The organism is Streptomyces sp. NRRL F-4489, assembly GCF_001509485.1.
Lineage (GTDB): Bacteria > Actinomycetota > Actinomycetes > Streptomycetales > Streptomycetaceae > Streptomyces.
This window is the reverse complement of sequence record NZ_LLZI01000265.1, coordinates 1-57023: the sequence shown is the minus strand read 5'-3', so window position 1 is coordinate 57023 and position 57023 is coordinate 1. Positions and strand designations below refer to the sequence as shown.

Genomic DNA, 57023 nt, shown 5'->3' with positions numbered 1-57023 from the left:
TCCAGCACGCCCCAGCTGATGAGCTGCTCGGTGAGCACCGAGGGCGACTGGTCGTAGATCACCGCGAGGGTGCGGAGATCGTCCTGGCGGATCGAGAGGACCTTGCCGTTGTAATCACCGCGCTGGCTCTGGATCGTGGCGGCATAGCGCTGGAGCGGGCCGGCCTTCTCCTGCGGGACGTGGGCCAGGCGCTCCAGGTCCAGCACCAGCTTCGGCGGCGGCTCGGCGGCACCCCCCGGCGTCGTACCGGGCAGCAGCTCCTGCACTGGCACGCCGTAGAAGTCCGCGAGCTCGGCGAGGCGCTGGACGGTCACGGCACGGTCACCGCGCTCGTAGGACCCCACCACCACGGCCTTCCAGCGGCCCTGGGACTTCTCCTCGACGCCATGGAGAGAGAGGCCCTGCTGGGTACGGATGGCGCGGAGCTTGGCCCCGAGCTGTTTGGCGTATTCGCTGGACATAAAGCTCCCCAGACGGCTGTATCGACATGCGGCGCTGCCGCGTGGCTGGTAACTCACTGTGAGGTTACGCAGCGTAATCTGACTTCGTCAAGCCGAATGGGCCCAAGCCTCACCCGTCAGGGGGGCGTTCGGGTCGCCGGGGGCCTCCTGGTAGCCTGAAGCTCGTAATTTCGACGTCCTTTAAGGTCCGTCCCGTGAGGCGGAGAAGGAGGTCCGTTTCGTATGGACGCGACGCATTCCGACACGCGCACGCAAAGCCCCGCGCGCCCGGTGCTCGAAGGCCCGGACATCGCGCGGATGCTGACCCGCATCGCCCACGAGATCGTCGAGCGCGCCAAGGGCGCCGACGACGTGGTGCTGCTGGGGATCCCCACCCGCGGTGTCTTCCTCGCCCGGCGGCTGGCCGCCAAGCTGGAGGAGATCACCGGCCGCGCGATCCCGGTGGGCTCGCTCGACATCACCATGTACCGCGACGACCTGCGGCTGGGCCCGGCCCGCACGCTGGCCCGCACCGAGATCCCGGCCGACGGCATCGAGGGCCGGCTGGTCCTCCTCGTCGACGACGTCCTGTTCTCCGGCCGCACCATCCGCGCCGCGCTGGACGCCCTGGGCGACATCGGGCGCCCGCGCGCCGTCCAGCTCGCCGTACTGGTCGACCGCGGCCACCGCGAGCTGCCCATCCGCGCCGACTACGTCGGCAAGAACCTCCCCACGTCGCTGCGGGAGGCGGTCAAGGTCCAGCTGACCGAGGAGGACGGCCGCGACGCCGTGCTGCTCGGCCTGCGGGAGACCGCCCCGGCCGGCGAGCGCTAGCGCACGCACCCGCGTACGGACACCCGGTGAGCCCGGGCCCGCACCCATGCCTGCTCAACGGACATTCCCGTATACCTCCCTCACCACCGGAGAAAACCGGATGAAGCGTCACCTCATCTCGGCCGCCGACCTCACGCGGGACGACGCCGTGCTGATCCTCGACACCGCCGAGGAAATGGCCCGGGTCGCCGACCGGCCGATCAAGAAGCTCCCCGCGCTGCGCGGGCGCACCGTCTGCAACCTCTTCTTCGAGGACTCCACCCGCACCCGGATCTCCTTCGAGGCCGCCGAGAAGCGGCTCTCCGCGGACGTCATCAACTTCGCCGCCAAGGGCTCCAGCGTCTCCAAGGGCGAGTCCCTGAAGGACACCGCGCAGACCCTGGAGGCGATGGGCGTGGACGCCGTCGTCATCCGGCACAGCGCCTCCGGCGCGCCCTACCGGCTCGCCACCTCCGGCTGGATCGACGCCCCCGTCATCAACGCCGGCGACGGCACTCACCAGCACCCCACCCAGGCGCTGCTGGACGCCTTCACCATGCGGCGCCGGCTGATCGGCCCGGACGCCGGCCTCGGCCAGGACCTCGCCGGCAAGCGCATCACGATCGTCGGCGACGTGCTGCACAGCCGGGTCGCCCGCTCCAACGTCGACCTGCTGCACACCCTGGGCGCCGAGGTCACCCTCGTCGCGCCGCCCACCCTGGTGCCGGTCGGCGTCGAGAACTGGCCGTGCGCGGTCTCGTACGACCTCGACGCGGTGCTGCCGAAGTCCGACGCGGTGATGATGCTGCGGGTCCAGCGCGAGCGGATGAACGCCGCCTTCTTCCCCACCGAGCGGGAGTACTCCCGCCGCTACGGCCTGGACGCCGACCGGATGGCCCGGATGCCCGGGCACGCCGTGGTGATGCACCCCGGCCCGATGGTCCGCGGTATGGAGATCACCGCCGAGGTCGCCGACTCCCCGCGCTGCACGGTCGTCGAGCAGGTCGCCAACGGCGTCTCCATCCGCATGGCCGTCCTCTACCTGCTGCTCGGCGGCAACGAACCGGCCGTCACGAACCCCCGTACCGAGGAGAAGTAGAAAGCATGAGCAAGATCCTGATCCGCGGTGCGCAGGTGCTCGGCGGCGCGCCGCAGGACGTACTGATCGACGGTGAGGTCATCGAGGCGGTGGGCAGCGGGCTGTCCGCCGAGGGCGCCGAGGTCGTCGAGGCGGCCGGCAAGGTCCTGCTGCCGGGCCTGGTCGACCTGCACACCCACCTGCGCGAGCCCGGCCGGGAGGACTCCGAGACCGTCCTGACCGGCACCCGCGCGGCCGCGTCCGGCGGCTACACCGCCGTGTTCGCCATGGCCAACACCTTCCCCGTCGCCGACACCGCCGGCGTGGTCGAGCAGGTCTACCGGCTCGGCAAGGAGTCCGGCTACTGCGACGTCCAGCCGATCGGCGCCGTCACCGTCGGCCTGGAGGGCCGCAAGCTCGCCGAGCTGGGCGCGATGCACGAGTCGGCCGCCGGCGTGACCGTCTTCTCCGACGACGGCAAGTGCGTGGACGACGCGGTCATCATGCGGCGGGCGCTGGAGTACGTGAAGGCGTTCGGCGGCGTGATCGCCCAGCACGCCCAGGAGCCGCGGCTGACCGAGGGCGCCCAGATGAACGAGGGCGTGGTCTCGGCCGAGCTGGGGCTCGGCGGCTGGCCCGCCGTCGCCGAGGAGTCGATCATCGCCCGGGACGTGCTGCTCGCCGAGCACGTCGGCTCCCGGGTGCACATCTGCCACCTCTCCACCGCCGGCAGCGTCGAGATCGTCCGCTGGGCCAAGTCCCGCGGGATCGACGTCACCGCCGAGGTCACCCCGCACCACCTGCTGCTCACCGACGAGCTGGTACGCAGCTACAACCCGGTCTACAAGGTCAATCCGCCGCTGCGCACCGAGCGCGACGTCCTGGCGCTGCGCGAGGCGCTGGCCGACGGCACGATCGACATCGTCGCCACCGACCACGCCCCGCACCCGCACGAGGACAAGGACTGCGAGTGGGCCGCGGCCGCGATGGGCATGGTGGGCCTGGAGACCGCGCTGTCGGTCGTCCAGCACACCATGGTCGAGACCGGGCTGCTGGACTGGGCCGGGGTCGCCGACCGGATGTCCTTCACCCCGGCGCGGATCGGCGGGCTGGCCGGGCACGGCCGCCCCGTCTCAGCCGGTGAGCCCGCCAATCTCACGCTGGTCGATTCCGCATACCGTGGAGAGGTGGACCCCGCGGGCTTCGCCTCCCGCAGCCGCAACACCCCCTACGAGGGCCGTGAGCTGCCGGGACGCGTCACCCACACCTTCCTGCGGGGCCGCGCAACGGTCGTCGACGGGAAGCTGGCGTGACTCCTTACCTGTTCCACTTGGCCGCGGCGCAGCACTCGGCGCCGGTCACCGACTGGGCCGCCCGCCTCGCCTGGGTCGCCGGCCTCCTGGTCTTCATCGCCTTCGTCTACTGGCTGATGCGCCAGGGCTGGAAATGGCGCGGCACGCTCCAGGGCGACCTGCCCGAGCTGCCCGCCGTCCCGGCCGACGCCGGCGAGGCCCGGCTCACCCTCAGCGGCCGCTACCACGGCTCGACCACGGCCGGGCAGTGGCTCGACCGGATCGTCGCCCGGGGCCTGGGCACCCGCAGCCGCGCCGAACTCACCCTGACCGACCAGGGCCTGGCCGTCGTCCGGCCGGGCGCGGCGGACTTCTTCGTCCCGGCCGCCGCCCTCCGCGGCGCCCGCCTGGACAAGGGCATCGCCGGCAAGGTCCTCCCCGAGGGCGGCCTGCTGGTCGTCACCTGGGAGCACGGCGGGAAGCTGATCGACTCCGGCTTCCGCTCCGACCGCGCCGGCGAGCACCCCGCTTGGGTCGCGGCCCTCGGCCGCAGTGAGCCCGCCCCCGACCACACCACCGAGCACACCGAAACGGAAGGCGCACGATGACGACCTCCACCAAGGGGACCGCCGCAATCCCCGCCGTACTCGTCCTGGAGGACGGCCGCACGTTCCGCGGCCGCGCCTACGGGGCCGTGGGGGAGACCTTCGGCGAAGCGGTGTTCTCCACCGGCATGACCGGCTACCAGGAGACGCTGACCGACCCCTCGTACCACCGCCAGGTCGTCGTCATGACCGCCCCGCACGTCGGGAACACCGGGGTCAACGACGAGGACCCCGAGTCCGCGCGGATCTGGGTCGCCGGCTACGTCGTCCGCGACCCCGCCCGCGTCCCGTCCAACTGGCGCTCCCGCCGCTCCCTCGACGAGGAGCTGCGCCGCCAGGGCGTCGTCGGCATCCGCGGGATCGACACCCGCGCGCTCACCCGCCACCTGCGCGAACGCGGCGCGATGCGGGTCGGCATCTTCTCCGGCAACGCGCTGCCCGACGAGGGCACCATGCTCGCCGAGGTGCGCCAGCAGCCCGAGATGCAGGGCGCCGACCTCTCCGCGGAGGTCGCCACCAAGGAGGCGTACGTCGTCCCGGCCATCGGCGAGAAGAAGTTCACCGTCGCCGCGGTCGACCTCGGCATCAAGGGCATGACCCCGCACCGCATGGCCGAGCGCGGCATCGAGGTGCACGTGCTGCCGGCCACCGCCACCGCCGAGGACGTCTACGCGGTCGCCCCCGACGGCGTGTTCTTCTCCAACGGGCCCGGCGACCCCGCCACCGCCGACCACGCGGTCGGCGTGATGCGCGAGGTGCTCTCCCGCAAGACCCCGCTGTTCGGCATCTGCTTCGGCAACCAGATCCTGGGCCGCGCGCTGGGCTTCGGCACGTACAAGCTCAAGTACGGCCACCGCGGCATCAACCAGCCGGTGCAGGACCGCACCACCGGCAAGGTCGAGGTCACCGCGCACAACCACGGCTTCGCCGTGGACGCGCCCCTCGACAAGGTCTCCGACACACCGTTCGGCCGCGCCGAGGTCAGCCACGTATGCCTCAATGACAACGTGGTGGAGGGGCTCCAGCTCCTCGACCAGCCGGCCTTCAGCGTCCAGTACCACCCCGAGGCGGCTGCCGGCCCGCACGACGCCGCGTACCTCTTCGACCGCTTCGTATCCCTGATGGAGGGCGAGCGTGCCTAAGCGCACCGATATCCAGTCCGTCCTGGTCATCGGCTCCGGCCCGATCGTCATCGGTCAGGCCGCCGAGTTCGACTACTCCGGCACCCAGGCGTGCCGGGTCCTCAAGTCCGAGGGCCTGCGCGTGATCCTGGTCAACTCCAACCCGGCCACGATCATGACCGACCCGGAGATCGCCGACGCCACCTACGTCGAGCCGATCACCCCGGAGTTCGTCGAGAAGATCATCGCCAAGGAGCGCCCCGACGCGCTGCTGCCCACCCTCGGCGGCCAGACGGCGCTCAACGCCGCCATCTCGCTGCACGAGGCGGGCACCCTCGACAAGTACGGCGTCGAGCTGATCGGCGCCAACGTCGAGGCGATCCACAAGGGCGAGGACCGCGACCGCTTCAAGGAGGTCGTGGAGGCCGTCCGCCGCAAGATCGGCCACGGCGAGTCCGCCCGCTCGTACATCTGCCACTCCATGGAGGACGTCCTCAAGGGCGTCGAGGAGCTCGGCGGCTACCCGGTCGTGGTCCGCCCGTCCTTCACCATGGGCGGCGCCGGCTCCGGCTTCGCGCACGACGAGGAGGAGCTGCGCCGGATCGCCGGCCAGGGCCTCACCCTCTCGCCGACCACCGAGGTGCTCCTGGAGGAGTCCATCCTCGGCTGGAAGGAGTACGAGCTGGAGCTGATGCGCGACAAGAACGACAACGTCGTGGTCGTCTGCTCCATCGAGAACTTCGACCCGATGGGCGTGCACACCGGCGACTCGATCACCGTCGCCCCGTCGATGACGCTGACCGACCGCGAGTACCAGATCCTGCGCGACATCGGCATCGCGGTGATCCGCGAGGTCGGCGTGGACACCGGCGGCTGCAACATCCAGTTCGCGGTCAACCCCGAGGACGGCCGGGTCATCGTCATCGAGATGAACCCCCGGGTATCCCGCTCCTCGGCGCTGGCCTCCAAGGCCACCGGCTTCCCGATCGCGAAGATCGCCGCGAAGCTGGCGGTCGGCTACACCCTCGACGAGATCCCCAACGACATCACCCGGGAGACCCCGGCGTCCTTCGAGCCCACGCTCGACTACGTCGTGGTCAAGGTCCCGCGGTTCGCCTTCGAGAAGTTCCCGGCCGCCGACGCCACCCTGACGACCACCATGAAGTCGGTCGGCGAGGCGATGGCCATCGGCCGCAACTTCACCGAGGCGCTCAACAAGGCGCTGCGCTCGATCGAGAAGAAGGGCGGCCAGTTCGCCTTCACCGGCGACCCCGGCGACAAGGTCGAGCTGCTGGAGCGGGCCAAGGTCCCCACCGACGGCCGGATCAACACCGTCATGCAGGCCATCCGGGCCGGCGCCACCCCGCAGGAGGTCTTCGACGCCACCCGGATCGACCCGTGGTTCGTCGACCAGCTCTTCCTGATCAAGGAGGTCGCCGACGAGGTGGCGGCCGCCGACCAGCTCGGCCCGGAGATCCTTGCGGAAGCAAAGCGCCACGGCTTCTCCGACGCCCAGATCGCCGAGCTGCGCGGGCTGCGCGAGGACGTGGTCCGCGAGGTCCGGCACGCGCTCGGCCTCCGCCCGGTCTACAAGACCGTCGACACCTGCGCGGCCGAGTTCGCGGCCCGGACCCCGTACTTCTACTCGTCCTACGACGAGGAGACCGAGGTCGCGCCCCGCGAGAAGCCCGCGGTGATCATCCTCGGCTCCGGCCCCAACCGCATCGGCCAGGGCATCGAGTTCGACTACTCCTGCGTCCACGCCTCGTTCGCGCTCAGCGACGCCGGCTACGAGACCGTGATGGTCAACTGCAACCCGGAGACCGTCTCGACGGACTACGACACCTCCGACCGCCTGTACTTCGAGCCGCTGACGCTGGAAGACGTGCTGGAGATCGTGCACGCCGAGACCCAGGCCGGCCCGGTCGCCGGCGTCATCGTCCAGCTCGGCGGCCAGACCCCGCTGGGCCTGGCGCAGGCGCTGAAGGACAACGGCGTGCCGATCGTCGGCACCTCGCCCGAGGCCATCGACCTCGCCGAGGAGCGCGGCGCGTTCGGCCGGGTGCTCACCGAGGCCGGGCTGCCCGCGCCCAAGTACGGCACCGCCTTCTCCTTCGAGGAGGCCAAGACCATCGCCGCCGGCATCGGCTACCCGGTCATGGTCCGCCCCTCGTACGTCCTCGGCGGCCGCGGGATGGAGATCGTCTACGACGAGCCCTCGCTCGCCGCGTACCTGGAGCGCCACGCCGGTCTGATCGACCAGCACCCGGTCCTCATCGACCGGTTCCTCGACGACGCCATCGAGATCGACGTGGACGCGCTCTACGACGGCCACGAGCTCTACCTCGGCGGCGTCATGGAGCACATCGAGGAGGCCGGTATCCACTCCGGCGACTCCGCCTGCGCGCTGCCCCCGATCACCCTCGGCGGCTACGACATCAAGCGGCTCCGGGCCTCCACCGAGGCGATCGCCAAGGGCGTCGGCGTGCGCGGCCTGATCAACATCCAGTTCGCGATGGCCGGCGACATCCTCTACGTCCTGGAGGCCAACCCGCGCGCCTCGCGGACCGTGCCCTTCACCTCGAAGGCCACCGCGGTCCCGCTGGCCAAGGCCGCCGCCCGGATCTCGCTGGGCGCCACCATCGCCGAGCTGCGCGCCGAGGGCATGCTCCCGAAGACCGGCGACGGCGGCACCCTGCCGCTGGACGCGCCGATCTCCGTCAAGGAAGCCGTCATGCCGTGGTCCCGCTTCCGGGACGCCTCCGGCCGCGGGGTGGACACCATCCTCGGCCCGGAGATGCGCTCCACCGGCGAGGTCATGGGCATCGACTCGGTCTTCGGCACCGCCTACGCCAAGTCCCAGGCCGGCGCGTACGGCGCGCTGCCCACCAAGGGCCGGGCGTTCGTCTCCGTCGCCAACCGCGACAAGCGCTCGATGATCTTCCCGGCCCGCGAGCTGGTCGCCCACGGCTTCGAGCTGCTGGCCACCTCCGGCACCGCCGAGGTGCTGCGCCGCAACGGCATCAACGCCACCGTGGTGCGCAAGCAGAGCGAGGGCGAGGGCCCGAACGGCGAGAAGACCATCGTCCAGCTGATCCACGACGGCCAGGTCGACCTGATCGTCAACACCCCCTACGGGACCGGCGGCCGGCTCGACGGCTACGACATCCGTACCGCGTCGGTGGCCCGCGGCATCCCCTGCCTGACCACCGTCCAGGCGCTGGCCGCGGCCGTCCAGGGCATCGAGGCGGTGTCCCGCGGCGACGTCGGGGTGCGCTCCCTCCAGGAGCACGCCAGGCACCTGACGGCGGCCCGCGAGGAGTAAGGGACCAAGGAGGGGGGCACCGCGGCGGTGCCCCCCTCTTCACGAGCCCCACACCCCCCTGGAACCCTCCCGCGAAGGCCCGCCACCACCATGTACCGCCTGTTCTTCCAGCTGTTCTTCCAGCGCATGGACCCCGAGAAGGCCCACCACCTGGCCTTCCGCTGGATCCGCCTGGCCGCCCGCGTCCCGGTGCTCCGCACCTTCGCCGCGGCCGTCCTCGCCCCCCGCTACAGGGAGCTGCGCACCGAGGCCCTGGGCCGCCGGATGCACGGCCCGTTCGGCCTGGCCGCCGGCTTCGACAAGAACGCCGTGGCCATCGACGGCATGGCCCTGCTCGGCTTCGACCACGTCGAGATCGGCACGGTCACCGCCCAGCCGCAGCCCGGCAATCCCAAGAAGCGGCTGTTCCGCCTGGTCCCGGACCGCGCGCTGATCAACCGCATGGGCTTCAACAACGACGGTTCGGCGGCGGTCGCCGCCCGCCTGGCCGCCCGCAACCCGGTCTTCAGGACCACCGTCGGCGTCAACATCGGCAAGACCAAGACCGTCCCGGAGTCCGAGGCGATCGCCGACTACGTCACCTCCACCGAGCGCCTGGCCCGCCACGCCGACTACCTCGTCGTCAACGTCTCCTCGCCGAACACGCCGGGGCTGCGCGACCTCCAGGCCGTCGACCACCTGCGCCCGCTGCTCACCGCGGTCCGCAAGGCCGCCGACCGCAGCGTCCCCGACCGCCGGGTCCCGCTGCTGGTCAAGATCGCCCCCGACCTCGCCGACGAGGACGTGGACGCGGTCGCCGACCTCGCCCTGGAGCTGCGCCTGGACGGCATCATCGCCACCAACACCACGATCGCCCGCGACGGCCTCGGCCTGGTCTCCGACCCCGAGCTGACCGCCGAGACCGGCGGTCTGTCCGGCGCGCCCCTCAAGGAGCGCTCCCTGGAGGTCCTGCGCCGCCTGTACGCCCGGGTCGGCGACCGCCTCACCCTCATCGGTGTCGGCGGCGTCGAGACCGCCGACGACGTCTGGGAGCGCATCCTGGCCGGCGCCACCCTCGTCCAGGGCTACAGCGCCTTCATCTACCAGGGCCCGTTCTGGTGCCGCGCGCTCCACAAGGGCCTCGCCGCCCGCCTGCGCACCAGCCCGTACGCCACCCTCGCCGACGCGGTCGGCGCCGAGCACAAGAAGGTGACCACGTGAGCCCGGAGCCCTTCGGCGCCCGCCTGCGCCGCGCCATGGACGCGCGCGGCCCGCTCTGCGTCGGCATCGACCCGCACGCCTCCCTGCTGGCCGACTGGGGCCTGAACGACGACGTCGCGGGCCTGGCGCGGTTCACCCGCACCGTCGTCGAGGCGCTCGGCGAGCAGGTCGCCGTGCTCAAGCCGCAGGTGGCGTTCTTCGAGCGGTTCGGCTCGCGCGGTATCGCCGTCCTGGAGACCGCCGTGGAGGAGGCCCGGGAGCGCGGCGCGCTGATCCTCATGGACGCCAAGCGCGGCGACATCGGCTCCACGATGAGCGCCTACGCCGAGGCGTTCCTGCACCCGGACTCGCCGCTGTTCGCGGACGCGCTGACGGTCTCCCCGTACCTCGGCTACGGCTCGCTGGCGCCGGCCGTGGAGCTGGCGCGGCGCAGCGGCGCCGGGCTGTTCGTGCTCGGCCTGACCTCCAACCCGGAGGGCGCCGAGGTGCAGCGGGCGGTCCGCGAGGACGGCCGGACGGTCGCCGCGACGGTGCTGGGCCACCTCGCCGCCGAGAACGCCGGCGCCGTGCCGCTGGGCTCCTTCGGCGCGGTGATCGGCGCGACCCTCGGCGACCTCTCGGCGTTCGACCTGGCGATCAACGGTCCGCTGCTGGCCCCCGGCATCGGGGCGCAGGGCGCCACCCCCGCCGACCTGCCCACGGTCTTCGGGGCGTCGGCCGGCAACGTCGTGCCGAGTGTGAGCCGGGGGGTGCTCAAGCACGGTCCGGACGCCGACGCGCTGCGCGCGGCGGCCGCCCGCTGCGCCGGCGAAGTCCGCGCGGCCCTCGCGTAACGCGGTCATTTGGTCCCGAAATGTCCTGGTCAGCTGAGTCTGACCAGGACTTTTCGTCTGTTCTCGCTGACTCCGGCGCCATCGGCCGCTAGTCTCCGACGAGAGCACCGCACGCAAGCGCGTTGCTCGTTGCTCCGCTGTGGCGGGGCGACTAGGTTCCACACCGGTCCGTATCCGACAGTTCGACATCCGAGGTGACGTAGGCGTGGCTCTTCCGCCCCTTACCCCTGAACAGCGCGCTGCCGCGCTCGAAAAGGCCGCCGCGGCTCGCCGGGAGCGCGCCGAGGTCAAGAATCGGCTCAAGCACTCCGGTGCCTCCCTCCACGAGGTCATCCAGCAGGGCCAGAAGAACGACGTCATCGGCAAGATGAAGGTCTCCGCCCTGCTGGAGTCCCTGCCCGGCGTCGGCAAGGTCCGCGCGAAGCAGATCATGGAGCGGCTCGGGATCTCCGAGAGCCGCCGGGTCCGCGGTCTGGGCACGAACCAGATCGCGTCCCTGGAGCGGGAGTTCGGCAGCACCGGTTCCTGAGTTTCCCGGCACCGCCGGGTAGCTGGAATAATCGCTGCATGAGTTCTGCAGTCTCCCGGGGGACGACCCCCGTACCCCCGGCCAGACAACCGCGCCTGACCGTGCTCTCCGGCCCCTCGGGGGTCGGCAAGAGCACGGTCGTCGCGCATCTGCGCAAGGTCCACCCGGAAATCTGGCTCTCGGTTTCGGCCACCACCCGCAAACCGCGCCCCGGGGAGCGCCACGGCGTCCAGTATTTCTTCACCGAGGACGAGGAATTCGACAAGCTGATCGCCAACGGCGAGCTGCTGGAATGGGCCGAATTCGCGGGCAACCGCTACGGCACCCCCCGCCAGGCGGTGCTGGACCGGCTGGCGGCCGGCGAGCCGGTCCTGCTGGAGATCGACCTCCAGGGCGCCCGCCAGGTCCGCGAGTCCATGCCGGACGCCAATCTCGTCTTCCTGGCCCCGCCGAGCTGGGAGGAGCTGGTCCGCCGGCTCACCGGCCGCGGCACGGAGGCCCCCGAGGTCATCGAGCGGCGCCTGGACGCCGCCCGGGTCGAGCTCGCGGCGGAGAAGGAGTTCGACGTGACGCTGGTCAACACCTCCGTCGAGGACGTCAGCCGTGAGCTGCTAGCCTTGATGCTGCGCCGCCCTGAGGACCGGACCACCGGCGACTGACCGGTCCCGCCCCCGGCGCCACGGATTTCCAGCGCCCCGCGCTGTTACCTGCTGCATCCCCTTTCGGAAGGTAGAGAGTGTCCTCTTCCATCACCGCACCCGAGGGCATCATCAACCCGCCCATTGATGAGCTGCTCGAGGCCACCGACTCCAAGTACAGCCTCGTGATCTACGCCGCCAAGCGCGCGCGCCAGATCAACGCGTACTACTCCCAGCTCGGCGAGGGCCTGCTGGAGTACGTCGGCCCCCTGGTCGACACCCACGTCCACGAGAAGCCGCTGTCGATCGCGCTCCGCGAGATCAACGCCGGCCTGCTGACCTCCGAGGCCGTCGAGGGCCCCGCCGTCGGCCAGTAAGCGGCACGGTTTCCCGCACCAAGGGCCCGGCAGGGCCACCTCCCAGCTCCGGCTGGGGGCACCTGCCGGGCCCTTGGCGTGCCGGGAGGGCATAGGTTGAGGGACATGCGTTCGGAACTGGCCGCGGGGAGCGGGGAGACGATGGAGAAGCGGGAGCGGCCCAGGGTCGTCCTGGGGGTCAGCGGCGGGATCGCCGCGTACAAGGCGTGCGAGCTGCTGCGCCGGTTCACCGAGTCCGGCCACGACGTCCGGGTGGTGCCGACCGACTCGGCGCTGCACTTCGTCGGCGAGGCCACCTGGTCGGCGCTGTCCGGCAACCCGGTCGCCACCGAGGTCTGGGAGACCGTCCACGAGGTCCCGCACGTCCGCATCGGCCAGAGCGCCGACCTCGTCGTGGTCGCCCCGGCCACCGCCGACATCATGGCCAAGGCCGCCCACGGCCTGGCCGGCGACCTGCTGACCAACACCCTGCTCACCGCCCGCTGCCCGGTGGTCTTCGCGCCCGCGATGCACACCGAGATGTGGGAGCACCCCGCCACCCAGGAGAACGTCGCCACCCTCCGGCGCCGCGGCGCGCTGGTGATCGAGCCCTCGGTCGGCCGGCTCACCGGCACCGACACCGGCAAGGGCCGCTTCCCCGACCCCGCCGAGATCTTCGACCTGTGCCGCCAGGTGCTGGCCCGCGGCGGCCGGGGCCTGCCGCGGGACCTGGCCGGCCGGCACGTCGTGGTCAGCGCCGGCGGCACCCGGGAGCCGCTGGACCCGGTCCGCTATCTGGGCAACCGCTCCTCCGGCCGGCAGGGATACGCGCTGGCCCGTACGGCCGCGGCCCGCGGCGCCCGGGTCACCCTGGTCGCCGGCAACACCGAGCTGCCCGATCCGGCCGGTGTGGACGTGGTCCGGGTCGGCACCGCCCAGCAGATGCGGGAGGCGGTGCTGAAGGCCGCGGCGGACGCCGACGCGGTGGTGATGGCCGCCGCGGTCGCCGACTTCCGGCCCGCCGCCTACGCCCCCGGCAAGATCAAGAAGAAGGACGGGCAGGAGCCGGAACCCATCGCCCTGGTACGGAATCCGGACATCCTCGCGGAGCTTTCGGCCGACCGCGCCCGCCCCGGCCAGCTGGTCGTCGGCTTCGCCGCGGAGACCGACGACGTCCTGGCCAACGGCCGCGCCAAGCTCGCCCGCAAGGGCTGCGACCTCCTCGTCGTCAACGAGGTCGGCGAGCACAAGACCTTTGGCTCGGACGGGAACGAGGCCGTGATCCTGGCCACGGACGGTACCGAGACCCCCGTCCCGTACGGTCCGAAAGAAGCCCTCGCCGACACCGTCTGGGACCTGGTCGCGCCCCGTCTGGCCGATCCGCGCCCCTGACCGCCGGCCCGTGCGGGCCCGGTGGAATGCGTCCGTCCGCCTTTCCCCGGGCCCCGGAATTTCGGCGTGCCCTCTTGACCAGGGCGATTCCCGCGGTGATCGTCGCTACCGTACGGCAGTGGTGTCCCAGGTCACGGGGGTTCCGTAAATCGAGACTGCGTGCCCGGACGCCACATACGACCGATAAACTGGCAGTGGTCCGGCCGAGCGCAGCTCTCGGCCGTTCCGCTAAATGATCAGCCAGCAGCCGCTGCAACCCCAGGGAGCGATGTGTCCCGCCGCCTGTTCACCTCGGAGTCCGTCACCGAGGGCCACCCCGACAAGATCGCTGACCAGATCAGCGACACCATTCTCGACGCGCTCCTGAAGGAGGACCCGGCCTCCCGGGTCGCCGTGGAGACGTTGATCACCACCGGCCTGGTGCACGTCGCCGGCGAGGTGACGACGAAGGCGTACGCCGACATCCCCAACCTCGTGCGCAACAAGATCCTGGAGATCGGCTACGACTCGTCCAAGAAGGGCTTCGACGGCGCCTCCTGCGGCGTCTCGGTGTCCATCGGCGCGCAGTCCCCGGACATCGCCCAGGGTGTCGACACCGCCCACGAGTTCCGCGTCGAGGGCGACGACGACGAGCTGGACCGGCAGGGCGCGGGCGACCAGGGCCTGATGTTCGGGTACGCCTGCGACGAGACCCCCGAGCTGATGCCGCTCCCGATCTACCTCGCGCACCGCCTCTCGCGCCGGCTGTCCGAGGTCCGCAAGAACGGGACCATCCCCTACCTCCGCCCCGACGGCAAGACCCAGGTCACCATCGAGTACGACGGCAACAAGGCCGTCCGCCTCGACACCGTCGTGGTCTCCTCCCAGCACGCCAGCGACATCGACCTGGACTCGCTGCTCGCCCCCGACATCCGCGAGTTCGTCGTGGAGCACGTCCTGGGCCAGCTCGTCGAGGACGGCATCAAGCTGGACACCGAGGGCTACCGCCTGCTGGTCAACCCCACCGGCCGCTTCGAGATCGGCGGCCCGATGGGCGACGCCGGCCTGACCGGCCGCAAGATCATCATCGACACCTACGGCGGTATGGCCCGCCACGGCGGCGGCGCCTTCTCCGGCAAGGACCCGTCCAAGGTCGACCGCTCCGCCGCGTACGCCATGCGCTGGGTCGCCAAGAACGTCGTCGCCGCCGGCCTCGCCGCGCGCTGCGAGGTCCAGGTCGCCTACGCGATCGGCAAGGCCGAGCCGGTGGGTCTCTTCGTGGAGACCTTCGGCACCGCCACCGTCGACACCGACAAGATCGAGCAGGCCATCACCGAGGTCTTCGACCTCCGCCCGGCCGCGATCATCCGCGACCTCGACCTGCTCCGCCCGATCTACGCCCAGACCGCCGCGTACGGCCACTTCGGCCGCGAGCTGGACGACTTCACCTGGGAGCGCACCGACCGCGTCGAGGCCCTCCGCAAGGCCGCGGGCCTGTAAGCCACGGCCCACCGGCGCACGTCGCTCCCGGAGGCCCCGGACCGCTTCGGCGGCCGGGGCCTCCGGGCGTTCCGGGGCCGGGCCGTTGTCAGTGGCGTCTGCTAAGACTGGTTGCTGTGAGCAGCGAGAACGGTCGAGCGGGGGCGGGTGGGGGAGAGCAGCTGGCCCTCATCCGGGAAGCCGTGCGCGAGACGCGGAAGAAGGAGGAGCGGGCCCGGCCGCGGACGTGGCGCGGGGCCGAGCTGGCGGCGACGCGGCCGGTGGCCCGGGTGCTGGTGGACAAGGGCCCGGTGCATCTGGACAAGCTGTGGGACTACGCCGTCCCGGCCGCGATGGACGCCGAGGCGCAGCCCGGGGTGCGGGTGCGGGTGCGGTTCGGGGCGGGCACGGGCAAGGTCCGGGACGGCCGCCGCGAGGGCGGGGGGCTGCTCGACGGGTTCCTCGTCGAGCGGGTCGACTCCTCCGACTACCGCGGCCCGCTGGCCGCGCTCGCGCAGGTGGTCTCCCCGGAGCCGGTGCTCGGCGAGGAGCTGCTCCAGCTGTGCCGGGCGGTCGCCGACCGCTACGCCGGCTCGCTCGCCGACGTCCTCCAGCTGGCCGTCCCGCCGCGGAACGCCAAGGCCGAGGCGGCCCGCTTCCCGGCGCCCCCGCCGCCGCCCGCGCCGCCCGCGCCGGGGAGCTGGAGCCGCTATCCCGACGGCCCCGCCTTCCTGGAGGCGCTGGCGCGCGGGGACGCGCCGCGCGCGGTGTGGACGGCGCTGCCGGGCCCGCACTGGCCGGCCGAGCTGGCCGCCGCGGTGGCGGCCACCCTGGCGTCCGGGCGCGGCGCCCTGGTGGTGATGCCGGACGGGCGCGCGGCGGCCCGGGTGGACGCGGCGCTGACCGAGCTGGTGGGCCCGGGCCGGCACACCCTGCTGGTGGCCGACTCCGGGCCCGAGGAGCGCTACCGCCGCTGGCTGGCGATACGCCGCGGCGCGGTCCGGGCCGTGGTGGGCACCCGCGCCGCCATGTACGCCCCGGTCGCCGGCCTCGGCCTCGTCGCCATCTGGGACGACGGCAACTCCAGCCACAGCGACATCCACGCCCCCCATCCGCACGCCCGCGACGTGCTGCTGCTGCGCGCCGTCCACGAGAAGGCCGCGTGCCTGGTCGGCGACGTGGGCCGCACCGTGGAGGCCACCCAGCTGGTGGAGAACGGCTGGGCCCGCCCGCTGGAGGCCGGCCGCGAGACGGTCCGGGCGGCCGCCCCGCTGGTGCGTACGGTCGACGAGGCGGAGGAGGCGCGGGACGAGGCGGCCCGCGCGGCCCGGCTGCCGTCGCTGGCCTGGCAGACGGCGCGGGCCGCGCTGGCCCGGGGGCCGGTCCTGGTCCAGGTGCCGCGCCGGGGCTACGTCCCGCGCCTGGCGTGCGTGCGCTGCCGCACCCCGGCCCGGTGCCGGCACTGCGCCGGTCCGCTGGAGGCGCGCAGCCAGGACAGCGCGCTGTGCTGCGCCTGGTGCGGGCGGGAGGCGCCGGGCTGGGCCTGCGCGGAGTGCGGGGGCACCCGGCTGCGGGCCCAGATCGTCGGCGCGCGGCGGACGGCCGAGGAGCTGGGCCGGGCGTTCCCCGAGGTGCCCGTCCGGACGTCCGGCCGGGACCACATCCTGGAGACCGTCCCCGACGCCCCGGCCCTGGTGGTGAGCACCCCCGGCGCCGAGCCGGTCCCCGAGGGTCCGGGTTACGCCGCGGCGCTGCTGCTGGACGGCTGGGCGCTGCTGGGCCGGGCGGATCTGCGGTCCGGTGAGGAGGCGCTGCGCCGCTGGCTGGGCGCGGCCTCGCTGGTGCGCGGCCAGGCGGCGGGCGGCACGGTCGTGGTGATCGCGGAGCCGGCGCTGCGCCCGGTGCAGGCGCTGGTGCGCTGGGATCCGGCCGGGCACGCGCTGCGCGAGCTGGCCGAGCGGGCCGAGCTGGGTTTCCCGCCGGTGTCCCGGATGGCCGCGGTGACGGGCCGCCCCGAGGACGTGGCCGGTCTGCTGGGCGCGGCCGAACTCCCCGCCGGCGCCGAGGTGTTGGGCCCCGTCCCGGTGCCGGCCCCCGATCCCGGCCGCCCCCGCCGGCCCGGCGACCCGCCCCCGGGGGAACACTGGGAGCGCGCGCTCGTCCGGGTCCGCCCCGGCCAGGGCGCGGCGCTGGCCGCCGCCCTGAAATCCGCCCGCGCCGCCCGCCTGGTCAAGCGGGAAGGGCAGCAGGTCCGGGTGCGGATCGATCCGCTGGATCTGGGGTGAGGGGGCCGCTTGCTCGGGGCTGAGGTCCGAGGGGGCGGGCCGGAGCCCCGGCCTGAGCGGTCTGCCCCAGGCCCGGTGTCGGTGCGGCGACCGCGGCGTCAGTGGCCGCGGCGTCGGCGGGCGCCGGCCCCGGGCATTGGCGCGCCCGCCCCGGCGTCGGCGGGCGGCCCGGCGTCAGATCGCGGGGAAGCTCACCGGGAACGCCGGACCCCTCAACCGTTCCGAGGCCCCGGAAAAGCCGTCGGCCGGGCCTCGTCGCGGGTGGTCGCGGAGGGCTGGGTGGGCATGGCGCGGGCGGCGGGGACGGACGGGGCGCCGGTCAGGCCGCCGGCCATGCTGACCGCGCGGGCCGCGGAGGGGTCGGCGGAGCGCACCGCGGTCTCGGCGTCGCCGGACGGCTGGGCGGTGGCCCGCCGGGCGCCGTAGCGGCGGTGCACCGCCTGCTTGGTGACGCCGAGCGCGGAGCCCACCGCGTCCCAGGAGAAGCCCAGCGAGCGGTCGAAGTCGACGGCGGCGGTGACGAGGGTCTCGACGCTGTCGCGCAGCTCCTGGGCGAGGCGCACGGTGGGGGCGGGCGCCCGTCCGTAGACGACGAAGCCCGCGGAGGGGCCCGTGCGCCGCGGCCGGTAGACGTTCCCGAGCTGCGCGGTGAGTGTGCGCAGGGCGTCCACCTGCCGGCGGACCCGCTCGATGTCCCGCACCAGGAGATGCAGGCTGGCGCGCGCCTGGGCGTCGTGGGTTGCGTGGTCGGCCATGAGCAAGCCTCTCGAACCGGCGTGGAAAGGATGGGGGAATGCGATCGGGCCGCCGGAGCGGCCCGGAAACGGTCAATGCTGCTTGACCAACGCGCCAGCAGCGGCTCTGGTCACGGTATGGGGGCGTACGACCTTGTGCGCGGGGCGCGGAGAACTTCGCACGCCCCCCGGCGTTCCGGCCCATGACCTGCGCCGGGGCTCATAGACTGGTGCGCCGTTCCGCTGCGTGTGAGAGGTAGTCCACCACCCATGAGGCTTGTCTTCGCCGGCACCCCCGAGGTCGCCGTACCCGCCCTCGATGCCCTGATCGCCTCCGACCGCCACGAGGTGGTGGCCGTGGTGACGCGGCCGGACGCGCCGGCCGGGCGGGGCCGCAGGCTGGTCGCCAGCCCGGTCGCGGAGCGCGCGGAGGAGGCGGGCATCGAGGTGCTCAAGCCCGTCAAACCGCGCGACGAGGACTTCCTCGCCCGGCTGCGGGAGATCGGTCCGGACTGCTGCCCGGTCGTCGCCTACGGGGCGCTGCTGCCCAAGTCCGCGCTGGAGATCCCGGCCCACGGCTGGGTGAATCTGCACTTCTCGCTGCTGCCCGCCTGGCGCGGGGCGGCGCCGGTGCAGCACGCGGTGCTCGCCGGGGACGAGATCACCGGCGCGACGACGTTCCAGATCGAGCAGGGGCTGGACTCCGGGCCGGTGTACGGGGTGATCACCGAGGAGATCCGGCCCACGGACACCAGCGGGGACCTGCTGACCCGGCTGGCGTTCGCCGGTTCGGGGCTGCTGGTCGCCACGATGGACGGTATCGAGGACGGCAGCCTCAAGGCGGTGCCGCAGCCGGAGGAGGGCGTCACCCTCGCCCCGAAGATCGAGGTGGAGGACGCCCGGATCGACTGGGCCGCGCCGGCGCTGCGGGTCGACCGGGTGGTGCGCGGGTGTGCCCCGGCGCCCGGCGCCTGGACGGTCTTCCGCGGCGAGCGGCTGAAGGTGATGGCGGCCGCGCCCGACGCCGGCCACGCCGGGCCCGCGCTCGCGCCGGGCGAACTGGCCGTGACGAAGAAGGCGGTGCACGTGGGCACCGGCAGCCACCCGGTCGAACTGCTCTGGGTGCAGCCGCAGGGCAAGAAGCCGATGAAGGGCGCGGACTGGGCGCGCGGGGTGCGGATCGCGGCCGGGGAGCGGCTGGGCGGCTGACCGCCGGGGCGGGTGCCCCCGGGGGCTGTTGCGCGGGGTGCCGCCCCCGGGGTCGCGCGGCGGGGTGGCGCCCCGGGGACGTGCGGCGAGGCGGCGCCCCAGCGGCGTGCGCCCCGGGCCCGTCCCCCCGCGCCACCCCCCGCGCCCCCGCGTAGGCTGGGGCGGACCCCCGTCCCGTAATTCCGGAGCACCTTTTCGTGAGTCAGCAGCCGCCGCGCCGCCACGGCACCCGCAAGCCCTACCGCCGCCCGAAGAAGGACCCGGTCCGGATCCTCGCGTTCGAGGCGCTGCGGGCGGTGGACGAGCGGGACGCGTACGCGAACCTCGTCCTGCCGCCGCTGCTGCGCAAGGCGCGCGACGCCGGGGACTTCGACTCCCGGGACGCGGCGCTGGCCACCGAGCTGGTCTACGGTTCGCTGCGCCGCCAGGGCACCTACGACGCGATCGTGGCCCGCTGCGTGGACCGGCCGCTGCGCGAGGTGGACCCGCCGGTGCTGGACGTCCTGACCCTGGGCGCGCACCAGTTGCTCGGCACCCGCATCCCGACGCACGCCGCGGTCAGCGCGACCGTGGAGCTGGCCCGGGTGGTACTGGGCGACGGCCGGGCGAAGTTCGTCAACGCGGTGCTGCGCAAGGTGGCCGCGGACGACCTGGACGGCTGGCTGGCGCGGGTGGCGCCGGAGTACGACGAGGACCCCGAGGAGCACCTGGGGATCGTCCACGCGCATCCGCGGTGGGTGGTCTCGGCGCTGTGGGACGCGCTCGGCGGCGGGCGCGCGGGCATCGAGGAGCTGCTGGCGGCGGACAACGAGCGCCCCGAGGTGACGCTGGTGGCGCGCCCGGGCCGGGCCACCGCCGAGGAGCTGCTGGCCGCCGCCGGCGACGACGGCGCGGTGCCGGGCCGGTGGTCCCCGTACGCGGTCCGGCTCGCCGAGGGCGGTGAGCCCGGCGCGCTGGACGCGGTGCGCGAGGGGCGCGCCGGAGTGCAGGACGAGGGCAGCCAGCTGGTCGCGCTGGCGCTGGCCAACGCGCCGCTGGACGGCCCGGACCGGCGCTGGCTGGACGGCTGCGCGGGCCCCGGCGGCAAGGCCGCGCTGCTGGCCGCGCTGGCCGCGCAGCGGGGCGCGGCGCTGCTGGCGTCGGAGAAGCAGCCGCACCGGGCCCGGCTGGTGGCCCGCGCGCTGGACGGCAACCCCGGCCCGTACGCGGTGATCGCCGCCGACGGCACCCGCCCGGCCTGGCGGCCCGGCGCCTTCGACCGGGTGCTGGTGGACGTGCCGTGCACGGGTCTGGGCGCGCTGCGCCGCCGCCCCGAGGCGCGCTGGCGGCGCCGTCCGGAGGACCTGGACGGTTTCGCGCCGCTCCAGCGGGAGCTGCTGCGGCAGGCGCTGGCGGCGGTGCGGGTCGGCGGGGTGGTGGGCTACGCGACCTGCTCGCCGCATCCGGCGGAGACCCGGGCGGTGGTCGAGGACGTCCTGAAGGGGCGGGGCGGTCCGGCCGTATCGGCGGAGTGGGTCGACGCCCGGCCGCTGATGCCCGGTGTCCCTGAGCTCGGCGACGGTCCGGACGTCCAGCTGTGGCCGCATCTGCACGGGACCGACGCGATGTATCTGGCGCTGCTGCGGCGGACCGGCTGACGGCCGGGCGCGGCGGCGGCCGGTCCGCGCGCACGGGGCCCGGCGGCCCGGGTCCGGCGGACCGGCACAGGAGATATCTTGATGTCGAGCAATGTTGATATCTTGATGTCGAGCAATATTGAAGACGTGGATGGAGCGGAGCACCCGGTGACTGACTCGACCATCATTTACACCCACACTGACGAGGCCCCGGCCCTGGCGACGTACTCGTTCCTGCCGGTGGTGGAGGCGTACGCCTCGACGGCCGGGGTGACGCTGGAGACCCGCGACATCTCTCTGGCGGGGCGGATCATCGCCAGCTTCCCGGAGTACCTCAAGGAGGACCAGCGGATCGCCGACGCCCTCGCGGAGCTCGGCGAGCTGGCCAAGACCCCCGGCGCGAACATCATCAAGCTGCCGAACATCTCGGCCTCCATCCCGCAGCTGAAGGCGGCCGTCGCCGAGCTCCAGGAGCAGGGCTACGCGCTCCCGGACTACCCGGACGACCCCAAGACTGACGAGGAGCGCGAGATCCGCGCGCGCTACGACAAGGTCAAGGGCAGCGCCGTCAACCCCGTGCTGCGCGAGGGCAATTCGGACCGCCGGGCGCCCGCGTCGGTGAAGAACTACGCCAAGGCGCACCCGCACCGCATGGGCGCCTGGTCGGCCGACTCCAAGACCAACGTCGCCACCATGGGCGTCAACGACTTCCGCTCGACCGAGAAGTCCACCGTGATCCCCGCGGACGACACCCTGCGCATCGAGCTGGTCGCCGACAACGGCACCACCACCGTGCTGCGCGAGTCCGTACCGGTCCTGGCCGGTGAGGTCGTGGACGCCGCGGTGATGCGGGTCGCCGCCCTGCGGGAGTTCCTGACCGCGCAGGTCGCCCGCGCCAAGGACGAGGGCGTGCTGTTCTCCGCGCACCTGAAGGCCACCATGATGAAGGTCTCCGACCCGATCATCTTCGGCCACGTCGTGCGCGCCTTCTTCCCGGAGACCTTCGCCCGCCACGGCCAGGACCTCGCCGCCGCCGGCCTGACCCCGAACGACGGCCTGGGCGGTATCTACAAGGGCCTCGAGGCGCTGCCGAACGGCGCCGAGATCAAGGCGTCCTTCGAAGCCGAGCTGGCCGCCGGCCCGGACCTGGCCATGGTCGACTCCGACCGCGGCATCACCAACCTCCACGTGCCGTCCGACGTCATCATCGACGCCTCCATGCCGGCCATGATCCGTACGTCCGGCCACATGTGGGACAAGGACGGCAACGAGGCCGACACCCTCGCCGTCATCCCGGACTCCTCCTACGCCGGCGTCTACCAGGCCGTCATCGACGACTGCCGGGCGAACGGCGCCTTCGACCCGGCCACCATGGGCTCCGTCCCGAACGTCGGCCTGATGGCGCAGAAGGCCGAGGAGTACGGCTCCCACGACAAGACCTTCGAGATCCCGGCCACCGGCACCGTCCGCCTGGTCAACTCGGCCGGCGAGGCCGTCCTGGAGCAGACCGTCTCCGAGGGCGACATCTTCCGCGCCTGCCAGACCAAGGACGCGCCGATCAAGGACTGGGTCAAGCTCGCCGTCACGCGCGCCCGCGCCACCGGCGACCCGGCCGTGTTCTGGCTGGACGCCGAGCGCGCCCACGACGCCCAGCTGATCAAGAAGGTCGAGCAGTACCTCCCGGAGTTCGGTCCCGAGGGCCTGGACATCCGGATCCTCTCGCCGATCGAGGCCACCAAGCTCTCCGTCGAGCGCATCCGCCAGGGCCTGAACACCATCTCGGTCACCGGCAACGTCCTGCGCGACTACCTCACCGACCTGTTCCCGATCCTGGAGCTGGGCACCAGCGCCAAGATGCTCTCGGTCGTCCCGCTGATGAACGGCGGCGGCCTGTTCGAGACCGGCGCCGGCGGTTCCGCGCCCAAGCACGTCCAGCAGCTGGTCAAGGAGAACTACCTCCGCTGGGACTCGCTCGGTGAGTTCCTGGCGCTGGCGGTCTCCTTCGAGCACCTGGCGAACACCACCGGCAACGCCCGCGCCAAGGTCCTCGGCGAGACCCTGGACCGCGCCACCGGCACGTTCCTGAACGAGGACAAGTCGCCGACCCGCCGCCTCGGCGGGATCGACAACCGCGGCAGCCACTTCTACGTCGCCCTCTACTGGGCGCAGGAGCTGGCCCGGCAGACCGAGGACGCGCAGCTCGCCGAGGCGTTCGCGCCGCTGGCCAAGACGCTCGCCGAGCAGGAGCGGACGATCGTCGACGAGCTGATCGCGGTGCAGGGCTCGCCGGCCGACATCGGCGGCTACTACCACCCGGACCCGGCCAAGGCGTCCGCGGTGATGCGCCCGTCGAAGACGCTGAACCAGGCGCTGGCCGGCCTCAAGGGCTGACCGCCGCCGTACGGCACCTCATCCGCCCCGGCCGGGCCGCGCGTCCGGCCGGGGCGGACCGGTGCCTGCCCGCGCCCGGGGGTGACGGGACTCTCGCCGCCCGCCGGGGCCCGGCCGCGGGCGGACCGCCATACTGGGGGCATGGCCTTGATCAACCCCAGCATCCTGTCCGCCGACTTCTCCCGCCTCGCCGAGGAGGCGCAGGCCGTCGAGGGCGCCGACTGGCTCCACGTCGACGTGATGGACAACCACTTCGTCCCCAACCTCACCCTCGGCGTCCCGGTCGTCGAATCGCTGAGCCGGGCCACGGACACCCCCCTCGACCTGCACCTGATGATCGAGGACCCGGACCGCTGGGCGCCGCAGTACGTGGAGGCCGGGGCCGGTTCGGTCACCTTCCACGCGGAGGCGGCCGGGGCGCCGGTGCGGCTGGCGCGGGAGATCCGGGCCAAGGGCGCGCGGGCGTCGATGGCGCTGAAGCCGGCCACCCCGATCGAGCCGTACGAGGACCTGCTGCCCGAGCTGGACATGGTCCTGATCATGACCGTCGAGCCCGGTTTCGGCGGCCAGGCGTTCCTGGACATCATGCTGCCCAAGATCCGCCGCACCCGTGAGCTGATCTCCCGGCACGGCCTGCAGATGTGGCTCCAGGTGGACGGCGGCGTCTCGGCGGAGACCATCGAGCGGTGCGCGGAGGCCGGCGCCGACGTGTTCGTGGCGGGCTCCGCGGTGTACGGTGCGGACGACCCGGCCAAGGCCGTCCGCGACCTGCGCGAGAAGGCCGAGGCGGCGACCGCCGCGAGCTGGGGCTGCGCCCACTGATCGAGCCGGCCCGGCCCGCGGAGGGCCCGCCGTCCGCCCGGCCGGCACCGCGGGTTGGTCCGGCCGCAACGGAGCGTTCATGCCCGCCGCACCGCTCCGGTCCCCGTACATCCCGGGTTTCTGAAAGGATGAGCAAAGACTCGATCAGATGCGCAAAAGGGGAGAAATTCGTGGTAGCCAGCCGCCCGCAGTCCGGAATGGGCCCCGCCGAGCTGGTGCAGGCCGCGGCCATGGCCCGCCGCTTCTATCTCGAGGGCAAGTCCAAGATCCAGATCGCGGAGGAGTTCGGCGTCAGCCGCTTCAAGGTCGCCCGCGTACTGGAGACCGCCCTGGAGCGTGATCTCGTACGGATCGAGATCCGGGTGCCCTCGGAGCTGGACGCCGAGCGCTCCGACGCGCTGCGCGCCCGCTACGGCCTGCGGCACGCGGTCGTCGTCGAATCGCCCGCCGACGCCTCGGAGGACGCCGCCGACCCGGAGAACCTCGGCGAGGTCGCCGCCGACCTGCTCGGCGAGCTGGTCACCGAGGGCGATGTGCTCGGCCTGGCCTGGGGCCGTTCGACGATCCACATGGCGGCGGCGCTGCACCACCTGCCGCCCTGCACGGTCGTCCAGCTCACCGGGGTCTACGACGCCGGCACCGCCGACCGCGGCTCGGTCGAGGCGGTCCGCCGCGCGGCCGACGTCTCCGGCGGCGAGGCGCACCCGATCTACGCGCCGATGCTGCTGCCCGACCCCGCGACCGCCGCCGCGCTGCGCGGCCAGACCGGTATCGCCCGCGCCTTCGAGTACTTCGACAAGGTCACCGTCGCCTGCGTCTCCATCGGCTCCTGGGAGCCGGGCGTCTCGACCGTCTACGACATGCTGTCCGAGGAGGAGCGGGAGCACTACGCCTCGCTGGGCGCGACCGCCGAGATGTCCGCGCACCTCTTCGACGCCGAGGGCCGGCGGATCGGCCGCGATCTGGGCGAGCGGTGCATCACCGTCGAGGCGGACCGGCTGCGCCGGATCCCCGAGGTGGTGGCGATCGCCGGCGGCCGGCGCAAGGCCGGCGCCATCGGCGCGGTGCTCCGCTCGGGCCTGGTGACGAGCCTGGTGACGGACACCGCCGCCGCCGACCACCTGCTGCTGGAGACCGGCCCCGGGCCCCGGCCGGCCCTGGACCGGGCCGACCCCGACGGGAAGTGAGCCCCCGGCGCGGCCACCGGCGCGCGGCCCGCGCGCGGCTGTGACAGCATCGGCGCATGCTGATCCACACCGCCCCGCGCCGGGCCGCCGCCGTGCTCGGCGCGCTGCTCGCCGCCCTCCTCCTCGTCCTCACCGGCTGTACCAACGGCGGTGCCGGCAAAGGGAGTTCGTCCGGTGCGCCGGGTCCGGCGGCGAGCGCCACGGCCGACGGCCGGGGCACCGCACCGCCCTGGGCGAAGGGCTATCCGCAGATCCCCGCGGCCCGGCTGCCCGCCGAGGCCCGGCACACCCTGGCGCTGATCGACGCCGGCGGCCCGTTCCCGTACCCGAAGGACGGCACCGTCTTCGGCAACTACGAGAAGCGGCTGCCGAAGGAGCCGCGCGGCTACTACCGCGAGTACACCGTCGACACCCCCGGCGCCCGCAACCGCGGCGCCCGCCGCCTGATCGCCGGCAAGCAGCACGAGATCTTCTACACCGGCGACCACTACACGACCTTCCAGGCGGTGCTGCGATGAGCGCCGAGGTACCCGCCGCGCTGGCCGCGGTGCTGGACGGGCGGACGCCGGGCGGGGTGCTGCCCTGGCCCGCCGGCCGCCCGGTGGCGGACGCGCTGGCCGCCGCCCGGGACGCGGGCTGGCACGCGGCCGCCCTCGACCTCACCGGCGCCGCCGACAAGGCCGCCTTCATGGACCGCTGCGCCGCCGCGCTGGAGCTGCCCGGCTACTTCGGTGGCAACTGGGACGCGCTGGCGGACTGCCTGACCGATCTGTCCTGGTGGCCGCCGGGGCGCGGCCGGCTGCTGGTCGTCACCGGCTGGCAGGAGTACGCGGCCGCCGCGCCGGAGGACTGGGGCGTGGTCGAGGAGGTGCTGGCGGACGCGGTGGCGTACTGGCGGGAGACCGCGACCCCGCTCGCGCTGATCATGGCCGGCGGACGCGGCCGGCAGGCGGTGTAGCCGACCCCCGGGGCGCGCCGTTCCGCGACGCTGCGGACGCACCGGGTGAGACGGCGTTCCGCTGGCCGGACACCGCTTTGGCGGATCGCACATGCGGCTCGCGGGCTCGTAGGACTATCGCATGAGTCCTGGTCAGGGCCCGTATCCTGGCGGTATGCGATTCCTCAATCCGAAGAACGGCGCCCTCGAAGAGAGTTCTTCGGTGCCCTACGACCTGACCTACGACGATGTGTTCATGGTGCCCGGCCGCTCGGCGGTGGGCTCCCGCCAGGGTGTGGACCTCGCCTCCCGCGACGGCTCCGGCACGACCATCCCGCTGGTGGTCGCCAACATGACGGCGATCGCCGGCCGCCGGATGGCCGAGACGGTCGCCCGCCGCGGTGGTCTGGTCGTCATCCCGCAGGACATCCCGATCGACGTCGTCACCGACGTCATCACCTGGGTCAAGCAGCGCCACCTGGTCCTGGACACGCCGATCGTGCTGTCCCCGGTCTCCACGGTGGCGGACGCGCTGTCGCTGCTGCCCAAGCGGGCGCACGGCGCGGGCATCGTCGTCGAGGGCGGGCGGCCGGTGGGCGTCGTCACCGAGCACGACCTGGCCGGGGTGGACCGCTTCACCCAGGTCGCCGAGGTCATGTCCAAGGACCTGCTGGTCCTGGACGCGGACATCGACCCCCGCGAGGCGTTCAACCGCCTCGACGCCGCCAACCGCAAGCTGGCCCCCGCGGTCGACGCGGACGGCATGCTGGTCGGCATCCTGACCCGCAAGGGCGCGCTGCGCGCCACCCTCTACACCCCCGCCACCGACGCCGACGGCAAGCTGCGGATCGCCGCCGCCGTGGGCATCAACGGCGATGTGGCCGGCAAGGCCAAGGCGCTGCTGGACGCCGGCGTGGACACCCTCGTGGTGGACACCGCGCACGGCCACCAGGAGTCGATGATCAGCGCGATCAAGGCGGTCCGGGCGCTGGACCCGCAGGTCCCGATCGCGGCCGGCAACATCGTCGCCGCCGCCGGTGTCCGCGACCTCATCGAGGCCGGCGCGGACATCATCAAGGTCGGTGTCGGCCCGGGCGCGATGTGCACCACCCGTATGATGACCGGCGTCGGCCGGCCGCAGTTCTCCGCGGTGCTGGAGTGCGCCGCCGAGGCGAAGAAGTACGGCAAGCACGTCTGGGCCGACGGCGGCGTCCGGCACCCGCGCGATGTGGCCATGGCGCTGGCCGCGGGCGCGTCCAACGTCATGATCGGCTCGTGGTTCGCCGGCACCCTGGAGTCGCCGGGCGACCTCCAGCACACCGCCGACGGCCGGCCGTACAAGGAGTCCTTCGGCATGGCCTCGGCCCGCGCGGTGCGCAACCGCACCAGCGAGGAGTCGGCCTACGACCGCGCCCGCAAGGCGCTGTTCGAGGAGGGCATCTCCACCTCCCGGATGTTCATCGACCAGTCCCGGCCCGGCGTCGAGGACCTGATCGACTCGATCATCGCGGGCGTCCGCAGCTCCTGCACCTACGCCGGCGCCGCCTCCCTGGAGGAGTTCGCCGAGAAGGCCGTGGTCGGCGTCCAGAGCGCCGCCGGCTACGCCGAGGGCAAGCCGCTGCACGCCAGCTGGAGCTGATCTCCCGCGCGCCCGCCGACGGCCCCGCCCGTCCCGGACCGGCCCCGCACCGACCTGGTGCGGGGCCGGTCTCGTTCTGTGGGACGGCGCATGATTGACTGCGTGGAGCGCAACGTTCCGCCGCCCTTCGCCGCCGTGCGCAACGATCCTTCGCGGTTGCGCAAGGATCCTGCATTACGGCAGGTCAGCGAGGGGCCGTAAGGTCTGCGCTGTACGTGGAGTGGCGGAGACCGCCTGCTCGGCGGTCCGCTGCTGTGGGTGTTTCGTCCTGCCTGCCCGGCCGCCGCGGTCCCAGTCACCGGAATGTGCCGGAATGTGTCAGTCTGACCCGGCAGCGACAAAGGAGCCCCCAGTGTTGGAGAACGGCGCCGTCCCGCCCCCAGGGGACAGCTATCCGCGGCCGCCGGCCGGCGGACTCGGCACCCGGCTGATGCGCCGCAAGCCGGTCGAGCGGCTGGTCGCCGAGGGCGGCCAGGGCGAGGGGGGAACGCTCCGCCGCTCGATGGGCGTCTGGCAGCTGACCATGATCAGCATCGGTGCCACGCTCGGCACCGGCATCTTCGTCGTCCTCGGCCAGGCCGTCCCGGACGCCGGCCCGGCGGTGGTGCTCTCCTTCGTCATCGCCGGTATCACCGCGCTGTTCTCCGCGCTCTCCTACGCCGAGCTGGCCGGCACCATCCCGGTCTCCGGCTCGTCCTACTCCTACGCCTACGCCACCCTCGGCGAGCTGATCGCCTGGATCTGCGGCTGGTGCCTGATCCTGGAGTACGGCGTCTCTGTCGCGGCGGTCGCGGTCGGCTGGGGCCAGTACCTCAACGAGTTCCTCGGCGGCACGCTGGGCTTCACCATCCCCGACGCGCTCTCCGCGCCGCCCGGCCAGGGCGGCTACTTCAACCTCCCCGCGCTGCTGGTCGTCCTGCTGGCGATGGTCTTCCTGCTGGGCGGCGCCAAGGAGAGCGCCCGGGCCAACACCATCATGGTGGCCGTCAAGATCGTCGCGCTGCTGCTCTTCTGCGGCGTCGCGATCCAGGGCGTGAAGTCCGGCAACTACGCCAACTTCGCGCCGATGGGCGTGGCGGGCGTCAGCGCCGCCGGCGCCACCCTGTTCTTCTCGTACATCGGCTTCGACGCCGCCTCCACGGCGGGCGAGGAGGCCCGCAACCCGCAGCGGGACCTGCCCCGCGCGATCATGCTCTCGCTGGTGATCGTCACCGCGCTGTACTGCCTGGTCGCGGCGATCGCGGTGGGTGCCATGCCGTGGCAGAAGTTCAAGGGCTCGGAGGCCGCGCTGGCCGGCATCCTCAAGGACGTCACCGGCCACGAGTACTGGTCGGTGCTGCTGGCCTTCGGCGCGGTCGTGGCCATCGCGAGCGTGGTGCTGACCGTGCTCTACGGCCAGACCCGGATCCTGTTCGCGATGTCCCGGGACGGGCTGATGCCCAAGGCGTTCGCCAAGGTTCACCCCAAGAGCGGCGTGCCGCGGGTGAACACCGTGATCGTCTCCCTCTTCTGCGGTGTGCTGGCCGCGGCGGTCCCGCTCGGTGAGCTGGCGGACGCCACCAGCATCGGCACGCTCTTCGCGTTCGCGCTGGTCAACGTGGCCGTGATCGTGCTGCGCAAGACCCGCCCGGACATGCCGCGGGCCTTCCGGACGCCGCTCGCGCCGCTCTTCCCGGCGATCGGCTTCCTGCTCTGCGTCTACATGATGGGCAGCCTCGGCCCGGTGACCTGGGTGGTCTTCGGGTGCTGGATGGCGGTCGGCCTTGTGATCTACTTCGGATACGGCATGCGCCGCTCCCGATTGGCCACCGCAGAGAAGTGACCCACCCGCAGTGCGACTGAACGATCTCGACGAACGCATCGTCCACGCCCTCGCCGAGGACGCCCGCCGCAGCTACGCGGACATCGGCCAGGAGGTCGGCCTGTCCGCGCCGGCGGTCAAGCGCCGGGTGGACCGGCTGCGGGCGGACGGCGCGATCACCGGATTCACCGTCCGGGTCGATCCGGCCGCCCTGGGCTGGGAGACCGAGGGGTTCATCGAGATCTTCTGCCGCCGCAACACCTCGCCCGAGGCGATCCACCGCGGCCTGTCGCGCTATCCGGAAGTCGCGTCCGCCTCCACCGTCACCGGGGAGGCGGACGCGCTGGTGCAGGTCTTCGCCTCCGACATGCGCCACTTCGAACGCGTCCTGGAGCGCATCGCCGGCGAGCCGTTCGTCGAACGGACCAGGTCCGTCCTGGTCCTCTCCCCGCTCCTGCGGCGCTACGGGTCGGGCGCGCCGGGCTAGAAGGCGCCGGCGCCGGCCGGGACACGCGGCGGGGTGCCCCGGGTCCAGACGATCCGCAGCGCGGTGGCGGCGATCCGCCAGCCCTCCGCGGTCCGCACCAGCTCGGTCTCGGCCAGGCCGCCGGAGACGAACACCTCCTCCGGCCCGTCCGCCAGGACATGGGTGCTCAGCTGGGCGGCGCGGGCGGTGGCCCGGTCCCCGTCCAGCGCGATGACGGGGCCGCCGCCCAGGTGCACGGTCCGGTCGAACAGGGCCATCCCGTCCCGGATCCGCGCCACCACCGCGTCCCGGCCGCGGACCGTGCCCAGCGGCAGCACGGCGGTGGCGTCCTCGGTGAAGAAGGCCCGGCCCCACGCCTCGTCGAAGACCCCCTCGTCCAGGGACCCCAGATAGCGGGCGAGCAGATCGCCGATCTCGGCGCGGTCGGTCAGCTCCCGGACCCGGCGCTCGATGTCGGTCGGGGCGGTGGCGGTGGTCGTGGCGGCCGGGGCCGCGGTCTCGTACGCGTTCATGGGGCCCAGCCTGCTTTCTCAAGTGGACTTGAGGTCAAGCGCGGCGGTCGCACCGCCGGCGCTCCGCCGGGTCCGCAGGCCGGCCACCACCAGCGCGCCGACCACCAGCACCACGCCCGCCGCGATCCGGTAGCCCAGCGACGCGGCGTCGGTGAACGCGGCCGCCCGCGCCACCCCGTGCCCGGTGCCCGCCGCGTAGCGGACCGACAGCACCGTCCCGACCACGGCGATCCCCAGCGCCGCGCCCAACTCCCGCGCCGCGCCCTGGAGTCCGGACCCGACCCCGGCCTGGTGCGGCGGGACGGACGCCACGATCGCGTGCGACAGCGTCGGCATCGCCAGGCCGGCGCCGACCGACATCAGCAGCAGATACGCCAGGTAGACGAGGTACGGCGTCCCGGCACCGGCGGTGGAGAGCAGCAGCAGTCCGGTGGAGATCAGCAGCAGCCCCGCACCGGCCGTCCGGGCCTCGCCGGTGCGCTGCGCCAGCCGCATCCCGTACCGCGTCACCGCCATCATCCCGAAGGCCAGCGGCACCACCGCGAAGCCCGTCCGCAGCGCCGAGTACCCCTTCACGTACTGGAGGAACTGCGCGTTCACGAAGAACAGCGCGAACATCCCGAAGAAGGTGACCGCGATCCCGGCGCTGCCCGCGCGCAGCCGCGGCAGCCGGAACAGCCGGGGGTCGAGCACCGGGTGCGCACTGCGCAGCCCGTGCCGGACGAAGACCGCGCCGAGCGCCAGCGCCAGCGCGAACGCCCCGATGACCGGCGCCGAGGACCAGCCCAGGCCCGGCCCCTCGATGATCCCGAACAGCAGCGCCAGCGAGGCCAGCACGAGCAGCGCCGACCCGGCGGCGTCCAGCGCGGCGGTCTGCCGCGGCACCCGGGGCGCGGACCGGGCCACCCAGGCCAGCAGCCCCAGCGCCAGCGGCACGTACCCCCAGAACAGGCCCTGCCAGGGCAGGTACTGCAGGATCAGCGCCCCGCCGGCGTTCCCGGCCATCCCGCCGACGCCGAGCGCGGTGCTCCACGCGGCGACCGCGGCGGCCCGGCGCCCGGGCGGCGCCGCGTACAGCAGGACCGACATGGTGGCCGGGACGAGCAGCGCGGCGCCGGCGCCGGAGAGCGCACGGCCGGCCAGCAGTACCGGGAGGTTCGGCGCCACCGCGCTGAGCAGGGCGCCGGCGCCGAAGACGGCGAGCCCGGCGAGCAGCGTGCCCTTGCGGCCGTAGCGGTCGCCGAGCGCGCCCGCCGGGATCAGCAGCCCGGCGAAGACCAGGACGTAGGAGTCCACGATCCACAGCAGCTGGGCGGGGGAGGGGTGCAGACCGCTCGCGGCGATCTTCGGTATGGCGAGGTTCATCGCGGCCACCAGGGACTGGGCGACCAGCACGCAGGCGCACATCGCGGCGGTGGTGGAGCGCCGGCCGGCGGCGCGGGGGAGCGGGCGGCCGACGGTCGTCGTCGGCGGAGCTGACGTGGTCATGGCCGGGACGCTAGAGTCCCGTTCAGTTGATCTCAAATGCAAGGTGTGCACTGCATGATTGCGCGAAACGCAAACATCGACCTCAACCTCCTCACCGCGCTCGACGCCCTGCTCGAAGAGGAGAGCGTGACCGCGGCCGCCGACCGGCTCGGGCTCTCCGGCCCCGCCATGAGCCGGGCGCTGGGCCGGATCCGGCGCACCATCGGCGACCCGGTACTGGTGCGGGCCGGCCGCCATATGGTCCCCACCCCTCGCGCCCTGGAGATCCGGGCCGAGGTCCGGCGGCTGGTCGAGGCCGCGCACGGGGTCCTGACCCCGGCCGCGCCCGCCGACCCGGCCCGGCTGACCAGGGTCTTCGCGCTGAGCGCCGGCGATCTCTTCGTCACCGCCCTGGCGCCGGCGCTGCTGGCCCGGGTCGCCCGCCAGGCGCCGGGCGTCGTGCTGCGCTTCCTCGGCGAGAGCCATGTCGACCTGCCGCTGCTGCGGGACGGCGCGGCCGATCTGGAACTGGGCGTCATCGGCAGCACCCAGCCGGAGATCCGTACCGAGCGGCTCTTCGACGACCGCCCGGTCGCGGTCGTCCGGGAGGGGCATCCGCTGGCCTCGGGCACCCTCACCGTGCGCCGGTACGCCGCCGCGCCGCACGTCGGCTTCTCCCGGCGCGGCCGGCTGACCGGGCCGATCGACGCCGCGCTCGCCGAACGGGGCCTGCGCCGCCGGGTGATCGCGACGGTGCCGACGCTCGCCGCCGAGCTGGCGATGGTCCGGGACAGCGACGCGGTCGGCATGGCCCCCGAGCGCACGGCCGCGCCGCTCATCCGCGCCCTGGGCCTGCGCACCCTGCCGATCCCGCTCGACCTGCCGGAGATGCCGATGGCGATGGCCTGGCACCCCCGGCAGGAGGCCGACCCGGGCCATGTCTGGCTGCGCGAGGTGGTCCGCGAGACGGTAGCCGCCGCGGTGGCCTGAACACCCGCGGCAGTGGCGCACATCACTCCGCGGCGCCCTCCCGCAGTGGCCCGGGTCACTCCGGCACCCCCGGCCCGACCGGCACGGATGGCCCGCGCAACGATTCGCCGCCAAGGCCCTTGAACGCGCAACGAATCGTCCCTCGGCACGCAACGGAGGCGCCTTGTCCGGAATCGCCCGCGAACCGTACCGTCATTGCGTTCCACCCGTCACCGCCACCGCCCGAGGGGTCCCATGCCGCCGCTGCACACCGCCCTGCTCCAGAGTTCGGGACGGCCCGGCGACGTCGCGCACAATCTGGACCTGCTCGCCGCGGCGGCCCGCGACGCGGCCGCCACCGGCGCCCGGCTGCTGGTCTGCCCCGAGCTGTTCCTCACCGGCTACGCCATCGGCGCCGATGTGCACCGCCTCGCCGAGCCCGCCGACGGCCCCAGCGCCCGCGCCATCGCCGAGATCGCCACCGCACACGGCCTGGCGATCCTCTACGGCTACCCCGAGCGCGCCCCCGAGCGGCACGGCACGGTGTACAACTCCGCCCAGCTCATCGGCCCCGACGGCATCGCGCTGGCGAACTACCGCAAGACCCACCTCTTCGGCTGCTTCGAGCGCGAGTGGTTCACCCCGGGCGACCAGCCGGTCGTCCAGGCCGAGCTGGACGGGATCCGCATCGGCCTGCTGATCTGCTACGACGTGGAGTTCCCGGAGAACGTCCGGGCGCACGCGCTGGCCGGCACCGACCTGCTGCTGGTCCCCACCGCGCAGATGCACCCGTTCCAGATCGTGCCGGAGCAGGTGATCCCGGTCCGCGCCTTCGAGAACCAGATGTACGTCGCGTACGTCAACAGGGTCGGCGCGGAAGGCGAGTTCGAGTTCGTCGGGCTCAGCTGCCTGGCCGGCCCGGACGGGGTGGTCCGCGCCCGCGCCGGACGCGCCGAGCAGCTGGTGCAGGCCGCCGTCGACCCGGCCTTCCTCGCCGAGGCGCGGGAGAACAACCCCTACCTCCGCGACCGGCGGCCCGAGCTCTACGCCGGCCTGACGTGACCTGACGACCTGACCTGACCTGACCTGACCCGGCGCGACGGGCGCCGCAGCCCGGCGGGCCCCCGCACGCCCGCCCCCGCCCGTTACGCCCCGATAAGCCCCACCCGCACCCCCTGCCCGCAAGGAGTCCGCCCCGATGACGTCCACGGTGCCCACCGCCGCCCAGCACACCGACGCGCAGCCGCCGATCACCATGTTCGGCCCGGACTTCCCCTACGCGTACGACGACTACCTGGCGCACCCCGCGGGCCTCGGCCAGATACCGGCGACCGAGCACGGCACCGAGGTCGCCATCGTCGGCGGCGGCCTCTCCGGCATCGTCACCGCCTACGAGCTGATGAAGATGGGCCTCAAGCCCGTCGTCTACGAGGCGGACCAGATCGGCGGCCGGCTGCGCACCGTCGGCTTCGACGGCTGCGACGAGTCGCTCAACTGCGAGCTGGGCGCGATGCGCTTCCCGCCGTCCTCCACCGCCCTCCAGCACTACATCGACCTGGTGGGCCTTGAGACCAGGCCGTTCCCCAACCCGCTGGCCGAGTCCACCCCCTCGACCGTCGTGGACCTCAAGGGCGAGTCGCACTACGCCGAGACCATCGCCGACCTGCCCCAGGTCTACCGGGACGTCGCCGAGGCGTGGAACAAGTGCCTCGACGAGGGCGCCGACTTCTCCGACATGAACCAGGCGATGCGCGAGCGCGATGTGCCGCGCATCCGCGAGATCTGGGCCAAGCTCGTCGAGAAGCTCGACAACCAGACCTTCTACGGCTTCCTCTGCGACTCCGAGGCGTTCAAGTCCTTCCGGCACCGCGAGATCTTCGGCCAGGTCGGCTTCGGCACCGGCGGCTGGGACACCGACTTCCCCAACTCCATCCTGGAGATCCTCCGGGTCGTCTACACCGAGGCCGACGACCACCACCGCGGCATCGTCGGCGGCTCCCAGCAGCTCCCGCTGCGCCTGTGGGAGCGCGAGCCGGAGAAGATCGTGCACTGGGCCCAGGGCACCTCGCTGTCGTCGCTGCACGGCGGCGCGCCCCGCCCGGCCGTGACCCGGCTGCACCGCACCGCCGGCAACCGCATCACCGTCACCGACGCCTCCGGCGACATCCGCTCGTACCAGGCGGTCGTCTTCACCGCCCAGTCCTGGATGCTGCTGTCGAAGATCGCCTGCGACGACGAGCTGTTCCCGATCGACCACTGGACGGCGATCGAGCGCACCCACTACATGGAGAGCTCCAAGCTCTTCGTCCCCGTGGACCGGCCCTTCTGGCTGGACAAGGACGAGGAGACCGGCCGGGACGTCATGTCGATGACGCTCACCGACCGGATGACGCGCGGTACCTACCTCCTGGACAACGGCCCGGACCAGCCGGCCGTCATCTGCCTCTCCTACACCTGGTGCGACGACAGCCTGAAGTGGCTGCCGCTGTCGGCGAACGAGCGCATGGAGGTCATGCTCAAGTCGCTCGGCGAGATCTACCCGAAGGTCGACATCCGGAAGCACATCATCGGCAACCCGGTGACCGTGTCCTGGGAGAACGAGCCCTACTTCATGGGCGCGTTCAAGGCCAACCTGCCCGGCCACTACCGCTACCAGCGGCGCCTGTTCACCCACTTCATGCAGGACCTGCTCCCCGAGGACAAGCGCGGCATCTTCCTCGCCGGGGACGACATCTCCTGGACGGCGGGCTGGGCCGAGGGCGCCATCCAGACCGCGCTGAACGCGGTGTGGGGCGTGATGCACCACTTCGGCGGCGGCACCGACGCGGCCAACCCCGGCCCCGGCGACGTCTACGAGGAGATCGCCCCCGTGGAGCTCCCCGAGGACTGATCCCGGCCCCGGGCCACGGCCCGGGGACGCCCTACAGCCCGGCCGACCGGATCCGCCCGTACAGCTCGGCGGCCCGGTCGGCCAGCTCCTTGCCGTCCCGGCAGTGCGTCTGCAGATCCAGCAGCACCTCCCGGGCACCGGCCTGGGCCGCCCCGGCCAGATCCGCCAGCACCTGCTCGCAGCTGCCGGAGTACGGGTGGCGCCCGGCCTCCGGCAGCGGCGCTTCGGTCAGCTCGATCGCGGCCCGCAGCGAGACATCGAGGTCCCCGGCGGCCCGCCCGTGCCGCTCCGCCGCCTCGGTCAACTTCCCCAGTGTGGAAGCCAGTTGGGGCCCCGTGAGATGCGCCGGCAGCCAGCCGTCGGCGCGCCGGGCCACCCGGTCCAGCGCCCGCTCGCCGGCCGCCGCCAGATACACCGGGATCGGCCGGGCCGGCTTGGGGCCCACCGCGGCCGGCGCGATCTCGGTCCACCGGCCCCGGTACGCCACCGGGTCGGGCCCCCACACCGCCGCGCAGACGTCCAGCACCTCGTCCAGCTGCGCGCCGCGGTCGGCGTACGCGGTGACCCCGGCGGCCCGGTACTCGTCCCGCGACCAGCCGGTGCCCAGTCCGGCCACCACCCGCCCGCCGGCCGCCGCGTCCAGCGTCGCCAGCGTCCGGGCCAGCGGGAACGGCGCGTGCAGCCCGGAGACCAGCACACTGCTGCCCAGCCGGACCCGGTCGGTGACCGCGGCGGCCAGCGCGAGGACGACCAGCGGGTCGGCGCAGTGGCGGTAGAAGTCGGGCCAGGGCACGCCCGGCATGCGGTAGAGGCCCTCCAGGGGCTCGCGCGGGAACACCGTCCGCTCGAAGACCCACACACTGTCGAACCCGGTCTCCTCCGCGGCGCGTGCGACATACGCCACATCGCGCGCGGGGTCGTACTGCGGCATCTGGGGCAGTCCCAGACCCAGTCGTAGCGTCATGACCTGGACTTTAGGATCGCGCCGGGCGGGTCTGGGGGAACGCGGCCCGGGTGGTGCCGCGGACCCCTCGTACGGGTTGCGGGCAGCTCGTGGATGGCGGGATGGCCGACCGGGCGTGTTAGGGTGGCGGAGTTGCAGTTGTGGTACCCATGAACCTATGTGCGCCTGACGGGAATGTTTCTGTTCGGGCGCATTATTTGTTTTTCCGGCATCTCCGGATGGGGCCTCTGCCTATCAGAAGGAGATTGACATGGCACAGGGAACCGTGAAGTGGTTCAACGCCGAAAAGGGTTTCGGCTTCATCCAGCAGGACGGCGGCGGCCCGGACGTCTTCGCCCACTACTCGAACATCCAGGCCCAGGGCTTCCGTGAGCTGCAGGAGGGCCAGCAGGTCTCCTTCGACGTCACGCAGGGCCCGAAGGGTCCCCAGGCGGAGAACATCGTCCTCGTCTGATCGCCGGATGCTTCACCCGCTCACCGGGGTTCGCACTGCCATGGTGCGGACCCCGGTTTGCGCTGTGCCAGGAAGGCAGACCACTGTATGACCCGAAGGCCCCAGAAATCGAGCCGGCGCCCCGCGTCGCCCGCGCCGTCCACCTCGTCGCCGAGGGAATTCCGGCTGCCCGAGAGCACCACGCCCGCCCTGCCCGCCGTCGAGGACTTCGCCGATATGGCGCTGCCCGCCGGGCTGCTGTCCACCCTCGCCGCCCAGGGCGTGACCACCCCCTTCCCGATCCAGGCCGCCACGCTGCCCAACTCGCTGGCCGGCCGGGACCTGCTCGGCCGGGGCCGCACCGGCTCCGGCAAGACCCTGGCGTTCGGCCTGGCGCTGCTGGCCCGTACGGCCGGGCAGCGGGCCGAGTCCAAGGCGCCGCTCGCGCTCGTCCTGGTGCCCACCCGTGAGCTCGCCCAGCAGGTGACGGACGCGCTCACCCCCTACGCGACGGCCGTGAACCTCCGGCTGACGACCGTGGTCGGCGGGCTGTCCCTGAGCCGCCAGGCCGGTGCGCTGCGGCGCGGCGCCGAGGTCGTCGTGGCGACGCCCGGCCGCCTCAACGACCTCGTGGACCGCGGCGACTGCCGGCTCGACGAGGTCTCGATCACCGTCCTGGACGAAGCGGACCAGATGGCCGATATGGGCTTTCTGCCGCAGATCACCAAGCTGGTCCAGCGGGTCCGCCCGGACGGGCAGCGGATGCTCTTCTCGGCCACCCTGGACGCCACCATCGACCGCCTGGTGCAGCGCTTCCTGACCGACCCCGTGGTGCACTCCGTGGACCCGGCGGCGGGCGCGGTGTCCACGATGGAGCACCACGTCTTCCACGTCATGGACGAGACCGACAAGAAGGCCGTCACCACCCGCATCGCGGCCCGTGACGGCCGGGTCATCCTCTTCCTCGACACCAAGCGCTCCGCCGACCGGCTCGCCAAGCGGCTGCTCGCGGTCGGCGTCCGGGCGGCGGCCCTGCACGGCGGCCGCTCCCAGCCGCAGCGCAACCGCACCCTGGAGCAGTTCCGGAACGGCCACGTCACCGCGCTGGTCGCCACCAACGTCGCGGCCCGGGGCATCCACGTCGACGACCTCGATCTGGTCGTCAACGTCGACCCGCCCACCGACCACAAGGACTACCTCCACCGGGGCGGCCGCACGGCCCGCGCCGGCGGCTCCGGCAGCGTGGTCACCCTGGTCCTGCCCGACCAGAAGCGGGAGGTCACCCGGCTCATGTCGCACGCCGGCATCCGGCCCCGTACGGCCCGGGTGACCTCGAACGACGTGGAACTGGCCACCCTCACCGGCGCGCGCGAGCCGTCCGGTGTGGCCGTCACCATCGAGGTCCCGCAGCCGGCGGCGCAGGCGGCGTCCCGGCCGGGCCGGGCGAACGGCGCGGAGCCGGGCGGGCGGACCGGCGGCCGGCCCGCGCGGCGGCGCCGGAAGCCCGGCGGCGCCACGGCGGCCACCGCCGCGACCGGCGGGTCCGAGCGGCGCGGCGCGGAGCGCCGGGGTACCGGCCGGAGCGGCGCGGCCGGGGCCGCGGCGGCCGGTGGCGCGTCCGGGTCCGGCGCCCGCGGCGGAGCCCGCCGTACGGGAGGCGGGCGGCCCGCGACCGGTGCCGCGGGCACCGGCGGCGCCGGAAGCCGTGGTTCCGCCCGGCGCGGCGGGCGGCGCAACCCGGCGTCCTGACACGCGGCGGGGGCGTGACCCGGGCCGACCGCCCGGTCCCTGCCCCCGCCTGAAACGGGCCCGCCCGACGGGCCCCTGACGGCCCGTCCGCGACTCTTCCGACGGCCCGTCCACGGCCCTGCCGGCAGTCCGCTGACGACTGCCCGCCGGGCCGTTCTGCGTTGTTACGCCCCTCTGCTTTGTTACGCCCCCTCTGCTTGTTACGCCCCGGCCGGCGCCGGGTGCCCCAGCGGGGTCAGCAGGCAGCGGCCGATCAGGCCCACGCTCGCGTCCAGCCGGGCGGCGAACTCCTCGGCCACCTCCGGCAGTCCGCGCACGCCCCACATCATCCGGGCCGCGGCCCAGGCGCCGTCGCGCGCCATCTCCAGGCTCCACGAGCCGATCAGATGGGTGAGCGGATCGGCGATGTCCAACAGGTCGGGGCCGGGCATCAGGGTCTCCCGGATGCTCTCCTCCAGACCGGTCAGGACCGTTCCGACGCGGTCGAAGTCGCCCTCCAGCGCGGGCGGTTCGCACTCCAGCGCCCGGCAGGTGTCCACCACGGCCAGCGCGAGGTCATGGCCGATGTGCGCGTTGATCCCGGCCAGGGCGAACTGGAGCGGGCGGATCCGCGGATGCCGGCGCAGCTGGAACAGCGGCCGCCAGCAGGCCGGCGGCCGGAGCCCGGCGGCGTCGGCGTCCAGCGCGGTGAAGTACCGGCGGGCGAACCGCACGTCCAGTTCACCGGTGGCCGCCGGATCCTCGAAGGCGCCGCCGCCCACCCGTGCGGCCACGGCCTCGGTGACGGCCAGGTAGACGCGGTTGAAGACCGCCACCCCGTCGTCGGCGGGCAGCGCCCGGTCCAGGGCCCGCATCCGCGCCAGGACGTCCGCCACGCCCGCCGGGGGCGCCGTGGAACCGGTCCTGCCGGCGGGACGGGCGGCGGGTCTCCCGGACGCGTTCCCCGGGCCTTTTCCGTCGCGCTGCTGAAGGGTCGTCATCCGTTCAGCGTGACACCTCCGCACCTCCGAATACGCCGACAACTCTGGTGAGTTGACCGGAACGGGGTAATAATCGGCGCGTCCCCTTGAGGCGCTGCGCACCCCTCTTTCGTCGGGCAATCCCAGGAAACGCCGTGGAACGCGGCGTCGTATTCCGGAGGTTGACGCGTGTCCGTGTCCCGAAGATTTTCCGCGCTGGCCGTCACCCCGCTGCTGGCGGCCGGTGCGCTGGCGGTGGCGGCCGGTCCGGCCCAGGCCGCCCCCGCCGACAAACCGCAGGTCCTGGCGTCGTTCACACAGACCGACGCGGGCAGTTACGGCACCTGGCTGGCCGCCCGGACCAACCAGGCGAAATGGGCCGCCTACGATTTCGACTGGTCCACCGACTACTGCTCCAAGTCGCCGGACAACCCCTTCGGGTTCCCTTTCAAACTCTCCTGCGCCCGCCATGATTTCGGCTACCGCAACTACAAGAAAGCGGGCACCTTCGCGGCGAACAAGGCGCGGCTCGACAGCGCCCTGTACGCCGATCTCAAACGGGTCTGCGCGGGCTATTCCGGCGCGAAGAAGACGTCCTGCGACGGGCTCGCGTGGACGTACTACGAGGCGGTGAAGAAGCTCGGGACGTAGGCCGGGGGCCGGGGGCCGGCAGCCCGGGTGAGCGGCGGCGTTCCGGGGTCCTGCACCCAGGGCCCCGGAACGCACCGTTCCGCTCCTTACGGCCGCTCGCCCGCGCCCTCCGCGCCGCCCTCGCCGTCCGCCCGGTCGTACGCCGACGTGCCCGCGTCCAGCAGCGGCCGCTGCTCCTTGAGGTGGGCGGGCGCCATGGCGCGCAGGGCGTGGTAGCCGGTGAGCACCACGATGGTGCCCAGGGCGATACCGCCCAGCTCGAAGTGGCTGCCCAGGCGCAGGCTGACGCCGCCGATGCCGATGATGATGCCTGCGGCGGCCGGTACGAGGTTGAGCGGATTGCGCAGGTCCACCTTGTTGTGCACCCAGATCTGGGCGCCGAGCAGGCCGATCATGCCGTAGAGAATGACCGTGATGCCGCCCAGCACCCCGCCGGGGATCGCGGCCACCACCGCGCCGAACTTCGGGCACAGGCCGAAGAGCAGCGCGAAGCCGGCCGCCGCCCAGTAGGCCGCGGTGGAGTAGACCCGGGTCGCTGCCATCACGCCGATGTTCTCGGAGTACGTGGTGTTCGGCGGGCCGCCCAGCGCGGTGGAGAGGATCGAGGCCGCGCCGTCCGCGGAGATCGCGGTGCCGAGCTTGTCGTCCAGCGGGTCGCCGGTCATCTCGCCGACCGCCTTGACGTGCCCGGCGTTCTCGGCCACCAGCGCGATCACCACCGGCAGCGCCACCAGCACCGCCGACAGCTGGAAGGACGGGCCGTGGAAGGACGGCAGGCCCACCCAGGCCGCCTTGCCGACCGCGGAGAAGTCCAGCCGCCAGTGGTCGGTCAGCTGTCCGGCGCCGTTCACCGAGTGGATCATGCCGAAGGCCCGGTCGAAGACCCACGAGACCGCGTAGCCGAAGACCAGGCCGAGGAAGATCGCGATCCGCGACCAGAAGCCGCGCAGGCAGACCACCGCGAGCCCGGTGAACAGCATGGTCAGCAGCGCCACCCACTGGTCCTGCGGCCAGTACGTGCGGGCCGTCACCGGCGCGAGGTTGAAGCCGATCAGCATCACCACGGCACCGGTGACCACCGGCGGCATCGCGGCATGGATGATCCGCGCCCCGAACCGCTGCACCGCCAGCCCGACCAGGAACAGCGCCGCCCCCACCACCAGCACCGCACCGGTGACCGTGGCGCTGGTGCCGCCCTGCGCCCGGATGACCGCCGCGACCCCGACGAACGAGAGCGAGCAGCCGAGGTAGGAGGGCACCCGGCCGCGGGTGGCCAGCAGGAAGATGACCGTGGCGACACCCGACATCATGATGGCGAGGTTGGGATCCAGACCCATGAGTACCGGAGCGACGAAACTCGCCCCGAACATCGCCACGACATGCTGGGCGCCCAGGCCCACCGTGCGCGGCCACGAGAGCCGCTCGTCCGGTCGCACCACGGCGCCGGGGGCCGGGTTGCGCCCGTCGCCGTGTACGGTCCAGCGCACGCCGAGGCCCATTGCTGCTCCTGTTGTTCAGGTGTGGTTCAGAGGGGGACGCGAAGCATTCTAAGCAGCCGCTTACGATGGGCCGGGCCGATCAGGACAAGGCCCGCCGGTGCCCCGCGCACCGGCACACCCGCCCGTAGAAACCCAGCAAGCGCAGGAGTACCACCCGTGAGCGTCGAACCCCTCCAGGCCGCCGGACCCGTCCCGTTCGGCCAACTGGTCCCCGTCACCGTCCACTTCGACGACCTCGACGCGCTCGGCATGCTGCACAACGCCCGCTACCCGCTGCTGGTCGAGCGGGCCTGGGCCGAATACTGGCACGGCTTCGGATTCGGCTTCGACGGCGACTGGGCCGCCGCGGGCGATATGTGCAACGTCATCAAGGAGATGAAGGTCTCCTACGAGCGCCCGGTCACCCGCGCCGGCCGCTACGCCGCCCACCTCTGGGTGGAACGCCTCGGCCGCACCGGCCTGACCTACGGCTTCCGGCTCTGCTCCGCCGACGGCACCGAGACCCACGCCCGCGGCCACCGCGTGCTGGTCCGCGTCGATCCGCAGACCTTCCGGCCCACCCCGTGGTCGGACCGGGCCCGTTCGATAGCCGCGGACCTGCTGCGGCCGGCGGACGCCCCGGAGGCCGGCGCCGAGGCCCAGGCGGGCGCGGCGGCCTGAGCCGCGTACTGCCGGCGCCCGCGGGTCACGAACGCTCCAGGCCGCTGCCGCTGTCCCGGGCGGCGGCCGGAGCATCAGCGCCCCGCGACGCCGTACGGGACGGCACCCGCAGCACCCGCGCCCCCGCCACCAGCCCGCACGCCAGCACCGTGACCAGACCGAATGACCAGGTCAGCGAGGTGGCCTGGGCGATTCCGCCGATCGCGGAGGGGGCGATCAGCCCGGAGGTGTAGGTGATCGTGGCCACCCCGGCGATCGCCTGGCTGGGCGCCGGCCCGCTGTGCCCGGCCGCCGCGAACGCCAGCGGGACCCCCACCGCGATCCCCATCCCGACCAGGGCGAACCCGGCCAGCGCCGGCGCCGGGCGGCCCGCCGTGACGATCAGCAGCCCGCCGATCGTGGCCAGGACACCGCCCGCCTGGACCGTACGCACCGGGCCGAAGCGGGCCACCACCCGGTCCCCGGCCAGTCGGACCGCCGCCATCGTGCAGGAGAACGCGGTGGTGGAGGCGGCCGCCAGACCCGCCTCGGCGCCCAGCCGGTCGCGCAGGTAGACCGCCGACCAGTCCAGCGCGGCGCCCTCGGCGAACACCGCGCAGAACCCGATGGCCCCGATCACCAGCACCGACCGGGGCGGCAGCGCGAAGCGCGGCGGCGGATGCTCCTCGGGGGCGCTGCGCAGGTCCAGTACGCCCTGGCAGGCCAGCGCGCCCAGCACGGTCAGCACCAGGGCGGCGCCCGCGAGATGGAGCCGGGCGTCGGTGCCGGTGTGCGCGGCGACCGCGCCGGCCGCCGACCCCAGCAGCGCCCCCACGCTCCACATACCGTGCAGCCCCGACATGATCGGCCGGCCCAGCCGCGCCTCGGTCTCCACGCCCAGCGCGTTCATCGCCACGTCCGCGGTGCCGGAGGCGGCCCCGTAGACGAGCAGGGCGCCGCAGAGGACGGGGAGGTTGGGGGAGAGGGCGGGCAGCGCCAGGGCCAGCGTCCACAGCGCGAGCAGTCCGCGCAGCGCGCTGCGGGCGCCGAAGCGGTGGCTGATCCGGCCGGCCAGCGGCATCGCCAGTGACGCCCCGATCGCGGGGAAGGCCAGCGCGAGGCCGAGCTGGCCGGGCGGGATGCCGGTGTGGTCCTGGATCCACGGGATACGGGTGGCGAAGTCGCCGGTGACCGCGCCGTGGACGAGGAAGACCGCGGCCATCGCCCAGCGGGCGCGGCGCAGCCGGCGGTGGGGGAGCGGAGCGGGCGGGGTGCGGGGAGTGGCGTCGGGTACGCCGTTGCCGGCCATGGCCCCGGAAACTACGGCATCGTCGCCGACCGCGCCCACCCCCTCGGCCCCGGCGGACGGCCGCCTTCGCGGTTCCTGCCCCAACTCCCTTACGTAGCAGGGCCGTTGAGGCCCCCGGGGCTCACGCCCCGTACCCCCGCCCCCGCCGCGAAGGCGGCCGCCCGTACGCCCGCGGCGCCGTCACGCTGTGAGACAGCCCACAGGGCGCCGCTCGCATGGCCGATGACCGACCGTGGCACACTGGGGCTGTACTGACACAAGCAGCAGCGCACTCCGGGGTCGGTGTAATTCCGAACCGGCGGTAACAGTCCGCGACCCGTCCGCAGCCAGCGGCCGGTTGAGCAGGTGAAATTCCTGCACCGACGGTGAAAGTCCGGATGGGAGGCAGTGCGCGGCGGGCGTGTCGGGCAAGTACACCGCCGTTCGGCGGCGCGTCCGGTCGTTCTCCGTCCGGACGGGCCTTCCCGTTCCGGTTCCCGGTGTGCTCCCGGCGATCGTCCGCTTCTGTCGTCCAGACAGCCCCGGAGTCCGTGCCCGAAGAGGCAGGAGGACCCGGTGGCCACCCCAGCCCCCGCAGAGATCACGGCGATGCGCCGGGCCATCGAGCTCGCCGCCCGCGGTCTCGGTCACACCAGCCCCAACCCGGTCGTCGGCTGCGTCGTCCTCGACGCCGCGGGCCGCACCGCGGGCGAGGGCTGGCACCGGCGTGCCGGCGGACCGCACGCCGAGATCCACGCCCTGCGCGCGGCCGGCGAACGGGCCCGCGGCGGCACCGCCGTGGTCACCCTCGAACCCTGCGACCACACCGGCCGCACCGGCCCGTGCGCCCAGGCGCTGATCGACGCCGGTATCGCCCGCGTCGTCTACGCCGTCTCCGACCCGAACCCCACCGCCACCGGCGGCGCCCTGACGCTCGCCGAGGCCGGGATCGACGTCGAGGGCGGGCTGCTCGCCGACGAGGCCGCGGCCGGCAACGAAGCCTGGCTCACCGCCGTCCTGCGCGGCCGCCCGTTCGTCCTGTGGAAATACGCCGCCACCCTGGACGGCCGGATCGCCGCCGCCGACGGCACCAGCCGCTGGATCTCCTCCCCGGAGTCCCGCGCCGACGCCCACCGGCTGCGGGCCGCCGCGGACGCCGTCATCGTCGGCTCCGGCACCGCCCGCGCCGACGACCCGCAGCTCGGCGTCCGGATCGCCGGCCTCGCCGACGACGAGATCACCCCGCCGCTGCGGGTGGTCGTCGACTCCGGCGCCGACGCGGTCAAGCCCGGCGCCCGGGTCCTGGACGGCACCGCGCCGACCCTGATCGCGGTCGCCGAGGACGCCGACGCCGGCCACCTCGAAGGGCTCGCCCCGATCGTCCGGCTGCCCCGCGCCCCCCAGGGGCGCGGTCTGTCCCTCCCCGCCCTGCTCCAGGCCCTGTACGACCGCGACGTGCGGTCCGTGCTGCTCGAAGGCGGGCCGACGCTCGCCGGGGCCTTCCTCGCCGCCGGCGCCGTCGACAAGGTCGTCGGCTATCTGGCGCCGGCGCTGCTCGGCGCCGGTCCGGCCGTCCTCGGCGACGCCGGAATCACCACCATCACCCAGGCGTTGCGGCTCGATGTGACCGACACCGCCCGGCTCGGCCCCGATCTGCGGATCACCGCCGTCCCTGTCCGCACCGCCCGTCCCGAGGAGAACTGACGTGTTCACCGGAATCGTCGAAGAACTGGGCGAGGTCGTCGCCGTGGAGCACCTCGGCGACAGTTCCCGCTTCCGCCTGCGCGGCCCGGTCGTCACCGAAGGCGCCAAGCACGGCGACTCCATCGCCGTCAACGGCGTCTGCCTGACGGTCGTGGACACCGAGGACGGTGAATTCACCGCCGATGTGATGGCCGAGACCCTCCAGCGCTCCAGCCTCGGCGCGCTGGCCGCCGGCTCCCGGGTCAATCTGGAGCGGCCGATGGCCCTCGGCGGACGCCTCGGCGGCCACCTCGTCCAGGGCCACGTCGACGGCACCGGCACCATCACCGAGCGCACCCCCGGCGAGCACTGGGAGCTGGTGCGGATCGCGCTGCCGGCCCCCCTCGCCCGCTACGTCGTCGAGAAGGGCTCGATCACCGTCGACGGCGTCAGCCTCACCGTCGTGGACGCCGCCGACGACCACTTCACCGTCAGCTTGATCCCCACCACCCTCGCGCTGACCACCCTCGGCATCAAGCGGCCCGGCGACCCGGTCAATCTGGAGGTGGACGTGCTCGCCAAGTACGTCGAGCGGCTGCTCGGCCGGGGCGGCGCGGACACCGCCGGCCCCGCGGAGCTGACGGGGACCGAGCGATGAACCTCCTGCACTGGCTCAACGGCCCGGCGTTCACCGCCTTCGGACAGCACGTCATCTGGTCCGACATGATCGGCAACACCATCGGCCTGGTCGCGCTGGCCCTCGGCTGGCGCCGCTCGATATGGACCTGGCCCGCCCAGTTCCTCTCCGGCGCGATCCTCGTCGCCGCCTACGCCTCCGCCCACCTCAGCGGCGGCGTCGGCAAGCAGCTGCTGGTCATCGGGGTCGCGGTGTGGGGCTGGCGGCAGTGGCAGCGCGGCCGCCGGCAGGCCCAGGACGGCTCGATCGCCGTACGGTTCGCCGGCTGGCGCGAGCGCGGCCTGCTGATCGCCGGCACCGCCGTCGGCACCCTCGCCGTCGGCGGCCTGTTCACCCTCGTCCCGCAGCTGTCCTGGAACCCCTGGCCGGACGCCTACATCTTCGTCGGCACGCTCGCCGCGATGGTCGCCCAGGCCCGCGGACTGGTCGAGTTCTGGTTCGCCTGGCTGCTGGTCGACGTGGTCGGCGTCCCGCTCGCCTTCAGCAGCGGCCTGGCCTTCTCCGGCCTCGTCTACGTCGTCTACCTCGCCCTCGTGGCCTGGGGCATGCGCGACTGGTGGCTCCGCTCGCGGGCCGCCGCCCTCGCCGAACGCCCCGCACTGGAAGGAGCCGCGGCATGACCGCACTGCAGAGCTGGTATGGCGCCACGGACGCCGACGACCTCACCCTCGACCCCGTCGAACGGGCCATCTCCGATATCGCCGCCGGCCGCCCGGTCGTCGTGGTGGACGACGAGAACCGCGAGAACGAGGGCGACCTGATCGTCGCGGCCGAGAAGGCCACCCCCGAAATCGTCGCGTTCATGATGAGCGAGTGCCGCGGCCTGATCTGCGCCCCCATGGAAGGCACCGACCTGGACCGCCTCGACCTCCCGCAGATGGTCGAGCACAACACCGAGTCGATGCGCACCGCCTTCACCGTCTCCGTCGACGCCACCCCCGCGCACGGCGTGACCACCGGCATCTCCGCCGCCGACCGCGCCACCACCCTGCGGCTGCTGGCCTCCGGCGCCACGGTGCCCGGCGACTTCGTCCGGCCCGGCCACATCTTCCCGCTGCGCGCCCGGCCCGGCGGCGTCCTGGCCCGGCCCGGCCACACCGAGGCCGGTGTGGACCTCGCCCGGCTCGCCGGACTCCGCCCGGCCGCCGCCATCGTGGAGATCGCCGGCGAGGACGGCACCATGCTGCGCCTGCCCGAGCTGGTCCCGTTCGCCCGCAAGCACGGCCTGGCGATCATCTCCATCGAGGACCTGGCCGCCTACCGCCGCTCCGCCGAGCCCACCGTCCGCCGCGAGGCCGCCACCCGGCTGCCCACCGCGTTCGGCGACTTCACCGCGTACGGCTACCGCTCCACCGTCGACGGCGTCGAGCACATCGCGCTGGTCGCCGGCGACCTCGGCGACGGCGAGGACGTCCTGGTCCGGATCCACTCCGAGTGCCTGACCGGCGACGTCTTCCACTCGCTGCGCTGCGACTGCGGCCCGCAGCTCCAGGAGTCGCTGCGCCGGATCAGCGAGGCCGGCCGCGGCGTGGTGGTCTACCTCCGCGGCCACGAGGGACGCGGTATCGGCCTGCTGTCCAAGCTCCGCGCCTACGAGCTCCAGGAGCGCGGCCGGGACACCCTCGACGCCAACCTCGAACTGGGCCTGCCCGCCGACTCCCGCGACTACGGCGCCGGCGCCCGGATGCTGTGCGACCTCGGCGTCCGCTCGGTGCGCCTGCTCACCAACAACCCCGAGAAGACCGCCGCCCTGGCCCGGCACGGCGTGACCGTCACGGCCCGCGAGCCGATGCCCGTCCAGGCCGGCGAGCACAACCTCCGCTACCTGCGCACCAAGCGCGACCGGATGGGCCACGACCTGCCCTGGCTCGACCCGGCCGGCCGGCCCGCCGGCACGGCCGCCACCTGCGGCGACCAGTAACCACCACCCCGTCAGCCGGCCACCGGCACATCACCCGTACGAGGAGAAGCATGAGCGGCAAGGGCGCACCCGAACTGACCGTGAAGAACTGCGGCGACCTGCGGGTGGCCGTCATCGCCGCGCAGTGGCACCAGCAGGTCATGGACGGCCTGGTGGACGGCGCGCTGCGCGCCCTGACCGAGCTGGGCATCGACGAGCCGACGCTGCTGCGGGTGCCCGGCACCTTCGAGCTGCCGGTCGTCGCCAAGGTCCTGGCCGGCCGCGGCTACGACGCGGTGGTCGCGCTCGGCGTGGTCATCCGCGGCGGCACCCCGCACTTCGACTACGTCTGCCAGGGCGTCACCCACGGCCTGACCCAGGTCGCGGTGGACACCGGCGTCCCGATCGGCTTCGGCGTGCTGACCTGCGACACCGAGGGCCAGGCGCTGGACCGCGCCGGCCTGCCCGGCTCCGCCGAGGACAAGGGCCACGAAGCGGTCACCGCGGCCGTCGCCACCGCCGCCACGCTGCGGACCGTCGCCGAGCCCTGGCGCTGACGGAAGGGGGCGACCGCGTAGGGTAGGCGGCATCATGTCCAAGAAGACGTTCGAGGAGCTCTTCGCCGAGCTCCAGCAGAAGGCCGCCACCGGCGACCCCGCCACCTCCCGCACCGCCGAGCTGGTGCAGGCCGGTGTCCATTCGATCGGCAAGAAGATCGTCGAGGAGGCCGCCGAGGTGTGGATGGCCGCGGAGCACGAGTCCGACGACGCCGCCGCCGAGGAGATCTCCCAGCTCCTCTACCACCTCCAGGTCCTGATGGTCGCCAAGGGCATCTCCCTCGACGCCGTCTACGCCCACCTCTGACCACCCGCCCCCCGTACCCACCGAACTCCCTTACCTGCAAAGGAAATCGCTCCCATGCTGCGCATCGCTGTCCCCAACAAGGGTTCACTGTCCGAGCCTGCGTCGGCGATGCTCCATGAGGCCGGGTACCGCCAGCGCAAGGACCGCCGCGAACTGGTCCTGGTCGACGCCGAGAACGAGGTCGAGTTCTTCTTCCTCCGCCCCCGCGACATCGCGGTCTACGTCGGCTCCGGCAAGCTCGACATCGGCATCACCGGCCGCGACCTGCTGCTGGACTCCGGCTCGCCGGCCGAGGAGATCCTCCAGCTCGGCTTCGCCGGCTCCACCTTCCGCTACGCCACCCGCCCCGGCACCGCCAAGGACGTCAGCGAGTTCGGCGGGATGACCATCGCCACGTCCTTCTCCGGCCTGGTCTCCAAGCACCTCGCGGACCACGGCGTGGACGCCTCCGTCGTCCACCTCGACGGCGCGGTGGAGACCGCCATCCAGCTCGGCGTCGCCGAGATCATCGCGGACGTCGTGGAGACCGGCACCACACTGCGCAACGCCGGCCTGGAGATCATCGGCGAGCCGATCCTCACCTCCGAGGCCGTGGTCATCCGCGGCACCGGCGCCCCGGACGACGACCCGAAGGTCCGCCAGTTCCTGCGCCGTATGCAGGGTGTCCTGGTGGCCCGCCGGTACGTCATGATGGATTACGACATCCGGGTCGAGCACGTCGAGAAGGCCGTGGCGCTCACCCCGGGCCTGGAGTCCCCGACCGTCTCCCCGCTGCACCACGAAGGCTGGGTCGCGGTCCGCTCCATGGTCCCCTCCAAGGACGCCCAGCGCATCATGGACGAGCTCTACGACCTCGGCGCCCGCGCGATCCTGACCACCGGCATCCACGCCTGCCGGCTCTGACCCCCGTCCGCCCACCGCCGCACCCACGGAAGACCGCCACGTGTCCGCGCCCGCGACCCCCGATTCCCCGCTGCCCGCCCTCCCGGTGACCTTCCGGCCGACCCGCACCCGGGCCGTCCTGTACACCGTCGGCATCGCCCAGCTCGCCGCCATCACCGCGGTCGCGCTGCTGCTGCCGGAGCTCAGCGGCGGCGAACGGATCAGCTTCGTCGGCACCGGCGTCCTCATCGGCGCCGTCCTCCTGCTGCTCAGCCGCCCCAAGGTGGTCGCGCGGCAGGAGGGCGTCACGGTCGTCAACCTCACCACCCGCCGCGAACTCGCCTGGGCCCAGGTCCTGCGCGTCAACCTCCGCGCCGGCGACCCGTGGGTCCATCTGGACCTCGCCGACGGCACCAGCCTGCCCGCGATGGGCATCCAGCCCGGTATCGCCCGCGACCAGGCCATCCGCGACGCCCGCGCGCTGCGCGACCTCGCCGAGATCCACGGTGCCGTCGACCACACGGCGGGCTGACCCTGCCCCAACGCGGGCCCCGCTGTTTACTCTGTTCTCCGGAGCGCACCCGCGCCCCGCCCCGCCCATGGGGACCCGACAACCCGAGGAGTGACTCCCTCCGGCAATGGACGGATCGTCCTGTAGTACCTGCGCCGCCCCTCCCCGACCCCCGCACCCCACGGAGGCGGCGGCATGACCGGCCCCCTGCTGCTGCTTCTCGCGGCACTCGTGCTGATCCTGGCCAACGGCTTCTTCGTGGCCGCCGAGTTCGGACTCGTCACCGTCGAGAAGGCGGACGCCGAACGGGCCGCGGACGGCGGCGACCGCCGGGCCCGCACCGTCGTCGCCGCCCTGCGGGAACTCTCCTTCCAGCTCTCCGGCACCCAACTCGGCATCACCATCACCTCCTTGGTGGTCGGTATGCTCGCCGAGCCCGCGCTGGCCGCCCTGCTGTCCGGACCGCTGCGCGCCACCGGCCTGCCCGAGGGCGCCGTCCCGGGCATCGCGGTCGTCATCGGCATGCTGGTGGCCTCCGCCGTCCAGATGGTCGTCGGCGAACTGGTCCCCAAGAACTGGGCGGTCTCCAAGCCGCTCCAGGTCGCCCGCTTCGTCGCCGGCCCGCAGGACGCGTTCTCCCGCTTCTTCCGGCCGGTCATCACCCTGCTGAACACCGTCGCCAACCGCCTCGTCCGCGCCCTCGGCGTGGAGCCGGCCGACGAACTGGCCTCCGCCCGCACCCCCGGCGAGCTGGTCTCGCTGGCCCGCCACTCCGCCCGGGCCGGCGCCATCGAGCAGGACACCGCGGACCTCTTCGTCCGCACCCTCTCGCTCGGCGACCTCACCGCGGAGAACGTCATGACGCCCCGCGTACGGGTCAGCGCCCTCCAGGCGAACGCCACCGCCGAGGACGTCGTCAACCTCACCCGCGCCACCGGCCTGTCCCGCTTCCCCGTCTACCGCACCCGCCTGGACGAGATCGTCGGCATGGTGCACCTCAAGGACGCGCTGGCCGTCCCCGCCGAGGAGCGGCTGCGCACCCCGGCCGCCCGGATCGCGGTGCCGCCGCTGCTGGTGCCCGAGACGCTGCCGGTGCAGCCGCTGCTGGAACGGCTCCGCAGCGAGCAGCCGATCGCCGTGGTCGTCGACGAGTACGGCGGCACCGCCGGTGTGGTGACGCTGGAGGACATCATCGAGGAACTCGTCGGCGAGGTCCGCGACGAGCACGACCGGGCCGCCCTGCCCGAACTCGGCCAGGCCCCGCCCGAGGACGGCCGCCCCGCCTGGGACGCCGACGGCGGCTGCCGCGTCGACACCCTGCGCCGGATCGGCCTGGAGGCCCCCGAGGGCCCGTACGAGACCGTCGCCGGACTGGTCGCCCACATACTCGGCCGGATCCCGGCCCCGGGCGACACCGCGGAACTGGACGGCTGGCGGCTGCGGGTGCGGCTGGTCGCCCACCACCGCGCCGAGCGGATACGGCTGGTCCGGCTGGCGCCCGCCGCCGCGGTCCCCGAGGCCGCCCGCGAACGGGTCGGCGCCGGTGCGGAGGTGGCCCGGTGACCGTCGCCCAGCTGCTCTTCGCGGTCCTGCTCGTGCTCGCCAACGGCTTCTTCGTCGGCGCCGAGTTCGCCCTGGTCTCGGTCCGCCGCAGCCAGATCGAACCGCTCGCCCTGACGGGCTCCAAACGGGCCCGCCGGGTGCTGCACGGCCTGGAGAACCTCCCGCGGATGATGGCCGCCGCCCAGTTCGGCATCACCATCTGCTCCCTGACCCTCGGCGCGGTCGCCGAACCGACCGTCGCGCGCCTGCTGGAACCGCTCTTCGCGGCGGTCCACCTGCCCGCGGCCCTGGTCCACCCGCTCGGCTACGCCATCGCCCTGGCCCTGGTGGTCTTCCTCCACCTCGTCATCGGCGAGATGGTCCCCAAGAACCTCGCGATGGCCGACCCCGAGAAGACCGCCCTGTGGTTCAGCCCCGGGCTGGTCGCCTTCGCCCGGCTCTGCCGCCCGGTCACCGCGCTGCTCGGCGCGCTGGCCCGCGGGGTGCTGCGGCTCTTCGGCGTCGAGCCCAAGGACGAGGTGGAGGCGGTCTTCACCAGCGAGCAGCTCACCCACCTCGTCGAGGACTCCGGCCAGGCGGGCCTGCTCGACCCGGCCGAGCAGGAGCGGCTCTCCGACGCCCTGGAACTGGGCAGCCGCCCGGTCACCGACGTCCTCCTCGACCCCGCCGGGCTGATCACCGTCGATCCGTCGGTGACCCCCCGCCAGGTCGAGGAGCTGACCGTGCGGACCGGCTACTCCCGCTTCCCGGTCTGCGCGCCGGGCGGCGCCTACATGGGCTACCTCCACGTCAAGGACGTCCTGGACCTGGAGGAACGGGACCGGGCCGTACCGCAGCGGATCTGGCACCCGATGGCCACCCTGCGCGCCGAACTCCCGCTGGATGACGCGCTGACCGCGATGCGCCGGGCCGCCTCTCACCTGGCCGCGGTCGCCGACGCCACGGGCAGGGTGCTCGGCCTGGTCGCGCTGGAGGACGTCCTGGAGATGCTGGTCGGCGAGGTCCGCGACCCGGCGCACCGGACGGCGGCGGGGGTGGGGCCGGAGGCGGTCCCCGGCCCGGCGAACGGCTCCGCGGCCGGCCCGGCCGACGCGCCTGCCGCCGGGAAGCCCGACGCGCCGCACCCGCAGAAGCCGCTGAGCGCGGAGGACCCGGATCCGGCGATGGCGGGCTGACGGCCGGAACGACCGGTGCCTGACGGCTGGGCTGACGGCCCATAGGGGGGCGCGCCGCGACGAACGGCGCGCCCCCTACGGGTCGTTACGGCCGCCCGCACGGCCCCCGTCCTACAGATCCAGCCCCCGCGGCGGCGTCTGCGGATCCGGCCCCCGGCCCGACAGCACCTCTCCGTACGCCTGCATCAGATCCGGCAGCCGGAGCGTGGCGAGGTCGTCCCGGGTCGGGGTGCCCGGCCAGGTGGACAGCCGCAGATCCCGGTAGGCGCAGCTCTTCTCGTACAGGGTGCGCAGGAAGCGGCCGTTGCCCAGCTCGTCGATCCAGCCCTGCTCGACGACATGGCCGTTGATGCTGCACAGCTCCTCCCGGGCCTCCTCGTCCCAGCGGTCGCCGTTCTCCGCGGCCAGCACCTCGCCGATCTTCGTCAGCTCCAGCGGCCGGTAGCTGGGGAAGTCGACCCGGCTGGTGAACCGCGAGGACAGCCCCGGATTGGCGGCCAGCAGCCGGTCCATGCCCTCGGGATAGCCGGCCAGGATCACCACCAGCCGGTCGCGGTTGTCCTCGGCCCGCTTCAGCAGCACCTGAAGCGCCTCGTCGCCGTACGCGTCACCCTTGCTGTAACCGGAGTTGGACAGGCTGTACGCCTCGTCGACGAAGAGCACCCCGCCCAGCGCCGAGTCGATCAGCTCGTTCGCCTTCACCGCGGTCTGGCCCAGGAACTCGCCGACCAGATCCGCCCGCTGGGCCTCCACGAGATGGTCGCCGCCGAGCAGCCCCAGCGCGTAGAAGACCCGGCCGAGTATCCGCGCCACCGTGGTCTTGCCCGTGCCGGACGGTCCGGAGAAGACGAAATGCCGCTTCGGGGGCGCCACCGGCAGGCCCTGGCCGGCCCGCAGCCGGGCCATCCGCAGCTGCGCGGAGAGCGCCCGGACGTGCCGTTTGACCGGCTCCATGCCGACCATCCGCTCCAGCTCCGCCAGCGCCTTCTCCAGCAGCACCGGATCGGCCGGCCCGGCCGGCAGCAGCTCCCCGCCGCGCCGGCCCGCCGCGGTGGTCTTCACCCGGGCCGCCGGGCCTCCGTCCCGGGCGGGCGGCCCGGACGCCTGCGGCCCCGGCTCCGGGCCCGGTCCCTGGCCCGGTACGTCCCCGGTGATCAGCAGCTCCCGCCCGTCCACCGGGTCCAGCGGCGCCAGCGGATCGAGATCCGCGCCGGCTTCCTGGGCCGGGCCCTGCGCGGGGACCGTGGCCAGGCCCGTGCCCTCGTCCAGCCCGTCCGCCTCCGCGATCGCGGCCAGCCGCGCCGCGGTGTCCATGAACGCCGGGTCGACCCGGTGCACGGCGCGGTAGAGGGGGAGCGCGGCGGCGCTGCGGCCGGTGCCCTCGTAGGCGCGGGCGAGCCAGTACCGCAGCTCCTTGCGCTGCGGCTGCTCGCTGCGGCACCGCATCAGCGCGGTCGCCAGCAGCGGCTCGGCCTGCCCGTACATCTCCAGCCGGACCCGCGCCATCCCGCCGAACAGCCCCGCCTCGATGCCGAGCACCGGGTCGCCGAGGAGGGGTTCGGTGTGCCGGACGAGCTGGTCCCAGTCCTTGACGAGATACGCGCGGCAGGCGTGCAGGAAGCGGACCTGGGGGTCGGTCTCCACCGGCGGGCAGCCGGCCAGCGCCTGGTCCAGCTCGGCGACGTGGCGGCCGTCGAGCCAGTGCGAGGCGTGCGCCAGCAGCAGATCGCGGCCGGTCTCCAGGACGGGCTGGACCCACCAGCCCAGCCAGTACCAGGAGTTCAGGGCGCGGCGGTGGCGGGCGCGCTGCTCACCGAAGCGGTCGCGGTGCTGGTGCATCCGCAGCAGGGCCATCGCGGTGTCGGCGCGCAGCGCGTGCAGGCCGAGCCAGGCGTCGGCCATCGTCGGATCGAGCCGGACGGCGGCCCGGAACTCCTCCTCGGCCTGGGGGTAGGCCCCCACGGTGTAGGCGTCGACCGCGCGCAGCCAGGCGAGTTCCGCCGGGGCGGGCGAACCCTGAGCGCCGACATCCATCCCGTCCCCCCACACAACGTCCCCCCGTGGTGTACCACCGGACGTGTGCCGGCCGGCGGGCCACGGGCCTTCGCCTGACGCCCGTACCGAACCGGCGGGCGGCGGGCGGGAGTTGCCCTGCCGCGCACCCCGGAACGGTCCCGCGGCTGACACAGACTCGCATCGTACCTGCGCGGTCGGCGCGGGCCGTAGAGGGCGGCACGAGGCGGTGGCGGGGGCGCGGCAGGGGGCGCACCGGCGCGAAGAGGGCGGTGACCCTGGGTGAGGGGAGCGCGCGGTCAAGAGGCAGCGCCCGTAGGGTTTTTGCACAGAACGAAGCCCCCGATCACGGGGGAACAACCGGGGGCTTCGCGTCTGCGCGCGGTCCGTTGAACCGCACATTGAGAACGTAAGTCCTGTACGCCCCCCAGGTCAAGCCGAGTTGGGGCACTCGGCGGGTCCCGGTCGGAGACTGTCGGCGTGTCAGCCATAACCGACTACGCAGGGTTAAATCGGGGCCCGCTCATTGGGTATGGCCCGGTCCCTCCCGTACCTCATACCCCATCTTCCCCTGGTGCACCAGGAGATCGGCGTACGGGCGGGAGGGATCGGCCGCGAAGTGCGCGCGCTCCGCCGGAATCCAGCCACTCCAGAACGCCGAGAGGCCCGGGCCGTCGCGGAGTCGGCCCCGTTCCCATGAATCCTCGCGCGCCAGTTCCATCCACAGCAGGCAGGCGAGCGCCGGCCGCAGCGCCCACCGGCCGGTGCCCACGCCCTCGACCAGCACCACCGGCGCCGGCGCCAGCTCCCGCTCGGCGGTGAACTCCCCGCACACCCAGTCGTAGACCCCGTACCGCGCGCTCTCCCCCCGGGACAGCGGCCCCAGCACCTGCTCCCGGAACCGCCCGCTCCACGCGAACAGCTCCTCATGCGTCGCCAGGTCATCGGTGTGCACCACCGGCGCCCCGCCGAGCGCCTCCGCCAGCCGCCCGGCGAAGGTGCTCTTCCCGGACCCCGCGTGCCCGTCCACCGCGACCAGCCGCACCGGCCCGCACGACGGCGCGAGCGCGCGCAGCCGCGCGGCGAGCGAGACCAGAACAGGATCCGGGACAGCGGTCATCCCACCAGCCTACGCGCCACTGGTCCACACCAATGTTCCCCCCGCGACGCGCCCCCCACCGCCTTCCGAAGCCCGCCCGCACGGGACATAGTTGAGCCACCCGGGGTGGCCCGGGCGGCCACGGCAGCCATCCGGCGATCCGGGCGCATGCCCGGCACACGTCCGGCCGCGTCCGCGCCGCAAGCCACCGCGTCCACACCGCAGCCGGACCGTAGTAGCCACCGCATCCGACCCCGACCCGTAGCAGCCACCCCATCACCCTCCTCCCCACCCACATCCGCATCCGCATCCAACTGGGGGACCCGATATGACCAGCTCAGCGCCCCGGCGCACCGTCCTGGCCGCCGCGCTCGCCGCCGCCGCGGCGGGCGCCGCCACCCCCCTGGCCGCGGCCAGGGGGGTGGCGG

Annotated in this window: 51 protein-coding genes and 1 riboswitch (1 of these 52 running past the window's edge); of the genes, 41 read left to right on the top strand and 10 right to left on the bottom strand. The window is 73.4% G+C overall.

The genetic code is table 11. The features are described from left to right. On the bottom strand, positions 1-461 hold the 5' portion of the coding sequence (gene bldD / locus ADL22_RS27990) for a transcriptional regulator BldD (protein WP_018539834.1). It extends 40 nt beyond the left edge of the window; only the first 461 of its 501 coding nucleotides appear in the window; it begins with the start codon at positions 459-461; the stop codon falls past the left edge of the window. 222 nt (positions 462-683) lie between these two features. On the opposite strand from bldD, the gene pyrR reads away from it, so the two are divergent. The 14 genes from pyrR (at position 684) to ADL22_RS27920 (ending at position 17365) form a co-directional block, all read left to right on the top strand. Beyond that, complete coding sequence (gene pyrR / locus ADL22_RS27985) at positions 684-1274, top strand: bifunctional pyr operon transcriptional regulator/uracil phosphoribosyltransferase PyrR (RefSeq protein ID WP_066985734.1); 591 nt, start codon at positions 684-686, stop codon at positions 1272-1274. A 100-nt stretch (positions 1275-1374) separates the two neighbouring features. Next, positions 1375-2352, top strand: coding sequence for an aspartate carbamoyltransferase catalytic subunit (locus tag ADL22_RS27980; RefSeq protein ID WP_066985731.1), 978 nt, complete (start codon positions 1375-1377; stop codon positions 2350-2352). A gap of 5 nt (positions 2353-2357) precedes the next feature. Next, positions 2358-3644, top strand: a complete 1287-nt coding sequence (locus ADL22_RS27975) for a dihydroorotase (RefSeq protein WP_066985728.1) — start codon at positions 2358-2360, stop codon at positions 3642-3644. Next, entirely contained in the window at positions 3641-4231 is a 591-nt protein-coding gene (locus ADL22_RS27970; RefSeq protein WP_066985725.1) for a hypothetical protein, read from the top strand. Before ADL22_RS27975 ends, ADL22_RS27970 begins: the two co-directional genes overlap by 4 nt. Beyond that, positions 4228-5370, top strand: coding sequence for a glutamine-hydrolyzing carbamoyl-phosphate synthase small subunit (gene carA, locus ADL22_RS27965; RefSeq protein ID WP_066985721.1), 1143 nt, complete (start codon positions 4228-4230; stop codon positions 5368-5370). The genes ADL22_RS27970 and carA overlap by 4 nt, the downstream gene beginning before the upstream one ends. Next, positions 5363-8674, top strand: a complete 3312-nt coding sequence (gene carB / locus ADL22_RS27960; RefSeq protein ID WP_066985718.1) for a carbamoyl-phosphate synthase large subunit — start codon at positions 5363-5365, stop codon at positions 8672-8674. The genes carA and carB overlap by 8 nt, the downstream gene beginning before the upstream one ends. A gap of 90 nt (positions 8675-8764) precedes the next feature. Then, positions 8765-9874 (top strand): quinone-dependent dihydroorotate dehydrogenase, encoded by a 1110-nt coding sequence (locus ADL22_RS27955; RefSeq protein WP_066985715.1) that lies wholly within the window; start codon positions 8765-8767, stop codon positions 9872-9874. Beyond that, entirely contained in the window at positions 9871-10707 is an 837-nt protein-coding gene (gene pyrF, locus ADL22_RS27950) for an orotidine-5'-phosphate decarboxylase (protein WP_066985712.1), read from the top strand. The genes ADL22_RS27955 and pyrF overlap by 4 nt, the downstream gene beginning before the upstream one ends. Before the next feature lie 205 nt (positions 10708-10912). Continuing rightward, positions 10913-11236, top strand: coding sequence for an integration host factor (locus ADL22_RS27945; protein ID WP_066985710.1), 324 nt, complete (start codon positions 10913-10915; stop codon positions 11234-11236). A gap of 38 nt (positions 11237-11274) precedes the next feature. Further along, positions 11275-11895, top strand: coding sequence for a guanylate kinase (gene gmk / locus ADL22_RS27940; RefSeq protein ID WP_066985707.1), 621 nt, complete (start codon positions 11275-11277; stop codon positions 11893-11895). A gap of 77 nt (positions 11896-11972) precedes the next feature. Beyond that, positions 11973-12251 (top strand): DNA-directed RNA polymerase subunit omega, encoded by a 279-nt coding sequence (gene rpoZ / locus ADL22_RS27935; protein ID WP_066985704.1) that lies wholly within the window; start codon positions 11973-11975, stop codon positions 12249-12251. A gap of 105 nt (positions 12252-12356) precedes the next feature. Further along, positions 12357-13622, top strand: a complete 1266-nt coding sequence (coaBC, locus tag ADL22_RS27930) for a bifunctional phosphopantothenoylcysteine decarboxylase/phosphopantothenate--cysteine ligase CoaBC (protein WP_420711605.1) — start codon at positions 12357-12359, stop codon at positions 13620-13622. 270 nt (positions 13623-13892) lie between these two features. Then, positions 13893-15101 carry a methionine adenosyltransferase gene (metK, locus tag ADL22_RS27925; RefSeq protein ID WP_066985698.1) on the top strand — a complete coding sequence of 403 codons (1209 nt, stop codon included), beginning with the start codon at positions 13893-13895 and terminating at the stop codon, positions 15099-15101. 116 nt (positions 15102-15217) lie between these two features. Then, positions 15218-17365 (top strand): primosomal protein N', encoded by a 2148-nt coding sequence (locus ADL22_RS27920; protein ID WP_066985695.1) that lies wholly within the window; start codon positions 15218-15220, stop codon positions 17363-17365. 212 nt (positions 17366-17577) lie between these two features. Here ADL22_RS27920 and ADL22_RS27915 read toward each other — a convergent pair whose 3' ends face one another. Then, positions 17578-18120 (bottom strand): hypothetical protein, encoded by a 543-nt coding sequence (locus tag ADL22_RS27915; RefSeq protein WP_066985691.1) that lies wholly within the window; start codon positions 18118-18120, stop codon positions 17578-17580. Positions 18121-18369: 249 nt separating this feature from the next. Here ADL22_RS27915 and fmt point away from each other — a divergent pair, with 249 nt between their 5' ends. The 10 genes from fmt to ADL22_RS27865 all read left to right on the top strand — a co-directional run bounded on the left by fmt (position 18370) and on the right by ADL22_RS27865 (position 30188). Further along, positions 18370-19308: a methionyl-tRNA formyltransferase gene (gene fmt / locus ADL22_RS27910; RefSeq protein WP_066985688.1), complete on the top strand. Its 939-nt coding sequence runs from the start codon at positions 18370-18372 to the stop codon at positions 19306-19308. Positions 19309-19505: 197 nt separating this feature from the next. Further along, complete coding sequence (locus tag ADL22_RS27905; RefSeq protein ID WP_066985684.1) at positions 19506-20945, top strand: RsmB/NOP family class I SAM-dependent RNA methyltransferase; 1440 nt, start codon at positions 19506-19508, stop codon at positions 20943-20945. A 147-nt stretch (positions 20946-21092) separates the two neighbouring features. Further along, a complete protein-coding gene (locus ADL22_RS27900; protein WP_066985682.1) occupies positions 21093-23315 on the top strand; it encodes an NADP-dependent isocitrate dehydrogenase in 2223 nt (740 codons plus the stop codon). A gap of 141 nt (positions 23316-23456) precedes the next feature. Beyond that, a complete protein-coding gene (gene rpe / locus ADL22_RS27895; protein ID WP_066985679.1) occupies positions 23457-24137 on the top strand; it encodes a ribulose-phosphate 3-epimerase in 681 nt (226 codons plus the stop codon). Between the two features lie 197 nt (positions 24138-24334). Then, entirely contained in the window at positions 24335-25324 is a 990-nt protein-coding gene (locus ADL22_RS27890) for a sugar-binding transcriptional regulator (RefSeq protein WP_066985676.1), read from the top strand. A 56-nt stretch (positions 25325-25380) separates the two neighbouring features. After that, positions 25381-25842, top strand: a complete 462-nt coding sequence (locus ADL22_RS27885; RefSeq protein ID WP_066985672.1) for a ribonuclease domain-containing protein — start codon at positions 25381-25383, stop codon at positions 25840-25842. Continuing rightward, the gene (locus tag ADL22_RS27880) at positions 25839-26282 is read left to right on the top strand and encodes a barstar family protein (RefSeq protein ID WP_066985669.1); all 444 of its coding nucleotides are present in this window, start codon (positions 25839-25841) and stop codon (positions 26280-26282) included. The genes ADL22_RS27885 and ADL22_RS27880 overlap by 4 nt, the downstream gene beginning before the upstream one ends. Positions 26283-26436: 154 nt before the next feature. Continuing rightward, entirely contained in the window at positions 26437-27900 is a 1464-nt protein-coding gene (locus ADL22_RS27875; RefSeq protein ID WP_066985666.1) for a GuaB1 family IMP dehydrogenase-related protein, read from the top strand. Positions 27901-28252: 352 nt separating this feature from the next. After that, a complete protein-coding gene (locus ADL22_RS27870; RefSeq protein ID WP_066985663.1) occupies positions 28253-29722 on the top strand; it encodes an amino acid permease in 1470 nt (489 codons plus the stop codon). A 10-nt stretch (positions 29723-29732) separates the two neighbouring features. Beyond that, positions 29733-30188: an Lrp/AsnC family transcriptional regulator gene (locus ADL22_RS27865; RefSeq protein WP_066985659.1), complete on the top strand. Its 456-nt coding sequence runs from the start codon at positions 29733-29735 to the stop codon at positions 30186-30188. Here ADL22_RS27865 and ADL22_RS27860 read toward each other — a convergent pair. Further along, positions 30185-30700: a nuclear transport factor 2 family protein gene (locus ADL22_RS27860; protein WP_079064498.1), complete on the bottom strand. Its 516-nt coding sequence runs from the start codon at positions 30698-30700 to the stop codon at positions 30185-30187. The two genes, ADL22_RS27865 and ADL22_RS27860, sit on opposite strands and share 4 nt — an antisense overlap. Positions 30701-30718: 18 nt before the next feature. After that, a complete protein-coding gene (locus ADL22_RS27855; RefSeq protein WP_079064497.1) occupies positions 30719-32188 on the bottom strand; it encodes an MFS transporter in 1470 nt (489 codons plus the stop codon). Positions 32189-32242: 54 nt separating this feature from the next. Here ADL22_RS27855 and ADL22_RS27850 point away from each other — a divergent pair, with 54 nt between their 5' ends. From ADL22_RS27850 to ADL22_RS27840, 3 genes are all read left to right on the top strand, one after another. After that, positions 32243-33157 (top strand): LysR family transcriptional regulator, encoded by a 915-nt coding sequence (locus ADL22_RS27850; RefSeq protein ID WP_066985655.1) that lies wholly within the window; start codon positions 32243-32245, stop codon positions 33155-33157. 234 nt (positions 33158-33391) lie between these two features. Beyond that, positions 33392-34198 carry a carbon-nitrogen hydrolase family protein gene (locus ADL22_RS27845; protein WP_066985653.1) on the top strand — a complete coding sequence of 269 codons (807 nt, stop codon included), beginning with the start codon at positions 33392-33394 and terminating at the stop codon, positions 34196-34198. 136 nt (positions 34199-34334) lie between these two features. Continuing rightward, positions 34335-36026 (top strand): flavin monoamine oxidase family protein, encoded by a 1692-nt coding sequence (locus ADL22_RS27840; protein ID WP_066985650.1) that lies wholly within the window; start codon positions 34335-34337, stop codon positions 36024-36026. Between the two features lie 31 nt (positions 36027-36057). Here ADL22_RS27840 and ADL22_RS27835 read toward each other — a convergent pair whose 3' ends face one another. After that, a complete protein-coding gene (locus tag ADL22_RS27835; RefSeq protein WP_066985647.1) occupies positions 36058-36990 on the bottom strand; it encodes a TIGR03619 family F420-dependent LLM class oxidoreductase in 933 nt (310 codons plus the stop codon). A 250-nt stretch (positions 36991-37240) separates the two neighbouring features. On the opposite strand from ADL22_RS27835, the gene ADL22_RS27830 reads away from it, so the two are divergent. After that, on the top strand, positions 37241-37444 hold the full coding sequence (locus ADL22_RS27830; protein ID WP_066985644.1) for a cold-shock protein: 204 nt from the start codon (positions 37241-37243) through the stop codon (positions 37442-37444). An 87-nt stretch (positions 37445-37531) separates the two neighbouring features. Further along, entirely contained in the window at positions 37532-39172 is a 1641-nt protein-coding gene (locus ADL22_RS27825; RefSeq protein WP_066985642.1) for a DEAD/DEAH box helicase, read from the top strand. 200 nt (positions 39173-39372) lie between these two features. Here ADL22_RS27825 and ADL22_RS27820 read toward each other — a convergent pair whose 3' ends face one another. Next, a complete protein-coding gene (locus ADL22_RS27820) occupies positions 39373-40026 on the bottom strand; it encodes a DUF5995 family protein (RefSeq protein WP_199836395.1) in 654 nt (217 codons plus the stop codon). A gap of 300 nt (positions 40027-40326) precedes the next feature. Between ADL22_RS27820 and ADL22_RS27815 the strand changes: the two genes are divergently transcribed. Beyond that, positions 40327-40782 carry a phospholipase gene (locus tag ADL22_RS27815; RefSeq protein WP_079064501.1) on the top strand — a complete coding sequence of 152 codons (456 nt, stop codon included), beginning with the start codon at positions 40327-40329 and terminating at the stop codon, positions 40780-40782. 86 nt (positions 40783-40868) lie between these two features. Here ADL22_RS27815 and ADL22_RS27810 read toward each other — a convergent pair whose 3' ends face one another. Further along, positions 40869-42281, bottom strand: coding sequence for a uracil-xanthine permease family protein (locus ADL22_RS27810; RefSeq protein ID WP_066985636.1), 1413 nt, complete (start codon positions 42279-42281; stop codon positions 40869-40871). Between the two features lie 156 nt (positions 42282-42437). Here ADL22_RS27810 and ADL22_RS27805 point away from each other — a divergent pair, with 156 nt between their 5' ends. After that, on the top strand, positions 42438-42941 hold the full coding sequence (locus ADL22_RS27805) for an acyl-CoA thioesterase (RefSeq protein ID WP_066985633.1): 504 nt from the start codon (positions 42438-42440) through the stop codon (positions 42939-42941). Between the two features lie 25 nt (positions 42942-42966). Here ADL22_RS27805 and ADL22_RS27800 read toward each other — a convergent pair whose 3' ends face one another. Next, a complete protein-coding gene (locus ADL22_RS27800; RefSeq protein ID WP_066985913.1) occupies positions 42967-44229 on the bottom strand; it encodes an MFS transporter in 1263 nt (420 codons plus the stop codon). Between the two features lie 264 nt (positions 44230-44493). Then, positions 44494-44624: riboswitch (FMN riboswitch) on the top strand. 193 nt (positions 44625-44817) lie between these two features. On the opposite strand from ADL22_RS27800, the gene ribD reads away from it, so the two are divergent. The 10 genes from ribD to ADL22_RS27750 all read left to right on the top strand — a co-directional run bounded on the left by ribD (position 44818) and on the right by ADL22_RS27750 (position 53483). Next, entirely contained in the window at positions 44818-45912 is a 1095-nt protein-coding gene (gene ribD / locus ADL22_RS27795) for a bifunctional diaminohydroxyphosphoribosylaminopyrimidine deaminase/5-amino-6-(5-phosphoribosylamino)uracil reductase RibD (RefSeq protein ID WP_066985910.1), read from the top strand. Position 45913: 1 nt separating this feature from the next. After that, positions 45914-46549, top strand: coding sequence for a riboflavin synthase (locus ADL22_RS27790; RefSeq protein ID WP_066985630.1), 636 nt, complete (start codon positions 45914-45916; stop codon positions 46547-46549). Continuing rightward, the gene (locus ADL22_RS27785) at positions 46546-47208 is read left to right on the top strand and encodes a nicotinamide mononucleotide transporter family protein (RefSeq protein ID WP_066985627.1); all 663 of its coding nucleotides are present in this window, start codon (positions 46546-46548) and stop codon (positions 47206-47208) included. The genes ADL22_RS27790 and ADL22_RS27785 overlap by 4 nt, the downstream gene beginning before the upstream one ends. Then, positions 47205-48509 carry a bifunctional 3,4-dihydroxy-2-butanone-4-phosphate synthase/GTP cyclohydrolase II gene (locus ADL22_RS27780; protein WP_066985625.1) on the top strand — a complete coding sequence of 435 codons (1305 nt, stop codon included), beginning with the start codon at positions 47205-47207 and terminating at the stop codon, positions 48507-48509. The genes ADL22_RS27785 and ADL22_RS27780 overlap by 4 nt, the downstream gene beginning before the upstream one ends. 50 nt (positions 48510-48559) lie before the next feature. Then, positions 48560-49045 (top strand): 6,7-dimethyl-8-ribityllumazine synthase, encoded by a 486-nt coding sequence (gene ribH / locus ADL22_RS27775; RefSeq protein ID WP_066985622.1) that lies wholly within the window; start codon positions 48560-48562, stop codon positions 49043-49045. Between the two features lie 34 nt (positions 49046-49079). Continuing rightward, positions 49080-49352 (top strand): phosphoribosyl-ATP diphosphatase, encoded by a 273-nt coding sequence (locus tag ADL22_RS27770; RefSeq protein WP_066985620.1) that lies wholly within the window; start codon positions 49080-49082, stop codon positions 49350-49352. A 54-nt stretch (positions 49353-49406) separates the two neighbouring features. Next, positions 49407-50255, top strand: coding sequence for an ATP phosphoribosyltransferase (gene hisG, locus ADL22_RS27765; protein WP_066985616.1), 849 nt, complete (start codon positions 49407-49409; stop codon positions 50253-50255). 40 nt (positions 50256-50295) lie between these two features. Beyond that, positions 50296-50766: a PH domain-containing protein gene (locus tag ADL22_RS27760; protein WP_066985613.1), complete on the top strand. Its 471-nt coding sequence runs from the start codon at positions 50296-50298 to the stop codon at positions 50764-50766. 174 nt (positions 50767-50940) lie between these two features. Beyond that, entirely contained in the window at positions 50941-52308 is a 1368-nt protein-coding gene (locus tag ADL22_RS27755; RefSeq protein ID WP_066985612.1) for a hemolysin family protein, read from the top strand. After that, positions 52305-53483 (top strand): hemolysin family protein, encoded by a 1179-nt coding sequence (locus ADL22_RS27750; RefSeq protein WP_066985609.1) that lies wholly within the window; start codon positions 52305-52307, stop codon positions 53481-53483. Before ADL22_RS27755 ends, ADL22_RS27750 begins: the two co-directional genes overlap by 4 nt. 111 nt (positions 53484-53594) lie before the next feature. Here ADL22_RS27750 and ADL22_RS27745 read toward each other — a convergent pair whose 3' ends face one another. Both ADL22_RS27745 and ADL22_RS27740 read right to left on the bottom strand, forming a co-directional pair. After that, positions 53595-55517 (bottom strand): AAA family ATPase, encoded by a 1923-nt coding sequence (locus ADL22_RS27745; RefSeq protein ID WP_066985606.1) that lies wholly within the window; start codon positions 55515-55517, stop codon positions 53595-53597. A gap of 502 nt (positions 55518-56019) precedes the next feature. Further along, entirely contained in the window at positions 56020-56616 is a 597-nt protein-coding gene (locus tag ADL22_RS27740) for a uridine kinase family protein (protein ID WP_066985605.1), read from the bottom strand. Positions 56617-57023: the final 407 nt, after the last annotated feature.

Bases quoted from the DNA above. Each gene is read 5' to 3' on its own strand.
- pyrR (WP_066985734.1), top strand. From the start codon at position 684: ATGGACGCGACGCATTCCGACACGCGCACGCAAAGCCCCGCGCGCCCG.
- ADL22_RS27980 (WP_066985731.1), top strand. From the start codon at position 1,375: ATGAAGCGTCACCTCATCTCGGCCGCCGACCTCACGCGGGACGACGCC.
- ADL22_RS27975 (WP_066985728.1), top strand. From the start codon at position 2,358: ATGAGCAAGATCCTGATCCGCGGTGCGCAGGTGCTCGGCGGCGCGCCG.
- carA (WP_066985721.1), top strand. From the start codon at position 4,228: ATGACGACCTCCACCAAGGGGACCGCCGCAATCCCCGCCGTACTCGTC.
- ADL22_RS27955 (WP_066985715.1), top strand. From the start codon at position 8,765: ATGTACCGCCTGTTCTTCCAGCTGTTCTTCCAGCGCATGGACCCCGAG.
- gmk (WP_066985707.1), top strand. From the start codon at position 11,275: ATGAGTTCTGCAGTCTCCCGGGGGACGACCCCCGTACCCCCGGCCAGA.
- coaBC (WP_420711605.1), top strand. From the start codon at position 12,357: ATGCGTTCGGAACTGGCCGCGGGGAGCGGGGAGACGATGGAGAAGCGG.
- ADL22_RS27915 (WP_066985691.1), bottom strand. From the start codon at position 18,120: ATGGCCGACCACGCAACCCACGACGCCCAGGCGCGCGCCAGCCTGCAT.
- fmt (WP_066985688.1), top strand. From the start codon at position 18,370: ATGAGGCTTGTCTTCGCCGGCACCCCCGAGGTCGCCGTACCCGCCCTC.
- rpe (WP_066985679.1), top strand. From the start codon at position 23,457: ATGGCCTTGATCAACCCCAGCATCCTGTCCGCCGACTTCTCCCGCCTC.
- ADL22_RS27890 (WP_066985676.1), top strand. From the start codon at position 24,335: ATGGGCCCCGCCGAGCTGGTGCAGGCCGCGGCCATGGCCCGCCGCTTC.
- ADL22_RS27885 (WP_066985672.1), top strand. From the start codon at position 25,381: ATGCTGATCCACACCGCCCCGCGCCGGGCCGCCGCCGTGCTCGGCGCG.
- ADL22_RS27880 (WP_066985669.1), top strand. From the start codon at position 25,839: ATGAGCGCCGAGGTACCCGCCGCGCTGGCCGCGGTGCTGGACGGGCGG.
- ADL22_RS27875 (WP_066985666.1), top strand. From the start codon at position 26,437: ATGCGATTCCTCAATCCGAAGAACGGCGCCCTCGAAGAGAGTTCTTCG.
- ADL22_RS27860 (WP_079064498.1), bottom strand. From the start codon at position 30,700: ATGAACGCGTACGAGACCGCGGCCCCGGCCGCCACGACCACCGCCACC.
- ADL22_RS27855 (WP_079064497.1), bottom strand. From the start codon at position 32,188: ATGACCACGTCAGCTCCGCCGACGACGACCGTCGGCCGCCCGCTCCCC.
- ADL22_RS27850 (WP_066985655.1), top strand. From the start codon at position 32,243: ATGATTGCGCGAAACGCAAACATCGACCTCAACCTCCTCACCGCGCTC.
- ADL22_RS27845 (WP_066985653.1), top strand. From the start codon at position 33,392: ATGCCGCCGCTGCACACCGCCCTGCTCCAGAGTTCGGGACGGCCCGGC.
- ADL22_RS27840 (WP_066985650.1), top strand. From the start codon at position 34,335: ATGACGTCCACGGTGCCCACCGCCGCCCAGCACACCGACGCGCAGCCG.
- ADL22_RS27835 (WP_066985647.1), bottom strand. From the start codon at position 36,990: ATGACGCTACGACTGGGTCTGGGACTGCCCCAGATGCCGCAGTACGAC.
- ADL22_RS27830 (WP_066985644.1), top strand. From the start codon at position 37,241: ATGGCACAGGGAACCGTGAAGTGGTTCAACGCCGAAAAGGGTTTCGGC.
- ADL22_RS27825 (WP_066985642.1), top strand. From the start codon at position 37,532: ATGACCCGAAGGCCCCAGAAATCGAGCCGGCGCCCCGCGTCGCCCGCG.
- ADL22_RS27820 (WP_199836395.1), bottom strand. From the start codon at position 40,026: ATGCGGGCCCTGGACCGGGCGCTGCCCGCCGACGACGGGGTGGCGGTC.
- ADL22_RS27810 (WP_066985636.1), bottom strand. From the start codon at position 42,281: ATGGGCCTCGGCGTGCGCTGGACCGTACACGGCGACGGGCGCAACCCG.
- ADL22_RS27800 (WP_066985913.1), bottom strand. From the start codon at position 44,229: ATGGCCGGCAACGGCGTACCCGACGCCACTCCCCGCACCCCGCCCGCT.
- ribD (WP_066985910.1), top strand. From the start codon at position 44,818: ATGCGCCGGGCCATCGAGCTCGCCGCCCGCGGTCTCGGTCACACCAGC.
- ADL22_RS27785 (WP_066985627.1), top strand. From the start codon at position 46,546: ATGAACCTCCTGCACTGGCTCAACGGCCCGGCGTTCACCGCCTTCGGA.
- ADL22_RS27780 (WP_066985625.1), top strand. From the start codon at position 47,205: ATGACCGCACTGCAGAGCTGGTATGGCGCCACGGACGCCGACGACCTC.
- ribH (WP_066985622.1), top strand. From the start codon at position 48,560: ATGAGCGGCAAGGGCGCACCCGAACTGACCGTGAAGAACTGCGGCGAC.
- ADL22_RS27770 (WP_066985620.1), top strand. From the start codon at position 49,080: ATGTCCAAGAAGACGTTCGAGGAGCTCTTCGCCGAGCTCCAGCAGAAG.
- hisG (WP_066985616.1), top strand. From the start codon at position 49,407: ATGCTGCGCATCGCTGTCCCCAACAAGGGTTCACTGTCCGAGCCTGCG.
- ADL22_RS27755 (WP_066985612.1), top strand. From the start codon at position 50,941: ATGACCGGCCCCCTGCTGCTGCTTCTCGCGGCACTCGTGCTGATCCTG.
- ADL22_RS27745 (WP_066985606.1), bottom strand. From the start codon at position 55,517: ATGGATGTCGGCGCTCAGGGTTCGCCCGCCCCGGCGGAACTCGCCTGG.
- ADL22_RS27740 (WP_066985605.1), bottom strand. From the start codon at position 56,616: ATGACCGCTGTCCCGGATCCTGTTCTGGTCTCGCTCGCCGCGCGGCTG.